Source organism: Actinoplanes sp. NPDC049548, from assembly GCF_040676695.1.
Classification (GTDB): Bacteria; Actinomycetota; Actinomycetes; order Mycobacteriales; family Micromonosporaceae; genus Actinoplanes.
In genome coordinates this window covers 55,377-100,257 of record NZ_JBFAPM010000025.1, presented here as the reverse complement: position 1 = coordinate 100,257, position 44,881 = coordinate 55,377, and the positions used below count along the sequence as shown (strand labels likewise).

Below are 44,881 nucleotides of genomic sequence, written 5' to 3'. Positions count from 1 at the left end.
CGACAACGGCGCGGCTCGCGCGGCGGGCGGCCGCCAGCGTTCAACAAGGCCATCTACCGGCACCGCAATGTGGTCGAACGCTGCTTCAACCGACTTAAGCAGTGCCGCAGCCTGGCCACCCGATACGACAAGACCAGCACGTCGTTCCAGGCCACCGTCACCATCGCCGCGTTGCTGCAATGGCTATGACCCTTTGGCGACACTGCCTAGGCCGGATCGTCGTAGCCCTCACCGGCCCGCTCGCGCCGCAGGTACGCCTCGGCGCGGCGGGCCAGGTCGCCGTCCTCGGCGGCGAGGCCGGCGTACATGCCCTGCACCTTCTCGTACGGCTGGGCGGGTGGCAGCAGCGGCACGGCCGGGTCGACGACCGCGTCGATGACGACCGGGCGGTCCGCGGTCAGGGCGGTCTCCCAGGCGGCGGCCATCTCACCGGGATCCGACACGCGCAGACCCCGGAGCCCGAGCAGCTCGGCGTAGTCGGCGTACGGGACCTCCGGGAGCTGCTGCGAGGTGGCGAAGCGCGGCTCACCCTCCATCTCCCGTTGCTCCCAGCTCACCTCGCCGAGATCCCGGTTGTTCAGCACGCAGATCACGAAGTGCGGGTCGGCCCAGTCGCGCCAGCGGGCCGCGACGGTCACCAGCTCCGCCAGGCCGGTCATCTGCATCGCGCCGTCGCCGGTGAGGACCAGGACCGGCCGGTCGGGCGCCGACAGCTTCGCCGCGAGACCGTACGGCAGACCGCAGCCCATCGAGGCGAGGGTGCTGGACAGGTGCGCCGGGACGCCCTGCGGCAGGCGCAGGTGGCGGGCGTACCAGTAGACGACCGAGCCGACGTCGACCGCGATGCGGGCCCGGGCCGGCACCTGGCCGGTGAGGGTACGGACGACGTGCTGGGGGTTCATCGGCTCGGCGGGGGCGGCCGCGCGCGCCTGAGCGAGCTCGTGCCAGCGGCGGACCCAGCCCTCGACCCGGTCGCGCCAGGACCGGTCGGTACGCGGCGGCACCATGGCGAGCAGCGCGCGTACGGTCTCCGCGGCGTCCCCCACCAGCGGCACCTCCACCGGGTAGCGCACGCCGAGCTGCCGCCCGTCGATGTCGATCTGCACCGCGCGGGCCTGGCCCGGCGCCGGGTAGAACTCCGTCCACGGGTCGTTGGTGCCCACCAGCAGCAGTGTGTCGCAGCCGCGCATCAGCTCGGCGCTGGCGGTGGTGCCGAGGTGCCCCATCACTCCGGTGTGGAACGGCAGCCCCTCGTCGAGCACCGGCTTGCCGAGCAACGACGTGGTGATCCCCGCACCCAGCCGGTCGGCCAGCTCCACGATCTCGTCCGCGGCGCCGTACGCGCCCTGCCCGACCATGATCGCCACGCGCTCCCCCGCCGCGAGGACCTCGGCCGCCGCCCGCAGGTCCTCCTCGTGCGGGACGATCCGCGCCGGGCGCAGCCCCGGGCTGGTCATCATCACGCCGTGGCGGTGCGTCTCCGGGTCCGGGGCGGGTGCGGTCTGCACGTCGTGCGGCAGGATCACACAGGTGGGGCTGCGCGTCGCCAGGGCGGTGCGGAACGCGCGGTCGACGAGCATCGGCAGCTGCTCCGGGGTGTGCGCCGCCTGCACGAACTGTGCGCACACGTCACCGAAGAGGCGCACCAGGTCGATCTCCTGCTGGTACGCGCTGCCCAGCACCGTCGAGGCCTGCTGGCCGACGATCGCGACCACCGGCTTGCCGTCGAGCTTGGCGTCGTAGAGGCCGTTGAGCAGATGCACCGCGCCGGGGCCCTGGGTGGAGAGGCAGACGCCGGCGCCACCGGCGTACTTGGCGTGGCCGACCGCCATGAACGCCGCCGCCTCCTCGTGGCGGGCCTGGACGAACTCCGGCTTCCCGGCCCGGCGCAGCGCGCCCATCACCGCGTCGATCCCGTCGCCGGAATACCCGAACACCCGGTCGACGCCCCACGCCGTGAGGCGTTCCACCACCAGATCCGACACCGTACGGTCCGTCATGCCGCTCCGCTCCCCTCGAATATGTCATTCGCCCTATCCCCGCCGGGGCCCCCTTTCACTAGCTTTCCCCGTATGGGAAACACCAAGCGGAACGCTGCCGGGACGTGCCCGGGCGTCCGTGCAGTGATTCCGGTCGATGCCGGACTTCTGCCCGTGGTCAGGTGCTGCAACAATGGCGGCCCGTGGAACTCGGGAAGGGGCCGCCGGGGTGCAGAGCATGATCGGCCGGGACGCCGAGTGGCGGACCGCCACCGACGCACTGGAGTGCGTGGGCGACGGTGCCCAGGTCCTGGAGGTGGTCGGCGAGCCGGGCATCGGCAAGACGCGGCTGCTCGCCGAGCTGGCCGGGTACGCGCGCGACCGCAAGCTGCTTACCCTCACGGGCCGGGCCACCGAGTTCGAGTCCGAGATCCCGTACGCGTTGCTCACCGAGGCGCTCGACGACCACGTCCGCCGGCACGGCGAGAGCCTGCGGGAGCGGCTGACCGGTGACGACGTGGGCTGGCTCGGCGAGATCCTCGACGGCCTGCGCACCGGGCCGGCCGCGGCGCCGGCGTCACCGGGCGGGGCGGCCGAACGCTACCGGTCGCTGCGGGCGCTGCGCCGCCTGCTGGAGATCATCGCCGAGCCGGACGGGCTGGTGCTGATCCTCGACGACGTGCACTGGTGCGACCCCGCCACCACCGATCTCATCGACTATCTGCTGCGCCGCCCGCCCGCGGGCCCGGTGCTGCTCGCGCTCGCCTACCGGCCGGCGCAGGCGCCCGCCCGGCTGGCCGCCGCGCTCGCCACCGACCACACCACGGGCCGGGTCCACCACCGGCTCGTCCTGGCGCCGCTGAGGGAGGCCGATGTGAACCATCTGCTCGGCCCCGGCGCCGACCCGCGCGACGCGGCGTACCTGTTCCGGCTCAGCGGCGGCAACCCGCTGTATCTGGACGCGTTGCGCCGCTGCGGTACGACGGCGGCCGGCTCCGCGCGTACCGATGACGACCTGAACCCCGCGCTCGCAGCCCTGCCCGCGGAGGTCCGTGCCGCGCTCGGCGCGGAGTGGGAAACCGTCGGACCGGACAGCCGCCTGCTGGCCTCCGCCGCGGCCGTCGCCGGTGACGAGTGCGAGCCGGTCCTGCTCGCCGAGGTCGCCGAGCTGCCGATGCCGGCCGTGCTGCGCTGCCTCGACGAGCTGGTGAGCCGCGACCTCGTGCACGTCGTGAGCGGCACCGGCCGGTTCCGGTTCCGGCATCCGCTGGTGCGGCACGTCGTGTACGCCTCCACCGCCGCCGGATGGCGCCTGGGCGCACACGCACGGGCCGCCGCCTACCTGGAGCGGGTGGGTGCGCCGCCGCGGGCCCGGGCCCACCACGTCGCCCGGTCGGCGGCCAGCGGCGACATGGGCGCGGCCCTCACCCTGGTCTCGGCGGCCCGGGCGGTCGGCGCGCAGGCTCCCGCCACGGCGGCCGAGTGGACGCAGACCGCGCTGCGGCTGCTGCCCGGCGACACCGCCCTCGCCGGCCTGCCGGACCGCGCCGAGCTGGTCACCTATCTGGCCGAGCGGCAGGCGGCGAGCGGCTGCCTCGCCGAGGCGCGCCGGACCATGGCCGTGGTGCTCGACGAGCTGCTGCCCGCCGGCCACCCCGCCCGGCCCGGCGCCGTGGCGTTCACCGGCGTCATGATCCGGCTGCTCGGCCGCCACGAGGAGGCGCAGGCGCTGCTCACCGCCGAGCTGGAGCGCCGGCCCGGCGCCGACAACTCCGACGTGCTGCTGCAGATCGCGACCTACGCGCTGATGCGCGGCCAGCTCCACGAGGCCGACGAGCGCCTGCGCCAGGTCATCGCGCTCGTCCCGGGCAGCCCGGCGGCCTGCATCGCGCGAGCCATGCGGCCGATCGCCGGCTACGCGGCCGGGCCGGCGGAGCGCGCGGACGAGCGGCCGCAGTCGGCGGCGGCGCTGCTGGACACCCTCGACGACCGCGACGTCGCCCGCCAGCTGGACCTCTTCGCCTGGCTGTGCTGGGTCGGGCTGGAGATCGAGGGGCCGCGCGACTCGCTGCGCCGGCTCCTGCGCTGCCGGCGGGTGGCGGTGCAGGTGGGACACAGCTTCGTGCTGCCCTACCTGCTGGCCATGCAGGCGCTCATGCAGGCCCGGCTGGGCCGCATCGGCGACGCGATGCGGGCCGCCGAGGAGGCCACCGGCATCGCCCGGCTGCTGTCCGCGGCCGAGCCGCTCGCGCTGGCGCTGCTGACCCAGACGTGGCTGCACCGCTGCGCCGGTGAGTACGCGGCCGCGATCGCCACCGGTGAGCAGGCGGTGGCCGCGGCGGAGGAGAGCCGCGGCTGGCTCGCCACCGCCCGGGCGATGCTGGCGTTCAGCCGGATCGCCGCCGACGACACCCGGCGGGGCGTGGCCGACCTGGTGGCGGCCGGCGGCGGCCCCGAGCTGTCGGCCCTGTACCCGCACAACCGCCTGATCGCCTGCACGGTGCTCAGCGAGATCGCGGTGAAGCTGGGCGACCTGGACTCCGCGCGGCACTGGGCGGACCTGGCCGCGCGCGTCGCCGACCCCCGGCACCGGCTCGGGCACGGTCTCGCCCTGCTGGCGAGCGTCTTCCCCGTCGCCGCCGACGAGCCCGCCCGCGCGGCGGAGGTCGCCGAGGAGTCCGCGGCCCTGCTCACCGAGGCCGAGCTGCTCCTCATGGCCGGGAAGGCGTGGATCAGCGCCGCCGGCCTGCGCCTGCGGATCGGTGACGAGGCGGCCGCCCTGACGGCTCTGGCCCGCGCCGAGGAGGTCGTCGGCCGCACCGACTCGGCCGACCTCGACGCGGCGGTCCGGCGGCTCGCCCGGCGGCTGCGCCCCGAAGCACCGGCGGCCGGGGGCGGCGCGTCGCTGCTGACCCGGCGGGAGGCCGAGATCGCGGAGCTGATCGCCGCCGGCCTGTCCAACGCCGAGATCGCCGGGCGGCTCTTCCTGAGCGTACGGACGGTCGAGACGCACGTGTCGCGGATCTACACCAAGCTCGGCGTCGCCACCCGGGCCGCCGCGGTGAGCCTGCTGGCCCGCTGAGCGGTGTGACCGATCCCGGGTCCCACCACGTCATGAAGGAAGGAAGCGCGCACCGGACATCAGGAGAACGTGCTGTGGAGCAGAACCTGCGAGCCCTGTTCGAACGGGCCCTCGATGACGAGCCCGTACCGCCGCCGGGCGACCCCGCCCGGACAGCCATGGCACAGGGCCGGCGGATCCGCCGCCGGCGCGGCCTGCTGGCGGGAGGCGCGGCGGCCGCGGCGGTCGTCGCCGCGGCGGTCGCGGTGAACGTGAGCGTGGCGCCCGCCGCACCACTGCCCCCGACGTCGGCCGCCCAGGCGATGATGGCTCCGGCGGACCCGAGGTGCACGTCACCGGCGCGGGACCGCGCTTCCGACGTCTCGGTCTTCCTGGCCCGAGACATCACGGCGTCGCAGCGGTCCGGTCTGCTGACCGCGTTGCAGGCGGATCCGCTGGTGCGGGACCTGCGGTTCGAGAGCCGCGAGGAGGCGTTCGCCCGGTTCAAGCGCCTCTGGGCGGACAGTCCGGACTTCGTGGCCGCGCTCTCCCCCGACTCCGTGCCGGAGTCGTTCCGGATGGCACTGGCCGAGCCGTCCGAATACCCGGCTTTCGCCGCGAGGTTCCGCGACCGTGCCGGTGTGGCGGACCTCGTCGGCAGCGTCTGCCCGGAGGCGGGCAGGTGACCGACAGCGTGTCTTCCGAGGGAGGCTGGACTGTCTCGTGGCGGCGTGACCGGGCGGCCCGGGACGAGGAGTTCGCCGCGTTCGTCGCGGCCGTCACGCCCCGGTTGCGGCGTACGGCGTATCTGATGTGCCGCGACTGGCACCTGGCCCAGGACCTCACGCAGCTGACCCTGGCGAAGATGTACGCGTCCTGGGGCCGGATCTGGCGCACGGCGAACCTGGAGGCGTACAGCCGCCGGGTCCTGATGAACGCGGTCTTCGACCAGCGCAGACGTCGCAGCGACGCCGAGGTCGTCCTCGCGGACGTGCCCGACCGGTCCGGGCCGCCGGTCGCAGCCGACGCGGACCTGCACGTCACGTTGCTGCAGGCGCTGGCCGCCCTGCCGGTCCGGGACCAGGCCATCGTGGTGCTGCGGCACTGGGAGGACCACAGCGTCGACACGGTCGCCGAGATTCTCGGCGTCTCGGCCTCGGTGGTGAAGATGCGGAGCATGCGTGCGCTGGCCCGGTTGCGGGAGCTGCTGGGCGCCGACTTCGCCCGGCAATGAGCGGCCGTAGCCGGGGAGCCGCGAACGCCTACGTACGTGCCGTGGATACGCGTACGCACGGATGTGTCCGGGTGGCCGGTCTGACAGCTTGATCCGCGGGCCGCGCCGGCGGTCCGGCGGGGAGGGCGACGATGCGGCAGACCGAGATGGACACGCTGCGCCGGGCATTGGCGCGGGGCGGCGGCGGGCGCTGGTCGGTCATCGAGATCGCGGGCGATCCGGGGATGGGCAAGTCCACATTGGTGGCGGCCTTCGCCCGGCACGCGGCGCGCGCCGGGTGGCGAGTGCAGCTCTGCCGGGCCGGCGACGACGAGTCGGCGGCGGCGCTGAGCTCCCGGCCCGGTACGCCGCGCGTGCTGGTCGTGGACGACGTGCACGCGGCAGGACCGGCCGTCGCCGAGCTCATCGCCGGCGTGCTGCGCAACCCGCCGGCCGGTCCCGTGCTGCTCCTGCTGACCCACCGGCCCCGGCAGCTCACCGGCACGTCTGCCGCCGCGCTGGCGACCGCCGTGGCCGCCGGGGTGGCGCAGCGGATCACCCTCGGGCCGCTGACCGCCGAGGAGGCGACCGGCCTGCTGCCCGCGGCCCGGCGCCAACCCGAGCTGGTCGAGGCGGCCGAGGGCAACCCGCTCTACCTGCTGGGTGCCGCGGGTACGCCGGTGCCCGAGCGCGTCCGTGCCGTGCTGCTGCCCGAGCTGCTCGCCGGCCCGGCGCTCGAGCGGCTGGTCGTGCGCGCCGCCGCGGTCGCCGGCGACCCGGCCGATCCGGAACTCATCGCCGCCGTCGCGGAGTGCGAGCCGCAGGCCGTGCACCGGGCGTTGGACCGGCTCACGGCCGCGGATGTGCTGCGCGCCGCCGACGGCCCGGGCTTCCGGTTCCGCCACCCGGTGGTGCGGGCCGTCGCGTACGAGTCCGCGCCGGCGGGGTGGCGCGTAGCCGCGCACGCCCGGGCCGACCGGGCCCTGCGGGTACGCGGGGCGAGCGCCGCCGCGCGGGCCCGGCACCTCGAGGTGTGCGCCGCGCCGGGTGACGAGGAGGCCGCCGGGACGCTCGGCCGGGCGGCCCGCGACGCCGTGTACCGGTCACCGGCCGACGCGGCCCGCTGGCTGAGCGCGGCGCTGCGGCTGCTGCCCGACGAACCGGGAACCGCCGACCGGCGTGCCGCCCTGCGGCTGGATTGCGCGCGGGCGCTCGGTCTCGCCGGCCGCCTGAAGGAGAGCCGCACCCACCTGCATCGGATGCTGGCCGAGCTGCCGGTCGCCGACCCCGTACGCCGGGAGCCGGCCGTGGTGCTCGCCGCGCGTACCGAACAGCTCCTGGGCCGGCACGCCGAGGCCGACGCCCTGCTCCGCCGCGAGTTCCCCACCCCGGGCACCGCGCCGGCGACAGCCCTGGCCTGCGGCGCGCTTCTGCGCGGCGACGGGGAGGCGGCTCTCCACTGGTCCACTGTGGTCCTGAGGCAGGCGCCGAAGGCCGCCGGGCTTCGCGTCGCCGCCACGGCCGTCCGGTACCTGGCGGGCCGCCTCACCGGCGGCGCCGACAACCAGGACGCCCTCGACGAGGCGGCGGACCTCGTCGACGCGATGCCCGACGACGAGCTGGTCGCCGTCCTCGACCCGGCCGGCCTGCTCGCGGAGGCGGAGCTGGCGGCCGAGCGTCTCGGCGCCGCGCGGCGGCACACCGCACGCCTGCTGACGATCGCTCGCGCGGCGGGCCGGCACGACGCCCTCGCCACCCTGCACGGGATCACCGGGCGTGCCCGGGTGCTGGCCGGCGACCTGGCCGGCGCCGCCGACAGCCTCGACCGGGCCGACGACGCCGCCCGGCGCAGCGGCAGCCCGGCGAGACGCGCCGAGGCGGCGGCGAGCCGCTCCTGGCTGCACCTGTGGCAGGGCGACGCCGCCGCGGCACGGTTCGCCGCGCAGGCTCAGGAACACGACCGCATGGCGGCCCGGCGGCTGACCGGCGACGGCATCACGCTGCAGGCGTGGCGCCGGTTCGTCGACGACCCGGCCACCGCCGACCGTCTGAGCCTGGCCCTGGACGCGTCCGGCAGCGATCCGCTGGTGCGGGTCCGGTGGCTGCAGCTGGCCGCCACGACGTGCGCCGACCGCCGGCTCCCCGCGGCGGCCGCGGTGTGCGCGGCGTCGGCTCAGCGGCTCGCGGACCGCACGCCGGGACTCCGCGTCCAGGGGTACGCCGAGCTCGCCCTGAGCGACTCCCTGCTCGGCACCGACCCCGGCGCCTCCGCCGCCGCCGCTCGGCACGCCGCCGAACTGCTGGCCCGGGCCGGCGACCCGCTCGGGGCGGCGCGGTCCCGGCAACGACAGGAGACGGCCGGGGCCGCGAGCGAGGGATCGGCCGGCATCGCGGCCCTGACCGTCCGGGAGACCGAGATCGTCACGCTGGTCGCCGAAGGCCTGACCAACAAGGAGATCGCACGCCGGCTGTTCCTCAGCCCCGGCACGGTGTCCATCCACGTCGGACGCGCGTACGCGAAACTCGGCGTCTCCCGGCGCGCGGCCGCCGCCGCCCGGCTGGCCGAGGCGGGACTCGTCGGAGCCCGCCCGGCGGGCGCACCCTAGACGCGGCGCAGGACCGAGACGACCTTGCCCAGCACGACCGCCCGGTCACCGTCGATCGGCTCGTAGGCGGGGTTGCGCGGCTCCAGCAGGACGTGACCCGACCGGCGGCGGTACACCTTGACGGTGGCCTCCTCGTCGATCATCGCGGCCACGATGTCCCCGTTGTACGCCTCGGACTGCTGCCGGACCACCACGATGTCGCCGTCGCAGATCGCGGCGTCGACCATGGAGTCACCCCGCACCCGCAGGCAGAACAGGGTGCCCCGGCCGACCAGGTCGCGGGGCAGCTGAAGGGTCTCCTCGGCCGTCTCCTCGGCCAGGATGGGACTGCCCGCGGCGATGACCCCGACCACCGGCACCCCGACGGTCGCCGGGTCGCGCCGGGTGCCGGTCTCGCTGCCCAGGAACAGGCGCACGTCGAGCTGGCGGGTCGCCGTCCGGCCGCGACGCAGGAAACCGAGGTCCTCGAGGGCCCGCAGGTGCCGGCTGACCGACGACGTCGACGCCAGCCCGACCGCGTCGGCGATCTCGCGGGTGGACGGCGGGTAGCCGTACCGGACCGCCCAGTCCCGGATGGCGGTCAGCACCGCCCGCTGCCGGGACGTCAGCCGGGAGGTGTCGAGCTCTTCATCCGCAAACACCTCGAGATCTTCGCCCATCCACCGCCGGCGAGGGGCGCGGCACGCCGCCCGTCACGGCTCCCGGACCTGCAGGATCCGCTGCAGCTCGTCGGCGAGGACCCAGATCCGCTCGATCCGGCCGGCGGCGTCCAGGGTGAGGACGTCGATGCCCAGGCCGCTGACCGTACGCCCGGTCGGGGCCAGCTCGCCCAGGGGCGTACGCCACACGCCCGTGTGCCGTGCGCTGTGCCGGAACGCGACGGTGAGCTTGCCCGGCGCGGCGACCCGGTCGACGATCTCGATCTCGTGCTCGGTGAACGCGGCGTGCAGGGCGGCCGCCCGCGCGACCAGGTCGGCGACCGCCAGCGGCACGTCGTTGACCACCACCGGGTCGGTGTAGAGCCGGCCGAACGCGCCGAGCGGATCGTCGTGCCGCGACGGGGGCACCCGCCACAGGTCGAACAACTGCTCCTCGAGCTCCATCGACGCCTCCGGGTCAGTGCTCGGGTACCAGACGGAAGATCCTGATCTGCCGGCCCTCGGCGCGCTCGGCGTACGCGTCGTAGCCCGGCCAGATCCGCCGGGCCAGCTGCCAGAGCCGGTCGCGCTCCTCGCCGGTCGCCAGGGTGGCGCGGACGGCGAACTCGCGATCGCCGACGGTCACCCGGGCGGCCGGGTTCGCCAGCAGGTTCGCCGACCAGGCGGGGTGGTGCGCCTGGCCCCAGTTGGAACCGACCACCACGTACCCGTCCCCGTCGGCCGCATAGAGCAACGGCTGCGTGCGCGCCTGCCCGGACTTCCGGCCGGTCGTGGTGATGAGCAGCGTGGGCAGCTGGTGCCGGCCCAGGACGGACCACCGCCCCCGGCTCAGCCGGTGGATCCGGCCGTCCAGCCCGGCCAGCCGGCGGCCGAGGGCGGCGAACCAGCGCTGGTCACCGAGACGTTGCAGGAGAGCGGTGTAACGCGACATCCGCTCAGTATCACCGCCGGGCCCTTTCCTAGGAATGCCCGGCCGTCAGTGCATCCAGCTCGTCCAGCCGGCCGACGCACAGCGCCGTGATGTCACCCTCGTTGTCGAGGGCGGCGGCGAGCAGCCTCGCCAGGGACGTGCCGTGGACCGGGACGTCGGCGGGATCGTCGAGCAGGCGCCGGACGGGGTCGTCCGGGTCGGAGGCGCCGCTCTCGTCCACCCGGCACGTGACCCAGTGCAGCGTCTCGGTGGTGTGGTCGACGGCCGCGCCGAGGCTGCGGCCGTCCGCCAGGTCGGCGATCGTGAAGATCGGCAGGCGGCCGCCGTTCCGGAGCACCTGGACGTGCCCGGCGACCGGCCGGATCCGCCAGCCGCCGCCGAACAGGGTCGCGGACCCGATCCCGCGGTAGAGCGCGACGAGGTCGGCGGTGGCGTACCACGGGTGGTCGTCCGTCGGCGGGGTGGCGTGATGGTCGCGGACGATCCGGTCGACGAGGTCGCTCATGTCAGGGTCCGCCGGCGCCACGTGCCATCCGGCGACCGGCCGCAGGGCGCCGTCGTCGTCCTGGGCGACGGCGACGAGGCCGCCGTGCAGGGCGACCGAGCGGGTGTCCCGCCCGACGAGATCGGCGACGTGGACGACCACCCGGGACAGGACTGCCGGCACGGAGTCGCTGCGGACCCCCGGCCCGGCGTAGCCCATCGGACCGGAGGCCGGCCCGCGGGGTCCGTCGATCGGCAGCTCCAGCAGCGGGTTCGGCCGGTCGAGGCCGGCGTCCCCCTTCAGGTACGGGTACAGCCGCGCCGCCCACCCGGTGATCACGTCTCCGCCGTACGCGTCCTGCGGGTTGTAGATGCGCTGCCAGAACGCGGTGTCGACGTCGCCGGCCGCGGCGCGGACGAACTGGTCGGCGATCGGCACCAGGGACCGGCGCCACACCTCCAGCCCGAACTTCTCCAGCGCGTCCACCCGCTCGCGGATCGCCCGCCAGTCCGCCACCGTGCCGGTCAGGGTCACCGAGGGGATCCCGCACACACAGGTCAGCCAGAACGAGAAGTACGGCGAGTACGCGTCCAGCATCACGATGCGCCCCGCGACCCGCTCGACGTCCGTACTCGTGGAGAAGTCGCACTCGAACAACCCGGCGTCGGTGATCTCGCCGGCGAGCAGCTTGCCGAACGACCCGGCGATCGCCTCCCAGGATGCGGCGTCGCGAGGCAGCGGCCCGTCGTGGACCACCTCGAGGCGTTTGCGGCCCGAGTGCGCCACCAGCCGCGGCCGCAGCTCCTCGGCGTGCAGGCGGACGTGCTGGGCGACGCCCTGCGCGATCGTCAGCCACACCGCGTCCGGGGAGAGCACGAGCGGCCGGTGGTCGGCGAACGCCCGGGCCACCGCGCTCAGCAAGGGGTGCACGCCGTCGGACGCGAGGACGCGCAGGGCCGGGTCACCGCCGACCACCAGCGCGTCCTCGACCAGCTCGCCGAGCGGCACCGTCGGGAGGGCCTCCATCGCGGGGGCCACGTCGTCGACCGGGAAGCTCATCATGGCGGACACGGTAGCCGGGGTCAGCGACCGGCCACCGAGATGTCGCCGTCGGCCACGTCGGCGGGGCGGGCGCTGCTGGCACCGCTGAGGATTAGCCGGGCCGGGTCCCGGTAGCCGTCGACGACCTCGATCCGCTGCACCGGCCGCGCGACCGCGATCGTCGTCTCGTCGCGCCACCGGACGCCGGCCTGCAGCAGGTGGGTGGAGACCGCCGTGACCGCGGGGTCGGTGCTGGTGGCGTACACCCGCCAGGTGAGCGGGCCGACCCGCTCCATGTCGCGGACCCGGATGCCGGAGGCCACCTCTCTGCGCTGCCAGCCGGAAGGGGTACGCGACGCCGTGTACGTGTGCACCGCCCCGGCGGCGTCGAGCTGCATCCACACCACGAACGGGGTGAGCCCGCCGTTGGTCGAGCCGACGAGCTGGATGTAGTCCGGGGACCGCGGGTTGGTGGCCTGCAGCTCGGTCTGCGCGACCTTCAGGTGCCGTTCCTGGTCGGCGTCGTCGACCCCCACGCCGAGGTCAGCGCCGGCGGCCGAACGGAAGTGCAGGTCCCGGGGGCTGAACCAGACGTGGTAGAGGTTGCGGTGGTAGCGGTCGTGCAGGTGGCCCTCGGGACCGCCGCCGGCCAGGGTGTAGACGATGCCCACCCGCTCGGGGCGGCCCGGCACGGCCGGCTCGTGGCGCAGCTGTCCGATGTAGACCTCGTTCATGTTGTCGGTGCGCAGCTGCGGCGCGATGGCCCAGCGCTGCCCGGTGAGCGTCTCCGAGCTCTGCCACGTACGCCCGTCGTCGGTGGAGCGCACGTACTTCATCGGCCGGAAGTCGGTCGGGTACCGGTCGTCGAGGTCGCCCGCGGTCTCCCGGACGAACACGAAGATCGCGCCGTCGTCGGCCCGGAAGACCATGGGGTACGTGGCGCCGAGCCCTTCGGGGATCTGGGTGTCGGTCCAGGTGCCCTCGATCGAGTGCGGCCGCGGTGAGCGGGCGTACCACAGCTCCCGGTTGTGCATGCCGCGGAAGACGAGCAGGTGGCCGTCGGCGGCCTGGATCAGCGTCGGGTAGTTGTGCGTGTCGTTGCCGCCGTCGGCGACCTTGACCGGCGCCGACCAGACCCCGGTGCGGTGGTCGTACGCCTGAACGTAGTTGTCCTCGTACCGGCCGGCCCAGGAGATGAACGTCATGTGGGCGCGGGCGTCGTACACGCCGCCGTTGGTGGGCCGGCGGTCGGTGCGGGCGGCGACGCCGGCGGCGACCGTGGTCACCGAGTCCGGCGGCCGGTGGGCGGCGCCGTGGCCGGCGCGGGCCGGGGCCGGCAGGGCGGCCAGCAGCAGCACGGCCGCGGCGCAGGCGGCCGGGTAGCGGTGGGAGCGGGGCATCGGGCTCTCCTCGGCGGGGTCAGGCGGGCGGGCGCAGAACGCCGTCGACCCGGCGCGGGATGCGCAGCGGGTTGGCGTCCTGGAGGGCGGCGGGCAGAAAGGCGTCCGGTACGTCCTGGTAGGCGACCGGGCGCAGCCACCGGCGGATCCCGGTGGCGCCGACGGAGGTGTGCAGCGCGTTGGTGGTCGCGGGCCAGGGACCGCCGTGCTGCTGGGCCCAGGTGACCGCCACGCCGGTGGGCCAGCCGCCGAAGATGACCCGGCCGGCGCGTTCGGCGAAGCCGTCCAGCAGCGCGCCGACCAGCTCCGGTTCGGCGCCGGGGTCGGCGTGCACGGTGGCGGTCAGCGATCCGGGGAGCAGCGCGAGCGTCCGGGTCAGCTCCTCGGCCGTGCCGTACTCGATGAGCAGGGCGGCCGGCCCGAAGCATTCCTCGAGCAGGTCACCGGGCCGCTCGGCCAGGTCGTGCGCGGCGACGGCGAGCAGGGCGGGGCTCACCCGGTAGCCGCTGCCGGCGGGGGCGACCGGGGCGACGATCGGACGGACGCCGGGCACCCGGGCCAGCGCGGCGGAGACGGTGGTGTAGCCCTGCCGGATGCGGTCGTTGAGCAGCGGGCCGAGCGGGGCCGCGGCGACGGCGGCGGCGAGCGCGTCGTCGAGGCCGTGGCCCTCGGGCAGCAGGACCAGGCCGGGCTTGGTGCAGAACTGGCCGGTGCCCAGGGTCAGGGAGGCGGCGAAGTCCTGGACCAGCGCGGCGCCCCGGGCTGCCAGCGCCCCCGCCGTGATGACCACCGGGTTGAGCGAGCCCAGCTCGCCGTAGAACGGGATCGGGTCCGGGCGGGTGTTCGCCAGGTCGTACAGGGCCCGGCCGCCGCCGAGGGAGCCGGTGAAGCCTGCCGCGCGGATGGCGGGGTGGCGCACCAGCTGCCGGCCGGCGTCGGTGCCGTGCACCACCGCGAACGTGCCCCGGGGGGCGCCGGCCTCGAGCAGGGCGGCACCGACGACCTCCGCGGTACGCCGGGAGAGGCCGGGGTGGCCCGAGTGCGCCTTGACCACCACCGGGCAGCCGGCCGCGAGCGCGCTCGCCGTGTCGCCGCCGGCCACCGAGAAGGCGAAGGGGAAGTTGCTGGCGGCGTACACGGCGACCGGGCCCAGCGGGACCAGCATCCGGCGCAGGTCCGGGCGGGGCGCCGGGGCGTATGCCGGATCGGCGTGGTCGATGATCGCTTCGTGGAACGCGCCCTCGCGGATCACTGCGGCGAAGAGCTCGAGCTCGACCCTGGTGCGGGTCAGCTCGCCGCCGAGGCGCCCGGGGCCGAGCCCGGTCTCGGCGTCGGCGAGCGCGACCAGCTCGTCGCGGTGGTCCTCGAGGGCTGCGGCCGCAGCGTCCAGCAGGTCGGCGCGCCGGTCCGAGCCCAGGGCAGCCAGCGGTCGTGCTGCGGCTCCGGCGGCGTCGCCCGCGGCCGCCACCGCGGAGTCGGTGGTGTGCGGCACCGGCGCACCGACCGGCTCACCGCTGTAGGGGTTCCGACCCTGATCGGCGGCTGTCCACATATGTGGATTGCTACTATGTAGCTGGTTTTGGTTCACGAATAGGATGATGACGATATGCTGGCCATCGATCAATAGCCATTCGTGAAGTGAGGCGATCGATGCACCGTCAGCGCATCCTGATGACCGGCGGCTCGGGCAAGGTCGGCACGCTGCTGCGGCCCCGGCTGGCCCGCCCGGACCGCGTTCTGCGCCTGCTGGACGTCCGCGAGCCGGAAGATCTGCCCGGCACCGGTCCGGAGGAGACCGTCACCGCCTCCATCGACGACCTCGACGCGGTCGCGGCGGCGTGTGCCGGCGTGGACGCGATCCTGCACTTCGGCGGGCAGAGCCGCGAGGCGGGAGCCGAGGAGGTGCTGCGCCTCAACGCGTACGGGACCTACTGCGTGCTGGAGGCGGCGCGCCGCACCGGGATCCGCCGCGTCGTGCTGGCGTCCTCCAACCACGTGGCCGGTTTTCACCACCTCGACGACCATCCCGACGAGGTGCCGGCGAGTGCGCCCGCGCGGCCGGACACCCTCTACGGCTGGAGCAAGGTCGCCGTCGAGGCGGCCGGCAGCCTCTACCACGACCGCTACGGCATCGATGTGATCTGCCTGCGGATCGGCATGTGCGCGCCGGAGCCGCCGGGGCTGCGCGGGCTGGCCATGTGGCTGTCCCCGGACGACTGCGCACGGCTGGTCGAGGCGTCGCTGAGCACGCCGGAGCCGGGCTTCCGGCAGGTCTGGGGCATCAGCCGCAACACCCGCCGATGGCTGTCCCTGCGCGAGGGCGAGGAGATCGGCTACCTGCCGCAGGACGACGCCGAGGCGTACGCGGACAAGCTCGTGGCCGAGCTCGGCGAGCCCGACTTCACGGGCGACCCGAACCTCTCCCGGATCGGCGGGTTCTGGTGCGACACCCCGATCGGCGAGCGGATGTGAGTCAGCGGATGCCCTCGCGGCGCAGCGTCGCCGCGAGGGCCTGGGTGCGCGCGGTCAGGGCGGCGGCGACCCGCTTGAGCTCGGCGCCCTTGGCGAGGCGCGCCGGCATCGAGCAGGAGATCGCGTCCGTCGCGGGGATGCGGTAGTCCACCGTGGCCGCCACGCAGGCCACGCCCTCGGTGCCCTGCTCGCGCTCGAACGCCCAGCGGCGCTGCCGCACGGCGTCCAGCTCGGTGAGCAGCGCGTCGAGGTCGGTGATGGTGTTCGGCGTGTAGCTCTCCAGCGTGCTCGGCAGCAGCGCCTTGACCTCGTCGGTGGTGAGGTCGGCCAGCAGCGCCTGACCGAGGGCGGTCATGTGGGCGGGCAGGCGGCGGCCGACCCGGGAGACCACGTGGACGGAGTCGCGCGACTCGCGGCTGGCCAGGTAGAGCACGTGGGCGTCGTCGCGCCGGGCGTAGTGGATGGTGTAGCCCAGCTCGGCACGCAGGTCCTCGAGCGCCTCGTACGCGTACATCAGCGCCGGGTCGCGGTCCAGATAGGCCGTACCGGAGAGCAGGGCATGCGGGCCCACCCCGAACGCCGAGCCGCCCTCGTCGGTCTCCACCCACTTGAGCTCGCGCAGCGTGCGCACCAGCGCGTGCAGGCTGGAGCGCGGGTAGCCGGTGCGCTCCTGCAGCTGCGACAGCGTCAGGCGGGTCGGCGAGGCGGCCAGCGTCTCGAGGATCTTCACCGTCCGCTCGGCCGACTTGACCGGCGACAGGTCGCCTGCCTGGGGCATGGGTACGCGCCTCCGCCTGGGCCGTGGATGACTGTTGACCGCCATGCTACCGGACGCTAACTTGACGGTGCTTCGCAATCACATCCACGAATGTCATCCACATATATGGACAGGAGGCAGAAGCGTGCCCGACCGCACCGCTCCCCGACGCGTCGGCGCTCTGCTCGCCCTCGCCCTCCTCGCCGGCGCCGTCGCGGCGTGCGGGGGCGACGACGTCGAGCAGGATCCGAAGGCAGCTCTGCAGATCTGGATCCGCAAGCCACCGGGCTCCCCCACCGAGAAGACCGCCAAGGCCCTGGCCGCCCGCTTCACCTCCGCGAGCGGCATCCCCACCCGGGTCACCGCGCTGTTCGAGGACTTCGAGACCAAGCTGCAGCAGGCGGCCGCCCAGAAACAGCTCCCGGACATCGTCATCAACGACACCGCCCAGCTGGGCACCCTGGTCAAGCAGGGGCTGGTCCGAGAGGTCGACAGGGGCGGCATCGCCGGCAACGCCGACCTCGACCCGCTCTCCTGGGACGCCGCCAAGGGCGCCGACGGCAAGCACTACGCCGTACCCTTCTCCGCCCAGTCCTTCGCCCTGTTCATCCGCAAGGACTGGCGCGAGAAGATAGGCGCGCCGCTGCCCTCCTCGTGGGCGCAGCTCGAGGACCTCGGCCGCAGGTTCACCACCGGCGACCCGGACGGCGACGGCAAGGCCGACACGTACGGCTTCGTCATCCCCGGCTCCACCAAGCGCGGTTACACGTCCTGGTACGCCACGAGCTTCCTCTGGTCGGCCGGCGGCGACTTCGTCACCGGCACCGGCGGCAAGTACACGGCCGCGGTCAACACCCCGCAGTCGGTCGCCGCGATCGACTACCTCAAGAAGGAGTTCTGCACCGACAAGACCGTCGTCCCCGGTGCCGTCACGCTCGAGACCACCCAGGCGCACCAGGCGTTCGAGAGCGGCAAGGGCGGCATCTACTTCACCGGGCCGTACAACATGGGCCGCTTCGACAAGAGCCTTGGCAAGGACAAGTACGAGGTCGTCGCCCTCCCGGCCGGTCCCGGCGGCAAGGCGGTGTCCCTCGCCGAGGGCGAGAACCTGTACCTGATGGCCGGGTCGGCCAACCAGGACGGTCAGCGCAGGTTCGCCGAGTACGCGGTCTCCGCCGACGGCCAGGCGCTGGGCATGGCCGGCGACACCGACGGCACCATCGTGCGCCTGCCGGTGAACGCCAAGGTGCAGCTCGCCTCGGTCCGCAAGGACACCCGGTGGAAGACGTTCGAGGACATCTACAGGTCCTCGGGCCGTTACACCCCGGCCGTCCCGGACTGGACACCGCTGCGGCAGGCCTCGGCCGACTCCTTCAACGCCGTCTTCGCCGACTGCGCGAGCGACACCAAGGCCGCGATGGACAAGCTGGCCCGTACCCTCGACGACGAGCTCACCCGGCAAGAGGCCAAGGGGTGACCACCCTGAGCGCGGCACCGGCGCGACCGGAGGCCCCGGCCTCCGGCGCACCGGCGCGTCCCCGGCGCCGGCGCAGGTTCCCCGTGCTGCCGTGGCTGTTCCTGTTCCCGGCGCTGGTGTTGTTCGCCGTCTTCAAGTTCGTCCCTATGGCGCGGGCCCTCGACATGAGCTTCCACGAGGTCCGCCCCTACCTCGGCGACCGGTGGGCCGGCGGGGACAACTACACCGCCGTCGTCACGGACGTGGCGTTCCGGGAAGCCGTGCAGCACACCGCGATCCTCGCCGCCGGGCAGACCGGTGGTGCCCTGGTCGCGGGGCTGGTGCTGGCCCTGCTGCTCGAGGGCAGCGCCCGGCACCTGTGGTTCGTGCGGACGGCGGTCTTCCTGCCGACGGTGGCCGCGCTCGCGGTGGTCGCGGAGGTCTGGCGGGTGCTGTACTACCCCGCGCCCGAAGGGATGCTGAACTCGGTGCTCGGCTTCTTCGGTGCCGGCCCGTCCGCATTCCTCAACGCCGAGGGGACGTCGCTGTGGTCGGTCATGGCGGTCGGCATCTGGCGCGAGGCCCCGTACGACATGATGATCTTCATTGCCGGTCTGGCCGGCGTCGACCGCGCCCTCTACGAGGCCGCCGGCGCCGACGGTGCCGGGCCGCTGCGCCGGCTGTGGCACGTCACGTTCCCGGCCCTGCGCCCGGTCTTCGTCATCCTGCTCACCCTCGCCGCGATCCGCAGCCTGCGGATCTTCACCGAGATCTTCCTGCTCACCAACGGCGGGCCCAACGGCTCCACGGAGGTGCTCATGACCCTCATCTACAAGCTCGGCCTGGAACGCAACGAGCTGGGCGTCGCCGCTGCCGGCTCCATGCTGCTGCTCGGCGCGAGCGTCGTGCTCACGCTGGCGGTCCAGGCGCTGCGCGGCAGGGGTACGCGATGAGCTCCCGCTTCGACTCGGCACTGGGCTTCAGCAGCCGGCGCGGCCCGCTCGCCCGGGTGGCCCGGGTGCTCCTGTACGCCGCCCTGGTGATGGTCTTCGCCGGTCCGCTCCTCGCGATCCTCATCGGAGCGTTCAGCCCCGTCCCCGACCCGAGCCGGCTGACGCTGCTCCCCCGCCACCTGACCTTGGCGAACTTCACCGCCGCCGTCGACCGTGGAGTGCTGCGCTACCTGCTCAACTCGTTCATCGTGGTGGGCTTCGGCCTGCTGCTGCAGATCCTGGTCAGCGTCTCCGCCGCGTACGCCCTGGCCCGGCACCGGTTCCCCGGGATGCGGCTGGTGCTGCTGCTGATCCTGTCCACCATGATGCTGCCCGAGGAGATCCTGGCCATTCCGCTGTCGCTGGTCCTCGCCGACGTCCCGGTGGTGCACGTCAACCTCATCGGCACGCTCGCCGGAATGATCATCCCCGTCGCCGCGTGGGCCTTCTCCATCCTCGTGATGACCGAGTTCATGAAGGACATCCCGCTGGAGCTGGAGGAGGCCGCCCGCATCGACGGCGCGGGTGACCTGCGGATCCTGCTGACCGTGGTGCTGCCGCTGTGCCGCCCCGCGCTCGGCGTGATCGGCATCTTCGGCTTCACCATGATCTGGGACCAGTACATGCTGCCGCTGCTGGTGGCCCGCGACGCCGCCCAGTTCACCCTGCCCCTGGCCCTGCGCACCCTGCGCACCGACGAGCAGGCCGGCCTCGGCGTCCTGCTCGCCGCCTCGCTGCTCGCCCTGCTGCCGTCGGTGCTCGCCTTCCTGGCGCTGCAACGGCAGTTCATGAAGGGCCTGACCTCCGGTGCCGTCAAGGGCTGAATTCGCCCCTGCCCACAGATCAAGGATGCCCATGCGCCTGCACGGCCTGCTCTCCTTCCCGCTCACCCCGTTCACCGCCGCCGACACCGTCGACGCCGCCGTGCTCGCCGAGCACGTCAGCCAGCAGATCGCTGCCGGACCCGCGGCCCTCTTCGTGGCCTGCGGCACCGGCGAGTTCACCGCGCTCGGCATGGACGAGTACCGCACCGTCGTCCGGACCGCCGTGCGCGAGGCGGCCGGCCGGCTGCCGGTGTTCGCCGGGGCCGGCGGGGGCCCGCGGACCGCCCGGGAGTTCGCCCGGGCCGCCGCGGAGGCCGGCGCGGACGGGCTGTTGCTGCTGCCGCCGTACCTGGTGACCTCGACCCCGGCCGGGCTGGTACGCCACATCGCGTACGTGGCGCAGGCGAGCGGGCTACCGCTGGTGGTCTACCAGCGGGCGAACGCGGTCCTCGACCCGGCCGCGGCGCTGGCCCTGCTGGACCTGCCCACCGTCATCGGCATCAAGGACGGGCGCGGCGACGTCGACGCGATGACCCGGCTGGTCACCACGATCCGGGCCAGCAGCCACCCCCGCGCCGCCGACATGGTGTTCCTCAACGGGCTGCCCACCGCCGAGGTGACCGCCGCGGCGTACCGGGCCATCGGGGTGCCGAGCTACTCGTCGGCCGCGCTGAGCTTCGTACCGGACCTCGCCGTGGCCTTCCACCGGGCGTACGAGGCCGGCGACGACCGGGTCACCCGCACCCTGCTCAGCGAGTTCTACCTGCCGCTGGTGGCGCTGCGCGAGCGGGTCGCCGGGTACGCGGTGGCGCTGCCCAAGGCCGGCGCCCGGCTCGGCGGGCTCGCGGTGGGCCCGGTCCGGCCGCCGCTGACCGACCTTCCCCCCGAGCACGTCGAGCACCTGGCCGCACTGATCCGCGACGGCCGCGCCGCCCTGCGCCGGCTCCAGGACTCGCCCGTCGCCCCCGGAGTCGCGGCATGAGTGCGGCAGCCCGCCTGGGCGTCACCGGGGTCACCATCACCCCGATCGCCTTCCCCGATCCCCCGCTGCTCAACTCGGCCGGCGTCCATCAGCCCTGGGCGCTGCGGGCCGTCGTGGAGGTCCGGGCCGCCGACGGCTCTGTCGGCCTCGGCGAGACCTACGGCGACGCACCCCACCTGGCGCTGCTGGAACGCGTCGCGCCGGTGCTCGACGGCCTCGACGTCTTCGACCTCAACGGGTTGCGCGCCCGCGCGGCCGCCGTCCTCGGCGGCGCCGACGCACCCGACCGGCACGGGCTCACCGGGGCGTCCAGCACCGGCAAGACCGTCGCCCGGGTGGTGTCGCCGTTCGAGGTGGCACTGCTGGACCTGCAGGGCCGGTCCACCGGGCGCCCGGTGCACGACCTGCTCGGCGGCCGGGTCCGCGACCGGGTCCCGTTCTCCGGATACCTGTTCTACAAGTGGGCCGGGCACCCGGGCGCACCCGCCGACGAGTACGGCGAGGCGGCCGGCCCGGACGGCATCGTCGCCCAGGCCCGCCGGATGGTAGGCCGGTACGGCTTCGGCTCGCTCAAGCTCAAGGGCGGCGTCTTCCCGCCGGAGGAGGAGATCGCCGCCGTCGCGGCGCTGCACGAGGCCTTCCCGGACCACCCGCTGCGCCTCGACCCGAACTGCGCGTGGAGCGTCGAGACCTCGGTGCGGGTCGCGGACAAGACCGACGGACTGCTGGAGTACCTCGAGGATCCGACGTCCGGCCTGGCCGGGATGGCCGCGGTGGCCGCGCAGGCGCCGATGCCGTTGGCCACCAACATGTGCGTGGTGCAGCCCGCCGACCTGCCGGAGGCCGTACGCCGGGGATCGGTGCAGATCGTCCTGGCCGACCACCACTACTGGGGCGGCCTCACCGAGTCGGCTAGCCTCGCCGCGCTCTGCCGTACCTGGGGCCTCGGCCTGTCGATGCACTCCAACAGCCACCTGGGCATCAGCCTCGCCGCCATGGTGCACCTGGGCGCCGCCACACCGGACCTGACCTACGCGGCCGACACGCACACCCCGTGGCAGCTGGGCGCGGACGTCGTCACCGAGCCGCTGGAGATCACCGGCGGTGCGGTGACCGTGCCGGACGGACCGGGGCTGGGCGTGACGCTGGACCGGGAGGCGCTGGCCCGCATGCACGCCGACTACCTGGCGTGCGGCATCCGGGAACGCGACGACACCGGCTACCTCCAGCGGTTCGAGCCGTCGTACACCCGGCGGCGGCCGCGATGGTGACGGCGGCGGGGCACGCGTACCCGTGGGACGTGCTGGGCGACCCGGACTTCTCCGGCCGGGTCACCAAGGCGGGGCTCGACACGGTGACGCTTGCGGCGACGTACCACAGCACGCGGGCGGCGACGCCGCTGCATCCGGCCCGCCGGCTCGTCGACGCCCGGCACGCGGCGCTCTACCGCCCGGTGCGCATGGAGGCGTGGGCCGGCCGGCGGCTGCGGCCGGCTACGCCGGACTGGGTGGCCGAGCCGGATCCGTTCGGCTCCGCGGTGGTCGTGCTGCGCGAGGCCGGCCTGCGGGTCAACGCCTGGATCGTGCTCACCCACGACACCCGGCTCGGCCGGGCGAACCTCGATGTGACGGTGGTCAACTGCTTCGGCGAGCCCTACCCGTACGCGCTGTGCCCCGCGAACGCGGACGTGCGCCGGTACGCGGCCACGCTGGCGGCCGAAGCGCTGCGCGGCGTCCGGGTGGATGCCGTCTCCCTGGAGGCGTGCGGGCAGCTGGGTGCCGACCACCTCGGGCACCACGAGAAGACGGCCGGCGCCTTCACCGCGTACGAGAGAAGGCTGTTGTCGGTGTGCTGTTGCACCGCCTGCCGCACGGCCTGGCAGCGAGCCGGGGCGGACGACGCCCTCATGGTGCGTTCGCTGCGGGAGGCGCTGCGCGGCGGCCCGCCACTCGACGAGGAGCGTGCGGCGCTGGTCCTGGCGGCCCGCCACGAGCACACCGACGCCCTGCGCGCGGAGGTGCTGACCGCCGTGCACAGCGCCGCCCCGGGCGTGCCCGTCGTGCTGCACGCCAGCCCGGACCCGTGGGCCACCGGCCCGTCGCCCGGGCTGACCCTGACGGCCGCGGCCGACGTCGACGCCCTGCTGGTGCCCGCCTGGCCGGCCGACCCGGCCACCGCCACCCTGATCAGCGACGCCACCCTGTACGGGAGACCGTTGGACGCCTACGTCACCGTCCTGTCCGAGGTGGACCGCGACACCCTCCTGGCCCACGTACGCCGGTTGCGAGAAGCCGGCGCCGACCGGTTCAGCCTCTACCACCTCGGGCTGGCGCCGGCCGGGCGGCAGGGGCTCTTCGCCGATCTGCTGGCGGCGGTCCGATGAGCATCCGGCCCGGCCTGGTGTCGGTGACGTTCCGTCAGCTGGAACCCCGCCGCGTGGTGGCGCTGGCGCAGCGGGCCGGCCTGGCGGGCGTCGAATGGGGCGGCGACGTGCACGTGCCGCATGGCGACCTGGCCGCCGCCGAGGAGGTGGCCGCGCTGACCGCCCGCGCCGGCCTCGCGGTGTCCGCCTACGGCTCCTACTACCGCCTCGGCGAGAGTCCGGACGCACCGCAGGTGGTCGCCACCGCCGCCCGGCTCGGCGCACCCGTGATCCGGGTCTGGGCCGGAAGCCGCGCCAGCGCCGACGCGGACGAGGACCACCGGGCGAGAGTCCGCGACGACGCCCTGCGGCTGGCCGCGTCGGCGGCGGCCGAGGGGATCGGCATAGTCCTCGAGTACCACCGGGGCACCCTCACGGACACCCGCGACTCCACCGCCGCGCTCCTCGCCGCCGTCCCCGGCAGCGGCATCCGCAGCCTGTGGCAGCCGAACCCCGAACGGGATGCCGCCACCAACGCTGCCGACCTCGAGGCGCTGCTGCCGGACCTGGCCAACCTGCACGTGTTCGCCTGGCGGCCGGACCACTCCCGGCTACCGCTGCACGACCACCGCGAGCAGTGGTCCGCCTGGCTGGCGGTGGCCGCCGCCGCACCCGGCGACCGCTACGCCAGCCTCGAGTTCGTCGCCGGCGACGACCCCGCCCAGGCGTTCGCGGACGCCACCACCCTGCACGACCTCCTTTCCCCCCACCTCATCGGGAGCTGACATGCGTACACCTCGGGCCGCCTGCGCCGTCGCGGGCCTGGCCATGGTCACCGCCCTGGGCTACGTGCCGCCGGCGGCCGCCGCCCCCGCCCCGGGCGGCGCGACCGTCACCGTCGACGCGCAGCACCCCGGCGCCCGGCTGCCCGGCGACCTGGTCGGCCTGTCGTTCGAGATGCGCGAGCTGGGCATCGGCAACCTCGACGCGCGCCGGGGCACCATGGCGCAGCTGCTGCGTACCCTCGGCCCCAGCAACATCCGGATCTCCGGCAACACGCTCGACCGCGACGGCATCTGGCTGCCGGAGGGGCAGGCGCTGCCCGACCCGCAGCCGGACTGGCTGCAGCACGTCGTCACCCACACCGACATCAGGCGCCTCGACGATCTCCTCGACGCCACCGGCTGGCGCGCCGAGGTCGGCATCAACCTCGGCCGCTGGGACGCGGCCGCCGCCGCCGACCAGGCCCGCGTCCTGCGCAAGGAGCTCGGCCACCAGCTGGTCGCCGCCGAGTGCGGCAACGAACCGGACCAGTGGGTCGGCAAGGGCTTCCGGCCCGCCGGCTACGGCTACCCCGACTACCTCGAGGACTTCCAGGCCTGCGCCGCCGCGGTCGGCCCGCACCTGCCGCTGGCCGGCCCGGACGCGGCCAACCCGGGCATCAGCTGGGCCGCCGACCTCGCCCGCGACGCCCAGGGCCGGCTCGACATGGTGATGCTGCACCAGTACGCCATGGACCCCAACGGCACCATGGACCGGCTGCTGTCCCCGCAGACGTACGCGAGCCAGCTCCGCTCGATCACCCCCAACCTCGACGCGGCCAAGGCGCTCGGCATCCCGCTGCGCGTCGACGAGACCAACTCGGCCTGGGGCGGCGGCATCAACGGCGTCAGCAACCGGCACGGAGCGGCGCTGTGGGCGCTGGACTACGCCCTGGAACTGGGTCAGGCGGGCGTGGCCGGGCTCAACTTCCACGGCGGCCTCGGCGTCTGCGACGCCCCCATCTGGAACGGCAAGTGGCAGCTCTACACCCCCATCTGCGCCGCGAGCAAGGCCGCTGAGCTGGCCCAGATCTACCGGGTCCAGCCGATCTACTACGGCCTGTGGATGGCCCGCCAGGTGGGTCCCGGCCGGTTCCTGCCGGTCACCCTCACCACCGGGCGCAACCTGACCGCGTACGCGGTGAGCGGCGACGACGGCAGGCTGCGACTCGCCGTGATCAGCAAGGAGGACCCGTCGGCCGGCCCGGTCCACGTCGACCTCACGGTGGGCGGGGGAAACCGGACCGCCCGCGTCCTGACGATGACGGGCAGCAGCCTGACCGGCGTGGACACGGCCGTGCAGGGCGCACGGGTGGACAGCGCGGGCCGGCTCTCCCCCGGCCGCGCCGACCGCGTCCCGGTGCGCGCGGGAACGCTGTCGCTGGACCTGGCGGCCGGCTCGGCGGCGGTGATCACCATCGGCTGAGCCCGGGCCGGGCGGTAGGTTGGGCACGCCTCGATCCTGTGGCCGACGTCGCCGTTCGCCGGCGAGGCGGCGGTGACCCGGTCGCGGCAGCTCGCGGTGCGCAACGACGACGCGATGACGTACGTGGCCGGTGCCAACGTCAGCCGTTATCAAGGTGGGGACTACGAGGGCATCGCGCGCAACGCGTACGGGATCCTCGGAAGTGCTTCTCTGCTCGTCGAGCTCTCCGACCTGCCGCCTTCGCAGGTGGAGTTCCAGATCCGCACCGCGTTCGTGTCGATGATCGCGACGGCGCAGGGCGCGGCCGACCGCAGCCTGTGGCGCGCCGACCCGGGTCGCGCCGACGACGTCCCGGAGCGCGGACCGGCGCTGCCGGGCCGACGCTCGCTGGAGGCTGCCGACGCCGCGTGACGATCCGCGCGAGGCGACCGGCTGCCCCCGCATGACAGGCCCACGGCGAGGTGGTTCCGGAACCACGTGAATCCATTGACTGACGTTAATCAATGCCCGATGGTTACAGGACATTGACAGGAGCGTTACAAAATGGAGGCGCCCTGTGTCCTGGTATCGATCTCGCCTTGCGGTCGCACTGACGCTCACCGCCTTCAGCATCCTCACCGCCGTGACCGCCCCGATCGGCACCACGCCCGCTAGCGCGGCGATCGGCGGCAGCTTCACCGACAATTTCGACACCTTCGACACCGGCCGCTGGCACAAGGCCGACGGGTGGAGCAACGGCAGCATGTTCAACGTCGGCTGGCGCGCCGACCACGTCGTGTTCACCGGCGGCACCATGGGCATCAACCTGGACACCGCGACCTGCCCGAGCGGCTGCTCCGGCAAGCCGTACGCCTCCGGCGAGTACCGCACCAACGACCTCTACTCGTACGGCCGCTTCGAGACCCGCCTGCGAGCCGTCAAGACCTCCGGCGCCGTGACCGCGTTCTTCACCTACACCGGGCCGAGCGACAACCAGCCCTGGGACGAGATCGACGTCGAGATCCTCGGCAAGAACACCTGGCAGATGCAGACCAACTACTTCACCGACGGCGCCGGCGGCCATGAGAGCCTCATCGACCTCGGCTTCGACGCCTCGGCGGGCTACCACGACTACGCCATCGAATGGTGGAACCAGGGCACGATCAACTGGTTCGTCGACGGCCGGCTCGTCCACCAGGAGAACGGCTCCCGCGGGCCGCTGCCCACCCACCCGCAGCGCATCATGCTGAACCTGTGGCCGGGCATCGGCGTCGACAGCTGGCTCGGCCCCTTCTCCTACCCCGGCACGGCGCTGACCGCCAAGTACGACTGGGCCCGGTACACCGCGTACTGACCGCCGCTAGGGTGTCGGCATGTCGTCGCACCTCAGCCACGGCGCCTCCGGGGCGCTGCGCCGCTTCGCCGGATGGGTGGCACGCGGCTCGGTCGGCCACCCCCTGCTGGAGGGCATCGACTACTGGGACGACCTGCAGGACTCTCCCTCGCAGACGGAGACCTGCTTCGCCATCTTCGCCAACGTCCTCGAGCTCGACGACGACGGCGAGCCGCTCAACGAGAAGTACGCCGAACGCCGCGCCGCGACGTATCTCTACCAGTACTGCACCGGCACGCTCCCGCCCGGGGAGCCGGAGCTCGACGGCTGGGAGACGGCGCTCTACTGATGACGTCCGACGACCGGGTGCACCGCGTTCGGATGGTGCGTGACAGTCTCCTGCGCGAGGGACCGCCCTGGACCCGAGGTCCCGGGGACTTCGAGACCGTCACGCTCCCCCGGCACGACTGCGACCTCCTCCGCGACCTCCTCATCCGCGAGGGGGTCCGGAGTGTCGTCGAGGTGGGGCTCGCGTACGGCAGTTCCGCCCTCGCCATCGCCGAGGCGCTGCTGACGGTCGGCTGGCCCGAGCCGCGGCACATCGTCATCGACCCGTTCCAGGAGCAGGCGTACGCCGGCGTCGGGTGGGGCGCGCTCCGCTCGGCCGGACTCGACCCGGTCACCACCCTGCTGGCCGAGCCGTCGTCGAGCGCGCTGCCGCGACTGGCCGGCGAAGGACTCACGGCCGATGCGGCCTTCGTGGACGGCAGCCACCGCTTCCACGAGGTGTTCGTCGACCTGTACTTTCTCCGGAAGATCGTGCGGCCGGGCGGCCTGGTCGTCCTCGACGACGACTGGGCCCCCTCGGTGCGGACGGCGGTGCGCTACTACGAGCGGAACCTGGGCTGGACCGTGATCGCCGGCGCGTTCGCCGACGGCACCGTCCGGCGCCTCGGTGACGACCCCGCCGCCGAGACCGTGCCGCGGTGCCGGGCGCTGAGAATGCCCGACCCGCCGTTTGAGCCACCGTTCGAAGCCTTCCGCCCGTTCTGATCGTCTTCCTTCTCCGTCTGTCACGGATCGGCCCCGGCCGGTGTCTCCATGCCAGACCCGCAGGCGAGGAGGAGACATGACCAGCAGCACCCGCGTCCCCCAGGTTCCGATCACGGGCCTCTACGGCGCCGTCCTCAAGAGGTTCAGCAGGAAGATGTTCGGCGAGGTGCCCGACGCCCTCGGCGTGATGTGGCAGCACCGGCCCGTGCTCGCGTTCAGCCTCGGCCTCGGCCGCAGGGCCGGCAGGTGGCACGAGTGCGACGCGAACCTCAAGAGCTACGCCCACATGGCCGTGGCGTCGCTGATCGGCTGCTCGTTCTGCCTCGACCTCGGTCACTTCCAGGCGCACAACGACGGACTGGACGTCACCAAGGCCCGTGAGGTGCCGCGATGGCGGACGTCGGACGTGTTCACGCCCCTGGAGCGCGACGTCATGGAGTACGCCGAGGCGATGTCGCAGACGCCGCCGGCCGTCACCGACGAGCTGTCCGCCCGGCTGCTGGGGCGGCTCGGCGCCCCGGCGATGGTAGAGCTCACCGCGTGGGTCGCTCTGGCGAACCAGTACGCCCGGACGAACGTCGCGCTCGGCATCGAGGCTCAGGGCTTCTCGGCGGCATGCGGCCTCGCGCCCCTGCCCGGCCCCGGCGGCGTAGTTTCGCACCATGACCGGTGATCCGTTCGCCGCGCACCGAAGCCTGCTGTTCACGGTCGCCTACGAGATGCTCGGCTCCGCCGCCGACGCGGAGGACGTCGTGCAGGACACCTGGCTGCGGTGGGCGGGCCTCGATCCCGCCGCCCGGGCCGATGTGCGCGATCCGCGGGCCTACCTGGTACGGGTCGTGACGCGGCAGGCGCTGAACCGGCTGCGCACGCTGGCGCGGCGGCGCGAGGAGTACGTCGGCGAGTGGCTGCCGGAGCCCCTGCTGACCGGTCCCGACGTGGCCGAGGACGCGGAGCTCGCGGAGAGTGTCTCGTTCGCGATGCTGACCGTTCTGGAGACTCTCGGTCCCACCGAACGAGCGGTGTTCGTGCTTCGCGAGGTGTTCGACACCCCGTACGACGAGATCGCCGCGGCGGTCGGCAAGACGCCCGGCGCGGTGCGGCAGATCGCTCACCGTGCCCGGGGGTACGTCGCAGCGCGGCGCCCACGGACCCGGGTGAGCCCGGCCGAGCAGGGCATCGTCGTCGAGCGGTTCCTCGCCGCGGTTCGCGAGGGCGACCTGCAGGGGCTGCTGGACGTGCTCGCCCCCGACGTCGTCGTGGTGCCGGACGGCGGGGGCGTGGTCGCCGCGGCCCGCCGCCCGATCGTGGGGGCCGGCCGGGTGGCTGCCCTGCTCGCCGGCCTGGCCGGGCTGGCCGGCGGCCTCGACGTGCTGCCGGTGTCGCTCAACGGTGGCCCGGCGGCCCGGCTGGACCTGGGCGGCGAGCTGAACACGGTGCTGAGCCTGGTGGTCGACGGCGGCCGCATCGCGCGGATCTTCGCGGTCCGCAACCCGCACAAGCTGACCCGGCTGCACGAGGTGGCCGCGCTCAGCCGGTGATGTCTACGGGTGGGAGGTGACGACGCCGATCGTCGCCTGGCCGAGGGAACCGTCCAGCGGCCAGGTGCGTACGGTGAAGTCGCCTTCCTCCCGCAGCGGGCCGACGGTGAGGTCGCCCGGCCCGAACGCCACGCCGCGGTAGGCGACGGCGTCGCTCCGGGCCCGGCGCACCTCGATCCACAGGCCCGGGGCCGCGCCCGCCTCCCGTGTGGTCATGGCGAAGGCCGTCACGCGGAGGGCGACGAACTGGTCCGGCGTACCGGGGAAGCGCACGTCCTTGTCCTGGCCGACCCGGTCGTAGGCGACCGGGAGGCCGGGACCGTCGACCTCGGTCGTGCCGGCCACCTCGCGGGAGGAGACGGCGGCCGTGACCCGCAGGGTCGAGGTCGCCTGGATCGGCGCAAGGACCAGGGTGTACGTGCCGTCGCGGGTCAGGGTCGGCACCGGCACCCGGAACGTCGGCCGCACCTGCGGGCTCTCGGCGCTGAAGGCGGCCACGACCGCGCCGGTGGGATCGAGTACGGTGGCGCGGCTCGCATAGCCGCGCCAGGTGCCGTCGTCGAGCGGGATGTAGAGGCCGACGGAGAGGGTCTGCCCGGCCTGCGCCTCGAACGGGTAGCAGACGGCCAGGCCCGGGTCGCTGGTGAGGGCGTACGCGGCGCCGCCGTCGACGGTCAGCGGGCCACCGGCCTCGCAGGCGGGGCCGGAGGACGCTGCCGCGGGCGTGCCGAGGGCGGCGCCGAGCAGTGCGGCGGCCAGCACGGCCGTGAACCGGATTCGTCTCATGACGTCCACCCTCGACCCGGGATCCGGCCACGGGCCAGGGTTGTCGACGGGTCTTCATAGGACGTTGTCAGCCGCAAAAGACATGAATCCGGCGGTGCCGCAGGTGCGGCACCGCCGGAGTCGTGGTCGTGCGGTCAGCGGGTCTTGGCGGTGACCGTCCGTCCGGTGCCCGCGCCGGCCGCGTTGACGGCCTGGACGGTGCAGCGGTAGCGGGAGTTCGCCGCCCCGGCGAAGGTGAACGAGCGCGCCTTGCCGGACACGGTCGTCACGATCTCCGCGCCACGCGGGCTGCCGTCGGCGTTCAGCCGCTGCCGGACGATCCGGTACGCGGTGACCGGCGAGCCGCCCGTCGCCGTCGGCGCCGTCCACTTGAGGGTCGCGGTGACCGCTCCGCCGGCCGCGCCGGAGGTGCCGCTGAGGCTCTTCAGGCCGCCCGGAACCGTCCGCGGCGTGACCGTGGCCGAGGCGCGGGACAGGGCGCCCGCACCGATCTCGTTCACGGCCCGCACCCGGAAGCGGTACGCCGTGCCGTTGGCGAGCCCGGTCACCGCGAGGACGGAGGCCGTGGCGGGCGCGGTGCGCATGCCGCCGACGCGGGCGCCGGAGGCGGTGAGCACCTGGACCTCGTAGCGGACGACCGGCGAGCCGCCGTTGTCGGCCGGCGCGGTCCAGCGGACGATCGCGAGGCCCTTGCCGGCGATGACCTTACCGATCGCGGGGCTGCCCGGAGCGGTACGCGTGCCGGTGCCGGTGCCCGTGCCGGGGATCCCCGTACCGGGGGTACCCGTACCGGGCGTGCCCGTACCCGGAGTGCCCGTACCCGGAGTGCCCGCACCCGGAGTACCCGCACCCGGAGTACCCGCACCCGGAGTACCCGCACCCGGAGTACCCGCACCCGGAGTACCCGCACCCGGAGTACCCGCACCCGGAGTACCCGTGCCGGTGCCGATGCCCGGCACGACGCGGTTGGAGACGGCCGAGAACCCGCTGGCGCCGGCGGCGTTGACCGCGCGGACCCGGAAGGCGTACGCCGCACCGTTGGTCAGATCCGTGAAGGTGAGCTCGGTCGCGTCCGGCCCGGCCACGTCCACGCCGAGCACCGTGCCCGTCTCGTCCTCGAGCGCCTGCACCTCGTACCCGTAGACCGGGGTGCCGCCGTCGAAGGCCGGCGCCGTCCAGTGGACCACGGCCGTGCCGTTGCCGGCCGTCGCGGTGCCGATCGCCGGAGCGTCCGGTGCGATCGGGTGGACCGGCCGGGGGTCGGTCGTCGGCGTGGTCACCACCGGCGCCGGGTCGGCCGGGGTGGTGGGGGTGGTGACGACGGGAGCCGGGTTGGCCGGGGTCTCGCCCGCGTCCGGGGTCTCCTGCTCGGGACCCTCGCCCTCCGGGCCCTGCGCCGTGGCGGCCAGCGGTGTGACCGGCTGCGAGGCCGCGGTGAACTCGCCGGGGCCGGCCGCGGTGTTGGCGCGGATCCGGAAGGTCACCGGGACGCCGTTGGTGAGGCCGTCGACGACCAGGCTGCGGGCGGTGGCCGGCACGTCGGTCAGGACCGTGGTGGTGCCGTCGGTGCGCTCGAGCGTGAAGCCGGTGACGGCGTCGCCGGCGGTGTCGGCCGGCAGCGTCCAGACGACCGTGGCCTGGGCGTCGCCGGCGAAGGCCGAGATGCCCGCGAACGCCACCGGCGCGGTGACCTCCACCGTCTTGTCGGCGAACGCCAGCTTCTCGATGTTGCGCAGGGTGTCCGTGCCGTCGGGGCCGGAGACGACCAGCGCGTCGCCGAAAGGCTGGATGGCGTACTGGTCACTGGTGCGTGAGAAGACCGCGGTGTCCTGGCCGGACGGCGCCGTCAGGATCTCGCGTACCAGGAAGATGTTCCCGGGGTTGATCTTGCCGGCGAAGACGTCCGCCTGGAGCTCGGCCATGCTGCGCGCCGAGCGGATCTCCTTGCCGTCGGCGTCGCGGACGCTCAGGCGCACGCTCAGGTAGCGGTCGCCGTCGATGATGTCATTACCGCCGCGGCCCTCGATGGTGTCGTTGCCGGCACCGCCGAGCAGGATGTTGCCCTCGCCCCACACGTTGCCGTGCAGGTCACACGGGCGGCCGGTCTGGTTGGCCACCGCGGACGCCGGCGTCGGCAGGCTGGTGACGATGCGGTCGAGGCCGACGATCCGGGCGATGCCCGCGGCGTCGAGGGCGTCGCAGCCGAGGAAGCCGCCGCCGCCCACCTGTGACGGGATCACGTCGTCGCCGCGCAGGACGTCGTCGTGGGCGCCGCCGGAGAGGGCCTCGAGCTCGTTGTAGCGGTCGCGGACGCCCACCGTCAGGATGTCCAGCGGGATGAGCGAGAGGTTCAGGTCGGAGTTCATCGGCTGGTCGTCGCCGCCCTGCTCGGGGCTCGACGCGATGGACCAGTCGTAGCCGGAGCCGCCGGCGTTCTTCTCGATGCCGGGGCCCTGGACCCCGATGTCGTCGCCGCCCTCCATGTCGTAGTCGTCGTCGCCGCCCTGGCCGATCAGCACGTCGTGGCCGGGCTTGTTGGTGTCGTCGAGGAAGAACAGGCTGCCGCTGTCGCCCTGGAGCAGGTCCGGGGAGTTGCCGCCCTCCTCCCAGTCGTCGCCCGAGTCGCCCCAGGCCGCGTCCTCGCCGTCGCCGGCGATGAGGAAGTCGTCGCCCTCGCCGGCGAACGTGTCGTTGGCGTTGGCGCCGCCGTTGGTGAAGTCCTTGCCGGTGCCGCCGTTGACGATGTCCAGGCCCGGTCCCGCCTCGATGGCGTCGTTGCCGGGACCGCCCTTGGGCATGTCGTCGCCGCTGAGGTCGGTGATGACGTCGTCGCCCTCACCGCCGAGGGTGACGTCGTTGCCGGCGCCGCCCTCGAGGACGTCGTCGCCCTCGTTGCCCCAGACGGTGTCGTTGTCGTTGCCGGCGACGACCCGGTCCCGGTCCTCGGTGCCGTTGTAGACCGACTGGCCGTTGATGCCGGACGGGTCGACGCTGTTACGGGCGCGGTACTTGATGGTGCCGTCGGGCATGCGGATCAGCAGGGCCTGCTCGTCGCAGTCGGTGCCCGGGTCGTCGGCGACCCGGTTGCCGAGGGCCGCGTAGCCCGCCGGGGTGCCGGCCAGGTTCCCGAGCTGGAACTTGCAGTCGGAGGTGGAGAACACATCGGCCCGGAGGGTGTGCGCGGTGGTGTTCCGCATGATCAGCTCGGCGAACGAGTTGCCCTCGAGCTGGGTGCGCAGGTTCATGCCGGGCGTACGGGCCAGGTAGTAGAGCCGGTCGCCGTTCTGCAGGGCGGTGAGCTGGGTCTCGAAGACGTAGTCGAAGGTGCTGCCGAGCAGGCCGCCGAAGGGCTGCGTGGTCTCGGCCAGGCCGCCGACCCACAGGTCGACGTCGTCGAGGCCGGAGGTGGCCGTGGTCCAGGCGCCGGTGGCGTTCAGGAACGCGGCCGCGTCGTCCGGCGTCACGTCGCCCGGCTGCGGGTCGACGATCGCACGGGCCGCGTCCCGCTTGGCCTTCACGGTGGTCGCGGTGCGGATCGAGGGGTGCTTACCGTACGCGGCGACGAAGTTGACCAGCGACTCCGGGTGCTTGAGGTTCTCGCCGAAGTCCACCCAGCTGCGGTACGGCGCCAGCCGGCCGTCGTTGGTGCGCTCGTACAGGCTGCGGCGCATGGTGTTCAGCGACGGCACACCCTCGGAGCGGCCGCGGGCGATGTTGACCGCCGCGAGGTCCATCGGCAGGCCGAGGAGGTTGTCACGCAGCGTGTCCGTCATGAACTCGTCGAGCTCGTTGCCGACCTGGTCCGACATGCCCATGACGATCTCGCCGGCCGCTTGCTCGGGGCTCATCGTCCCGCCGTTGGTGTACGCGGGCGGGTTGAGGAACCCGTCGAGCAGCGACATCGAGTCGTCGGAGCCGTCCTCCGCGGTCCGGGCGATCGTCTCGGTCAGCATCGAGTGCCCGAAGCGGTAGACCGCGTGCGCGAACTCGGCGTAGATGGCGGGGTTGAGCTCGCTCTGCGTGAAGGCGAACGGCTGGAAGGGGTTGATCGCCGGCTGGATCTTGCGGGCGAACTCCTCGAAGACGAGGTGCTGGTACTCCATCTCGTCGATGAAGCGCGCGGCCTGGAAGATCCGCTCGCCGTTCCAGTCGTCGCCGAGCTTCCACTCGGCGAGCGCCGGGCCGCCGTCCTCGGTGAGGACCCGCTCGATGTCGCCGACGAGCCGCTCGTGCTCGGAGTGGAAGATCTGGTGGATGGACGTCAGGCCGATGTTCTCGTTGGCCCGGCCGTCACCGGCGATGTAGTGCGCGTCGAGCATCTCGTCGTCGTACGTGCCGGCGGGCTGGCTCGCGAAGTCCGCGGAGGCGGTGTGGTCGTCGTCGGCCCGGGGCGCGACCGGTGCGGTGGCCGGGTTGTGGTCGGCGTCGACCGGCGTCGGGTCGGCGTTGTGCGCGATGTCGGTGAGGAACGGCGTGTCGAAGTGCAGCGTGTCCGCCGGCACCGCCACCGGGTTCGCCCGGTCGCCCTCGACGAGGCCGTGGCGGGTCACGTACTGGGGCAGGCCGCGGGCGGGACCGGGGACGAACTTGCCGTACGGGTCGGTCAGGATCTGCGGCACGTCCAGGACGTCGGCGTCGGTGAGCGCGAGGCCCAGCAGCTCGCGGGCCTGCCGCTTGGTCTCCGCCCAGGTGGGCAGGCCACCGGCGGCGCCCGACAGCAGCCGGCCGGTGGAGACCGTACGGCCGGCCGGGTCCTGGGCGTACTCGCGGAGGAAGACCTGGTGGGCGGCGTGCGAGGTGTACGTCTGCGACAGGTCCACGAACGGGGTGTCGGTGTTCCGGGCGTCCTGCACGTCGTCGGCGGTGCCGAGCTTGCCGTCGGCGCCGGGCTGGTTGGCGGCGCGGGTCAGGGCCATGAACCGCATCGACGGGGGCACGTACCGCGCGTCGCCGGGCTTCGGGTCGTCGGCCGTACCGGGGACGCGGTCGGCGCCGGCGATCAGCGGGTCGTCGGCGCGCAGCGGGACGATGACCGTGCCGCCGCCCTTGACCGTCTGGTCGATGCCGTGGTCGAAGAACTGCCCGAAGAGGGTGAACCACGAGTTGTACGGGGCGCTGAGCCCGACGTCGGTGGTCACGTTGGGGATGAACAGCGTCTGGCCGTCGGTCGCCGGGGTCGTGGTGCCCTTGGTCTGGCTGCGGACCGGGTTGCCCGCCGCCGCGACCGCCGCCGGGTTGGCCGCCGTCTGGTCCACGATCAGGTTGCTGATCACCCGCGGCTGGGAGTCGACGACCGTGTTGGCGGCCTTCTTGTCCGCGTACGTGGTGGGGAAGGCGGGGCTGCCGGGGCCGAAGAGGCCCGCGGGGGCGTTCTCGGCGGCCTTGAAGTCCTTGCCGGCAAGGCGGGGGAAGGCCTGGTCGGCGGCGCCGTGCTTCTCCTGCCCGGCGACGAGGTTGTTGCACGTCCCGTCGACGGTGCGCAGGCCCATCGAGAGCAGCGGGCTGGGCAGCTGGTGGGGACCGGTGCCCAGCAGCGCGCCGCAGGGGCCGGTCTCGCTGGTGGTGGCCGCGGCGTGCGCCTCGGCGATCTTGATCTGCTTGAGGATGTACGCGAGATCGGCCGGGGTGACGGTGAAGCCCTGACCGGCCGGCGCCGCGGTGGCCGGCGTGGCGATCAGGGTCGTGGCGAGCAGGGCGCCTACGGCGATGCTGACGGGCAGTTTCTTCATGGACGCGTTCTCCGGGGAGTCAGGGGGAAGCGCTGATGGCTCACATCCTGGAGATCACCGGTGTGGTCGCCCTCACGTCCGGCTGAGCACAGGCTGAAGCCGCCCCCGGAACACCGGAGGCGGCTTCAGCCGTGCGACAGGTTCAGCCGTGGTGACCGCCGTGGCCACCACCGGACTCGGTCAGGTTCGGGGCGCCCTGGGACAGGTCCACGCCCGGCCCGGGCAGGTTCGGCGACACCGACACCCGCTCGGCGGCCACGTTCGCGGCACGGCCCAGCGCCTCGCGCACCGACTGGATCTGGCCGTCGCTGAGGATGGCACCGAAGTAGCGCACCGTCAGCCCGGACTCCTGCACCGTGGAGACGTAGTGGTTCAGCGAGTCCGACAGCATGCCCTCGCGGTCCGCGCGGGCCCGCACCTCGGCCGGCGAGGTGCCCGGGGCGGGCACGACCGCGAACGTGAGGTCGTGCACCAGCACCGGCTGCACGATGTAGAACGCCACCGTCCGCGGCTGGTGGTCCCGCATGAACGCCTCGGCGTGCGGCACGGACACGTTCTCCGGCAGCACGAACGTCATCTCGGGCACCAGGTACTCGAGCATCTCCGGGCTGAACACCGCGAAGGTGGCCTCCGCGAGCTCGCCGGCGCCGGACTGGCGCGCCGCCGCCTTCAGCTCCCGGGTGATCTGCCCGCGATCCGCACCCTTGGCGGGATGGATCGCGATCGCCGCCCGCTGCCGCACCATGGCGCCGTCGAAGGTCGTCGTGGCGAGCTCGTCGCCGGCGTCGTCGCTGATCACCCCGGCGGGCTTGAGGGCCGGCTGCGCGTCGGCGGTGGCGAACCAGCCGCCGGAGCGGAGCACGACGCCTGCGCCCACCACGACCAGGGCCACGAGCAGCACCCGCCACAGCCGGGTGCGGATCGTCGTCAGGGCGCCCATCAGGTGCCCAGCGGGTAGCTGGGGGCGTACACGACGGGCTTCTCCGGCTCATCGTCCAGGTGCGGCTTGTCGGAGTTGATCGGGTCGTTGACGTTGATGTCGCCGACCGCGAACTGGATCATCATGTCGTTGTCCTCGTGGATGAGGTTGTGACAGTGCGTCATGTAGCGGCCTCCGGCGTTGCCGTCGCCGGTCGTGAACTGCATGAGCGCCGTCACGGTCTCGTTCTCGCCCAGGTAGAAGACGTCCTTGCCGCCGCCCTCCCACGCGTGCGCCTTGCGGTCGGGCGTGGTGTTACGCGCGATGATCTTGGCGTCGATGAGGTGGATGTGCAGCGGGTGGTACCAGCCGCCCGACTCGTTGACCAGGTCCCAGATCTCCACGTCGTACGGCTTCGGGTTCGCGAACACCCGCTGGAAGTTGGTGTTCTCGACGTCCTCCCAGGTCTCCCCGTTGACGGTCCAGATGCCGTGCTTGCGCTCCAGGCGCATCGTCCGGCGCGCCTTGGCCATCTCCGGCTTCAGGTTGTTGACCTCGATCGCGCCCCGGTTCATGAACGGCTGCGGGCCGAGGTCGAGGGTCGTGGGGATCACGTACGGGTCCGGGCCGGCCGAGTCGGCGACGACCTCGAACTGCATGACCTTGCCGGTGTTGGCGAAGTCGACGTTGTTCTTGTTGCTCAGGTTCCTCAGCTCGATCTTCTGTCCCGGCTTGTACTTCCGGAAGTCGATGAGGATCTCGTACCGCTCGGCCGGGGCGTGCCGGTAGGAGGGCACGGCGTTGACCTTCGGCGTCATCCCGGCGTCGGTCGCCACGACGTACAGCGGGTCGCCGGTGCTGAGCGTGAACCGGTACGAACGGGAGATGCTGGCCACCAGCATGCGGAACCGGTAGACCCGGGGCTTGACCCGCATCTTCGGCCACGGCACGCCGTTGACGAGGATGACGTCGCCCATGAAGCCGGCGTTGTCCTCGCCGTCGAAGGCCACCGAGCCGTCGGCCTTGAACGCCATGTCGCTGACGACCATCGGGACCTCGTACTCGCCCTGCGGGAGCTGGGCGCGCTCGTACGGGTCGCTCAGGTGGTACATGCCCGCCAGGCCGGAGAACACGTTCTGGGCCGTGGTCATGTGGTTGTGGTCGTGGTACCAGAGCGTGCGGGCCTGCTGCCAGTTCGGGTACTTGTAGTCCTTGCACTCCCCCGGCTTGGTCTGGTCGTTCGCGTAGCCGTCGTACTGCGGCAGCGACGCCGAGCCGTGCAGGTGGGTCACGGTGCTGAAGGGCTTGCCGTGCAGCGGGTTGACCGTCAGCTTGTTCGCGATCCGGACCTCCGTGCGGGTGCCCTGCGGCACCTTGATGGTCGGGCCGGGGAAGATCCCGTTGTAGCCGGCGATCCGGGTGGTCAGGCCGGGGACGATGTTCGCCTCTCCCCAGCACTGGGTCAGCCGGTAGCGGTGGAACGGGCCCTTCTCGTCGACGCCCTGCTCGGTCGGCATGAGCACCGGCGGGCGCCGGAACATGTTCGTAAACGGCGTGGGGGTGTTCTTCGAGGCCAGGGCGCTGCCCTTGGCGATGACCGCACCACCGGCGGCGGCGACGATCAGCCCTCCGCCACCGACCGCCAACGCGCCCTTGAGCAGGCCGCGCCGGCTCACGTTTCCTTGACTCATCCGAACTCCAAGCAAAGAGGCGTGCAAGTGATCGCAGACCTTAGGCACCGCCTCTGAAGTGCTCCGTTGGTCTTCCTGGAGGCGCCGCTGGATCGACGGCGGCCACTTCAGCCGGGCCTCAGCGGCGAGCCGATGGGCGCGGAATCGTTCAGCTTCGGCGGCGGCTGCCGATCTGGTCCCGGCGAGGAGGTGGGTGGATGCGCGTCTGTGTGCTCGGACAGTTGACGGTGACCAACGGCGAAGGCGTGATCCTGCCCGCCGGCGAGCTGCCGCGCCGCGCCCGGCAGGTGCTGGGGGTTCTCGCCGCCCGGCACGACCGGATCCAGTCGAAGGACGCCCTCGCCGACGCGGTGTGGGGCATGAAGCTGCCCGGCAACCACGTGGCGGCCCTCGAGCACTACGTGTCGGTGATCCGGCGGCGCCTGCAGCCCGAGGGCAACGCGGCGTCGTGGTTCATCGTGACCCGCAACAGCGGCTACCTGTTCGACACCGGCCGCGCGGAGCTCGACCTCGCCGAGCTGCGGGCCGCCATCCGCAGCCTGGACGAGATGCCGCCCGAGGGCCTCGAGCGCCTCGCCGCCCACGCCGGCATCCTCAACCTCGCCCGCCAGCTGCCGTTCCCGGAGGACCCGTACGCCGACTGGGCCGAGGCAGCCCGTGCCGAGGTGCAGTTCGCCGGCGTCAACTCGCTGCTCGAGCTGGCCAAGGCGGCGCTGCACACCGACCCCGCCCGGTCCCTGCGCCTCGCGCTGGACGCCATCGAGCTCAGCCCGTACCTGGAGTCCGGGTACGAGGCGGCGATGGCCGCGGCGGTGGCCATGGAACGCCCCGACGAGGCGCTGCGCATCTTCGACCGCTGCCGCAAGGTGCTCGACGAGGAGCTCGGCGTACCGCCGTCGCCCGGTCTGGTCCGGCTGCAGCGCGCGGTGCTGGCCGAGCGGCACGCCACCGCGGCCAAGGCGGAGCCCGTACGGGCCCCTGCGGCACCGGTGCTCCTCAAGGCGCCGGCCGCCGCGCCTCAGGACCGCTTCCTCGGCCGGGTCACCCAGCTCACGGTGCTCTTCGGGCCGGACGCGCCCCGGATCGTGCACGTCGTCGGTCCGGCCGGCTCGGGCAAGTCCGCCTTCCTCGCCGAGATCGCCCGGCACGCCCCCGGCCGGACCGGCGCCGGGCACGGCGACTCGTCGGCCGGCGTGCTGCGGCTGGCCTGGCTGCGCGCCGCGCTGACCGAGCTGGGCGCCGGCCCGGACGTGCTGGAGGCCGTGGACGCGGGCGGGGACCGGCCGCTGCGCCGCGACGAGCTGGAGCTGGTCGGCACGGTCCTCGCGGGGCCCGAGCCGGTCTTCCTGGCCGTCGACGACGCCCAGGACCTGGACCGCACCAGCGTCGCCGAGCTGGCGTGGCTGAACCGGCACTGCCCGGCGCTGCGCATCGTGCTGACGTACTGCTACCCGTCCCAGATCGTCGGCCGCCCGCTGGCCACCCTGAACACGCCGCTGGTGCTGCGGCTGGCCCCGCTGACCGCCGAGGAGCTGGAGCCGCTGGGTGATCCCACCCTGGCCGGGCGCAGCGGCGGCATCCCGGCGCTGGTCGCCGTGGCGTCACGGCCGCCGGAGATCGCGCACGCGGTGGCGATGCAGATCGCCCGCGCGCGTACCCGGTGGATGCCGGAGCTGGCGTGGGAGGTCCTGCGGTCGTGCGCGGTGCTCGGCCCGCTGAGCACCGCCGATCTCGCGCCGATCACCGGCCGGCCGGTGCCCGAGCTGCTGTCCTGCATCGACAGCCTCGTGCACGCCGCCCTGCTCAGTGAGGGGCCGGAGGGCGAGGTGCAGCATCGCAGCTCGATGATCGGCGACGCCATCGCCGAGCAGGTGTCGTCCGCGTCCAGCGCGCACCTGCGCAAACAGCTGGCGGCGGCCTCCTGACTTCGGAGACCGCCGCCGGTTGCACGGCTTGCGCCGTGGTCTGACGCTTCGTCAGTTGGTGACCGTCACGTTCACCACCTGCCGGGCGCCCGTCGAGGTGATCAGCGTGATGGTCCGCACGGCGCCGGGCGCCGGGCCGGTCGTCCGGATGCTGAACACCGCGGCGGCGTCCACCGTCGCCGGCGAGCCGATGACCCGGCCGTTGGCGGTACTGCCGAGCACCGCCGCGACGCGCTGACCGGCGAGCAGGCTGGTGTTACCGGAGATGCGCCACTCGTTGTTGCCCGTGCGGTACCGGACCGTGATGCCGGTCAGCGCCTCGGTCTGCGGCCGCACGACCACCTGGTCGACGGCGATGCCGGCCGGGTTGCGCGTGGTCAGCTCGAGCACCACCGGGTCGTTGTTCGGCTCGTACGCCGGGTTCGGACCGGGCACGGCGGGCAGCACCTGCAGCGGGTAGGTGAACGTGGGACGGGCCACCGTCGCGCTGGACAGCGTCACCGCCGGGCCGGACACCTGGCGCCACGAGTACGACTCCACAGCCGTGGACCGCGATCCGTCCAGCGTCACCGACCGGCCCCGGACCACGGTCTGGTCCTCACCGGCGTCGGCGGTCGGAACGGCCGCGGCGGTGACGTCGACGGTGACCGACACCGGGATGGCGGCACCGCCGGGGCCCGAGACGGCGAGCGAGAAGGTGTACGCACCCGGCGTCGTCGGCACGAACGTCGTGAGAGCGGCGGCCGGGTCCGCGAGGGTGACCTGCGGGCCACCGGTCTGCGTCCACCGGTAGGTGTCGATCTCACCGGCCGAGGCGCGGCCGTCGAGGCGCACGGTCTGACCGATGATCGCCGGGGTGTCGGCCGTGGCCGCCGCCACCGGGGCACCCGGACGGAACACGCGACCGGAGCCGAGCAGGGACACCGTGGCCGAGCCGCCGGCGGCGGACGTGACCGTGATGGTCGGCGGCGGCGCCACGACACCGGTGAAGGGCGAGTTGCCGACCGCGCCGAAGCCGGTCACCGACAGCCGCGGCCGCGAGCTGCGGTCACTGGAGGTGGCGTCGACGGTCAGGGTCTGCCGGTCGGCGTCGTAGTCGGCCTGGGTGATCCGGACGACGTCCACCAGGGCGCGCTTCTTGCGGGCCACGGGCTGGTCGCTGCTGTTGACGACCTCGATGGTGGTGCCCGCGGGCACCGGGCCGGCGACCGGGAAGCGGCCGTAGTAGTGGCCGTTGCTGCCCCGCAGGCGGGTGCCGCGGAAGCCGAGCGCCTCGTTGCCGACGATCTCGATGACCTCGTCCGGCTCGCTGGTCGCGTACACCTCGACCACGCCGGTGCCGTCGGAGCCGAGGGTGTAGGTGGCCTGGTCGATGTCGACGCCGGCGTTGGTCGCGTACCGGCCCTGCACGCTGAACTGGTTGGTGAAGCCGACCTGGCCGAGGACGGCGCCGGTGGCCGGGTCGAGCCGCTCGATCCGTACGAAGTTCGTGTTGTACGGGCTGCCCACCACGGCGTGGTCGACACCCGGGTCGCCCACGTAGCCGGCCGGTGCCGCCGGGGCGACCGCCGGGTCCCACTTGAGGAACGGGCCGATGCGGGAGTTCATTGCGCCGCCGAACGCGCCGGGGGTGATGCCGACGTCCTCGGTCATGTTCACGCCGCGGTCGGTCGCGACGATGTCGTCGATGCCGTACGGGTGCGTGATGCGGTAACGCTGGCCCTCGGGCGCGTCGAACCGGATCCGGACCCGGCCGAACACCATCTGGTCGCCCTCGCGCACCTGCTCGGCCGCCCAGGCGCCTTCGAGGTCGAGCCCGATGGTGGCGCGCGTGCCGTCGTTCAGGGTCATGTCCGCGCCGGCGAGCTGGTAGAAGAACTCACCGGGGAAGTTGTCCGGGTACGACACCGGAGCCTCGGGGTTGGGCACCTCGTCGGGGAGCGTGGAGCACAGCGGGTCGTCGAGGGTGGTGCAGGCTTCCAGGCGTACGCCGTTGCTGTCGCGGTACCAGGCCGGGAAGCCGTGCTCGGCGATGGGGCCGACCTGCACGAGCTTTCCGGCCCGCGGAGCCGCGGGCGTCACGACGGTGGCGGCCGCGGTGCCGGCTAGCGACGCGACCACCGCCACGGCGGCGCCCACCGCGACCGGCAGGCGAGCCAGTTTCTTCTTCATGGGACTCCTCAGATGTCACTGGAGCGTCACACCTTGCCGCCGGGCCCCGTGGTCCGGCTGAAGTCCGGCTGAGGCGCTCCAGGGCTTGCGCTGAGCGACGTCGCGGCCGCCGTGCTGGACCGGGCGCTGGAGCGGATCTACGAGCTGATCGCGGACGGTCCGGCGCTGGCCCGCCTCGTGTTCACGGACCTGGCCGCCGTCGACGCCGAGCTGCGCGACCGGATCCTGGCCCGCCTCTTTCCTACCGCTGTCCCCTCTCGTGGGTGCGGGCCAGCGCGCTGAGCGCCACGTGCAGGTCGTCGAGGGGCAGGGCGGCGTCCGGGTCCTCGAACCATCGGGCGATCGAGGCACCTCCGGCGATGGTCAGCAGGAAACCGGCCAGGGACTCGGCCATCTCGGACGTGCCGGGGATCCGGAAGACGGACCCGAGCGAGTCGGCCAGCCAGCGGCGCAGCGCCAGGCGGTAGTCGGCCAGTTCCGCGCGCGCGGCCGAGCAGGCGGTCTCCTCGAGCATGCTGATGCCGACCAGCAGGCGCAGGTCGTGCGGGTGCCGGTCGAACACCTCCGCTACGGCGGCCAGGAAGGCGGTGAGCCGCTGCGGGACGCCGGCGCCGGCCACCGTGGTCGCCGGCAGGCCGGCGAGCAGCGTCTGCCGGGCCCGCTGGAGGACGGCCAGATAGACGCCCTCCTTGCTGCCGAAGTGCCAGTAGATCGAGCTGGCGGGCAGGCCGCAGGCCGTGGAGATCCGTGAGATCGACGTGGCCGCGTAGCCGTACCGGGACATGAGCGTGGACGCCGCGTCGAGGATCGCCTCGCGCGACGGCGTGGTGCGGCCCCGGGTCGCCGTGTCGTTCATGTGCCGACCCTAACCGCAGACCCGTCTAGACATAGACATTCATCGCTCTGTCTGGAACGCTCGTTACGGAAAGATGCCCTTTTTGGACGCCGTTGGGAGTCCCCATGGACGAGCGAGCGCTGCACGACGTACACCCGTTCCCCGCCGACCTGGAGCGCCGGCCGGACCCGTACCCCTGGCTCAACGACCTGCGGGAGGCCGGCCCCGTGCAGCGGGTCCGGCTGCGGGGCGGCACCGAGGCCTGGATGGTGACCCGGCACCGCGACGTCCTCGCCGCCGCGGCCGACCCGCGGCTGTCCAGCGACCCGCGCCGGGTCGCCGCCGGCGCGCGGCTGCTCGGCACCCCCGCGTCACCGTCGATGCTGACCACCGATCCCCCGGACCACACGCGACTGCGCCGCCTGGTGTCACGGGCCTTCACGGCGCGACGCGTGGAGGGGCTGCGGCCCCGCGTCCGCGAGCTGGCCGAGGAGCTGCTCGACCCGGTCACCCCGCACGGGCACGCCGACCTCGTGGCGGACTTCGCCTTCCCGCTGCCCGTGGCGGTGATCTGCGAGCTGCTCGGCGTACCCTTCGCGGACCGGGCGTTCTTCAGCCGGCAGAGCACCGAGATGCTGCGCCCGCAGGTGGACTCGGCCGGCGTCGCGGTCGCCGAGGCCGCGCGCGGCCGGCTGCGCGCCTACCTCGCCGAGCTCATCCGCGACAAGCAGCTGCGCCGCACGGACGATCTGCTCGGCGACCTCGTGACCGCCGGCGAGGAGAACCGCCTGAGCGACGACGAGGTCGTCTCCATGGCCGTCCTGCTGCTGGTCGCCGGGCACGAGACCACGGTCAACCTCATCGGTACGGGCATGCTCCTGCTGCTGCGACGGCCGTTGCGGATGGCGGCCCTTCGCGACGACCCGGCGCTGCTCGGCCCCGCGGTGGAGGAGTTCCTGCGCTACGACGGCCCGGTGATGACCGGCGTGATCCGGTACACGACCGCCGAGGTGGAGATCGGCGGTCAGGCCATCCCGGCCGGCGAGATGGTCGTCCTGTCGACCGGTGCCGCCAACCGCGACCCGGAGCGCTTCGAGCACCCGGACGAGCTGGTCCTGGACCGGCGGGACAACGCCCACGTCGCCTTCGGGCACGGCCTGCACTTCTGCCTCGGGGCGGCGCTGGCCCGCCTGGAGGCGGTGGAGGGCATCGGGGCGCTGCTGCGCCGGCTGCCGGGCCTGGCCCCCGCGATGCCCGAGGACGAGCTGCGATGGCGTCCCAGCGTGCTGCGCGGGCTGCAGGCGCTCCCGGTCACGTTCGAGCCCGTTGTGCGGTGATCATTACTGTGGCCCCATGCGAACCCAGGTCCTGGTGGTGGGCGCCGGGCCGGTCGGCCTGACCACGGCCCTGCTGCTGGCCTCCGCCGGCGTGGACGTCGAGGTGGTCGACGCC

37 protein-coding genes (1 of these 37 running past the window's edge) are annotated in these 44,881 nt (G+C 73.5%); 23 read left to right on the top strand and 14 right to left on the bottom strand.

All coding sequences use genetic code 11. From position 1 onward, the window contains the following. On the top strand, window positions 1-189 hold a 189-nt coding region (locus AB0J80_RS34080), incomplete at its 5' end, for a transposase (RefSeq protein WP_364713410.1). A gap of 17 nt (window positions 190-206) precedes the next feature. Here the strand turns inward: AB0J80_RS34080 and AB0J80_RS34075 are convergent. Next, window positions 207-2,000: a thiamine pyrophosphate-requiring protein gene (locus AB0J80_RS34075; RefSeq protein WP_364713408.1), complete on the bottom strand. Its 1,794-nt coding sequence runs from the start codon at window positions 1,998-2,000 to the stop codon at window positions 207-209. 217 nt (window positions 2,001-2,217) lie between these two features. Here AB0J80_RS34075 and AB0J80_RS34070 point away from each other — a divergent pair, with 217 nt between their 5' ends. From AB0J80_RS34070 to AB0J80_RS34055, 4 genes are all read left to right on the top strand, one after another. Beyond that, entirely contained in the window at window positions 2,218-5,061 is a 2,844-nt protein-coding gene (locus tag AB0J80_RS34070; RefSeq protein WP_364713406.1) for an AAA family ATPase, read from the top strand. Between the two features lie 74 nt (window positions 5,062-5,135). Then, the gene (locus AB0J80_RS34065) at window positions 5,136-5,726 is read left to right on the top strand and encodes a permease-like cell division protein FtsX (protein ID WP_364713404.1); all 591 of its coding nucleotides are present in this window, start codon (window positions 5,136-5,138) and stop codon (window positions 5,724-5,726) included. 8 nt (window positions 5,727-5,734) lie between these two features. Further along, the gene (locus AB0J80_RS34060; RefSeq protein ID WP_364713402.1) at window positions 5,735-6,274 is read left to right on the top strand and encodes a SigE family RNA polymerase sigma factor; all 540 of its coding nucleotides are present in this window, start codon (window positions 5,735-5,737) and stop codon (window positions 6,272-6,274) included. A 131-nt stretch (window positions 6,275-6,405) separates the two neighbouring features. After that, window positions 6,406-8,859, top strand: coding sequence for a LuxR C-terminal-related transcriptional regulator (locus AB0J80_RS34055; protein ID WP_364713400.1), 2,454 nt, complete (start codon window positions 6,406-6,408; stop codon window positions 8,857-8,859). On the opposite strand, the gene lexA is transcribed toward AB0J80_RS34055, so the two are convergent. From lexA to AB0J80_RS34025, 6 genes are read right to left on the bottom strand one after another with little or no spacing between them, the layout of a single operon-like run. Continuing rightward, window positions 8,856-9,518 carry a transcriptional repressor LexA gene (gene lexA, locus AB0J80_RS34050; RefSeq protein ID WP_364713398.1) on the bottom strand — a complete coding sequence of 221 codons (663 nt, stop codon included), beginning with the start codon at window positions 9,516-9,518 and terminating at the stop codon, window positions 8,856-8,858. The genes AB0J80_RS34055 and lexA overlap by 4 nt on opposite strands. Window positions 9,519-9,551: 33 nt before the next feature. After that, on the bottom strand, window positions 9,552-9,962 hold the full coding sequence (locus tag AB0J80_RS34045) for an ester cyclase (protein WP_364713396.1): 411 nt from the start codon (window positions 9,960-9,962) through the stop codon (window positions 9,552-9,554). A gap of 13 nt (window positions 9,963-9,975) precedes the next feature. Continuing rightward, window positions 9,976-10,449, bottom strand: a complete 474-nt coding sequence (locus AB0J80_RS34040; RefSeq protein ID WP_364713394.1) for a nitroreductase family deazaflavin-dependent oxidoreductase — start codon at window positions 10,447-10,449, stop codon at window positions 9,976-9,978. A gap of 28 nt (window positions 10,450-10,477) precedes the next feature. Continuing rightward, a complete protein-coding gene (locus AB0J80_RS34035; RefSeq protein ID WP_364713392.1) occupies window positions 10,478-11,995 on the bottom strand; it encodes a DUF4419 domain-containing protein in 1,518 nt (505 codons plus the stop codon). Between the two features lie 20 nt (window positions 11,996-12,015). Beyond that, window positions 12,016-13,374, bottom strand: a complete 1,359-nt coding sequence (locus AB0J80_RS34030) for a BNR-4 repeat-containing protein (protein WP_364713390.1) — start codon at window positions 13,372-13,374, stop codon at window positions 12,016-12,018. Window positions 13,375-13,393: 19 nt separating this feature from the next. Further along, on the bottom strand, window positions 13,394-14,926 hold the full coding sequence (locus AB0J80_RS34025) for an aldehyde dehydrogenase (NADP(+)) (RefSeq protein WP_364713388.1): 1,533 nt from the start codon (window positions 14,924-14,926) through the stop codon (window positions 13,394-13,396). Between the two features lie 98 nt (window positions 14,927-15,024). On the opposite strand from AB0J80_RS34025, the gene AB0J80_RS34020 reads away from it, so the two are divergent. Next, window positions 15,025-15,846 (top strand): NAD(P)-dependent oxidoreductase, encoded by an 822-nt coding sequence (locus AB0J80_RS34020; protein WP_364713386.1) that lies wholly within the window; start codon window positions 15,025-15,027, stop codon window positions 15,844-15,846. Window position 15,847: 1 nt separating this feature from the next. Here AB0J80_RS34020 and AB0J80_RS34015 read toward each other — a convergent pair whose 3' ends face one another. Then, window positions 15,848-16,624 (bottom strand): IclR family transcriptional regulator, encoded by a 777-nt coding sequence (locus AB0J80_RS34015; protein ID WP_364713384.1) that lies wholly within the window; start codon window positions 16,622-16,624, stop codon window positions 15,848-15,850. A 124-nt stretch (window positions 16,625-16,748) separates the two neighbouring features. Between AB0J80_RS34015 and AB0J80_RS34010 the strand changes: the two genes are divergently transcribed. The 14 genes from AB0J80_RS34010 to AB0J80_RS33945 all read left to right on the top strand — a co-directional run bounded on the left by AB0J80_RS34010 (window position 16,749) and on the right by AB0J80_RS33945 (window position 29,372). Then, the gene (locus AB0J80_RS34010) at window positions 16,749-18,080 is read left to right on the top strand and encodes a sugar ABC transporter substrate-binding protein (protein WP_364713382.1); all 1,332 of its coding nucleotides are present in this window, start codon (window positions 16,749-16,751) and stop codon (window positions 18,078-18,080) included. Then, entirely contained in the window at window positions 18,077-19,012 is a 936-nt protein-coding gene (locus tag AB0J80_RS34005; RefSeq protein WP_364713380.1) for a sugar ABC transporter permease, read from the top strand. Before AB0J80_RS34010 ends, AB0J80_RS34005 begins: the two co-directional genes overlap by 4 nt. Continuing rightward, window positions 19,009-19,875, top strand: coding sequence for a carbohydrate ABC transporter permease (locus tag AB0J80_RS34000; RefSeq protein ID WP_364713378.1), 867 nt, complete (start codon window positions 19,009-19,011; stop codon window positions 19,873-19,875). Before AB0J80_RS34005 ends, AB0J80_RS34000 begins: the two co-directional genes overlap by 4 nt. Before the next feature lie 31 nt (window positions 19,876-19,906). Continuing rightward, window positions 19,907-20,857: a 5-dehydro-4-deoxyglucarate dehydratase gene (locus tag AB0J80_RS33995; protein WP_364713376.1), complete on the top strand. Its 951-nt coding sequence runs from the start codon at window positions 19,907-19,909 to the stop codon at window positions 20,855-20,857. Beyond that, complete coding sequence (locus tag AB0J80_RS33990; protein WP_364713374.1) at window positions 20,854-22,128, top strand: enolase C-terminal domain-like protein; 1,275 nt, start codon at window positions 20,854-20,856, stop codon at window positions 22,126-22,128. The genes AB0J80_RS33995 and AB0J80_RS33990 overlap by 4 nt, the downstream gene beginning before the upstream one ends. Beyond that, complete coding sequence (locus AB0J80_RS33985) at window positions 22,122-23,240, top strand: hypothetical protein (protein WP_364713372.1); 1,119 nt, start codon at window positions 22,122-22,124, stop codon at window positions 23,238-23,240. Before AB0J80_RS33990 ends, AB0J80_RS33985 begins: the two co-directional genes overlap by 7 nt. Further along, window positions 23,237-24,004: a TIM barrel protein gene (locus tag AB0J80_RS33980; RefSeq protein WP_364713370.1), complete on the top strand. Its 768-nt coding sequence runs from the start codon at window positions 23,237-23,239 to the stop codon at window positions 24,002-24,004. The genes AB0J80_RS33985 and AB0J80_RS33980 overlap by 4 nt, the downstream gene beginning before the upstream one ends. A 1-nt stretch (window position 24,005) precedes the next feature. Next, entirely contained in the window at window positions 24,006-25,466 is a 1,461-nt protein-coding gene (locus AB0J80_RS33975; RefSeq protein WP_364713368.1) for a hypothetical protein, read from the top strand. A 72-nt stretch (window positions 25,467-25,538) separates the two neighbouring features. Then, window positions 25,539-25,877, top strand: coding sequence for a hypothetical protein (locus tag AB0J80_RS33970; protein ID WP_364713366.1), 339 nt, complete (start codon window positions 25,539-25,541; stop codon window positions 25,875-25,877). Window positions 25,878-26,088: 211 nt separating this feature from the next. Next, window positions 26,089-26,799, top strand: coding sequence for a glycoside hydrolase family 16 protein (locus AB0J80_RS33965; RefSeq protein WP_364713364.1), 711 nt, complete (start codon window positions 26,089-26,091; stop codon window positions 26,797-26,799). Between the two features lie 19 nt (window positions 26,800-26,818). Then, window positions 26,819-27,127: a hypothetical protein gene (locus AB0J80_RS33960; protein ID WP_364713362.1), complete on the top strand. Its 309-nt coding sequence runs from the start codon at window positions 26,819-26,821 to the stop codon at window positions 27,125-27,127. Then, window positions 27,127-27,831, top strand: a complete 705-nt coding sequence (locus AB0J80_RS33955; protein WP_364713360.1) for a class I SAM-dependent methyltransferase — start codon at window positions 27,127-27,129, stop codon at window positions 27,829-27,831. Before AB0J80_RS33960 ends, AB0J80_RS33955 begins: the two co-directional genes overlap by 1 nt. A gap of 76 nt (window positions 27,832-27,907) precedes the next feature. Continuing rightward, window positions 27,908-28,504 (top strand): carboxymuconolactone decarboxylase family protein, encoded by a 597-nt coding sequence (locus tag AB0J80_RS33950; RefSeq protein ID WP_364713358.1) that lies wholly within the window; start codon window positions 27,908-27,910, stop codon window positions 28,502-28,504. Then, the gene (locus AB0J80_RS33945) at window positions 28,494-29,372 is read left to right on the top strand and encodes an RNA polymerase sigma-70 factor (RefSeq protein WP_364713356.1); all 879 of its coding nucleotides are present in this window, start codon (window positions 28,494-28,496) and stop codon (window positions 29,370-29,372) included. Before AB0J80_RS33950 ends, AB0J80_RS33945 begins: the two co-directional genes overlap by 11 nt. Window positions 29,373-29,375: 3 nt before the next feature. On the opposite strand, the gene AB0J80_RS33940 is transcribed toward AB0J80_RS33945, so the two are convergent. The 4 genes from AB0J80_RS33940 to AB0J80_RS33925 form a co-directional block, all read right to left on the bottom strand. Next, a complete protein-coding gene (locus AB0J80_RS33940; RefSeq protein ID WP_364713354.1) occupies window positions 29,376-30,158 on the bottom strand; it encodes a hypothetical protein in 783 nt (260 codons plus the stop codon). A gap of 134 nt (window positions 30,159-30,292) precedes the next feature. After that, window positions 30,293-35,887 (bottom strand): peroxidase family protein, encoded by a 5,595-nt coding sequence (locus tag AB0J80_RS33935; protein WP_364713352.1) that lies wholly within the window; start codon window positions 35,885-35,887, stop codon window positions 30,293-30,295. 142 nt (window positions 35,888-36,029) lie between these two features. Next, window positions 36,030-36,827, bottom strand: a complete 798-nt coding sequence (locus AB0J80_RS33930; RefSeq protein ID WP_364713350.1) for a hypothetical protein — start codon at window positions 36,825-36,827, stop codon at window positions 36,030-36,032. After that, window positions 36,827-38,497, bottom strand: a complete 1,671-nt coding sequence (locus AB0J80_RS33925) for a multicopper oxidase domain-containing protein (protein ID WP_364713348.1) — start codon at window positions 38,495-38,497, stop codon at window positions 36,827-36,829. Before AB0J80_RS33925 ends, AB0J80_RS33930 begins: the two co-directional genes overlap by 1 nt. Before the next feature lie 197 nt (window positions 38,498-38,694). Between AB0J80_RS33925 and AB0J80_RS33920 the strand changes: the two genes are divergently transcribed. Continuing rightward, window positions 38,695-40,422, top strand: a complete 1,728-nt coding sequence (locus tag AB0J80_RS33920; RefSeq protein WP_364713346.1) for a BTAD domain-containing putative transcriptional regulator — start codon at window positions 38,695-38,697, stop codon at window positions 40,420-40,422. A gap of 51 nt (window positions 40,423-40,473) precedes the next feature. Here AB0J80_RS33920 and AB0J80_RS33915 read toward each other — a convergent pair whose 3' ends face one another. After that, window positions 40,474-42,594: a hypothetical protein gene (locus tag AB0J80_RS33915; protein ID WP_364713344.1), complete on the bottom strand. Its 2,121-nt coding sequence runs from the start codon at window positions 42,592-42,594 to the stop codon at window positions 40,474-40,476. A gap of 241 nt (window positions 42,595-42,835) precedes the next feature. Next, entirely contained in the window at window positions 42,836-43,450 is a 615-nt protein-coding gene (locus AB0J80_RS33910) for a TetR/AcrR family transcriptional regulator (RefSeq protein WP_364713342.1), read from the bottom strand. Window positions 43,451-43,554: 104 nt separating this feature from the next. On the opposite strand from AB0J80_RS33910, the gene AB0J80_RS33905 reads away from it, so the two are divergent. Then, window positions 43,555-44,766, top strand: coding sequence for a cytochrome P450 (locus AB0J80_RS33905; protein ID WP_364713340.1), 1,212 nt, complete (start codon window positions 43,555-43,557; stop codon window positions 44,764-44,766). Window positions 44,767-44,782: 16 nt separating this feature from the next. Then, window positions 44,783-44,881: the start of an NAD(P)/FAD-dependent oxidoreductase gene (locus tag AB0J80_RS33900; protein WP_364713339.1), read on the top strand. Its footprint extends 1,038 nt past the window's final position; only the first 99 of its 1,137 coding nucleotides appear in the window; the start codon lies at window positions 44,783-44,785; its stop codon lies beyond the right edge, outside the window.

What these genes read in the sequence shown, in the direction of transcription:
- AB0J80_RS33925 (WP_364713348.1), bottom strand. Translation starts at nt 38,497, where the DNA reads ATGAGTCAAGGAAACGTGAGCCGGCGCGGCCTGCTCAAGGGCGCGTTG.
- lexA (WP_364713398.1), bottom strand. Translation starts at nt 9,518, where the DNA reads ATGGGCGAAGATCTCGAGGTGTTTGCGGATGAAGAGCTCGACACCTCC.
- AB0J80_RS33935 (WP_364713352.1), bottom strand. Translation starts at nt 35,887, where the DNA reads ATGAAGAAACTGCCCGTCAGCATCGCCGTAGGCGCCCTGCTCGCCACG.
- AB0J80_RS33945 (WP_364713356.1), top strand. Translation starts at nt 28,494, where the DNA reads ATGACCGGTGATCCGTTCGCCGCGCACCGAAGCCTGCTGTTCACGGTC.
- AB0J80_RS34035 (WP_364713392.1), bottom strand. Translation starts at nt 11,995, where the DNA reads ATGATGAGCTTCCCGGTCGACGACGTGGCCCCCGCGATGGAGGCCCTC.
- AB0J80_RS33990 (WP_364713374.1), top strand. Translation starts at nt 20,854, where the DNA reads ATGAGTGCGGCAGCCCGCCTGGGCGTCACCGGGGTCACCATCACCCCG.
- AB0J80_RS34020 (WP_364713386.1), top strand. Translation starts at nt 15,025, where the DNA reads ATGCACCGTCAGCGCATCCTGATGACCGGCGGCTCGGGCAAGGTCGGC.
- AB0J80_RS34015 (WP_364713384.1), bottom strand. Translation starts at nt 16,624, where the DNA reads ATGCCCCAGGCAGGCGACCTGTCGCCGGTCAAGTCGGCCGAGCGGACG.
- AB0J80_RS34040 (WP_364713394.1), bottom strand. Translation starts at nt 10,449, where the DNA reads ATGTCGCGTTACACCGCTCTCCTGCAACGTCTCGGTGACCAGCGCTGG.
- AB0J80_RS33930 (WP_364713350.1), bottom strand. Translation starts at nt 36,827, where the DNA reads ATGGGCGCCCTGACGACGATCCGCACCCGGCTGTGGCGGGTGCTGCTC.
- AB0J80_RS33915 (WP_364713344.1), bottom strand. Translation starts at nt 42,594, where the DNA reads ATGAAGAAGAAACTGGCTCGCCTGCCGGTCGCGGTGGGCGCCGCCGTG.
- AB0J80_RS33985 (WP_364713372.1), top strand. Translation starts at nt 22,122, where the DNA reads ATGGTGACGGCGGCGGGGCACGCGTACCCGTGGGACGTGCTGGGCGAC.
- AB0J80_RS33980 (WP_364713370.1), top strand. Translation starts at nt 23,237, where the DNA reads ATGAGCATCCGGCCCGGCCTGGTGTCGGTGACGTTCCGTCAGCTGGAA.
- AB0J80_RS34030 (WP_364713390.1), bottom strand. Translation starts at nt 13,374, where the DNA reads ATGCCCCGCTCCCACCGCTACCCGGCCGCCTGCGCCGCGGCCGTGCTG.
- AB0J80_RS33920 (WP_364713346.1), top strand. Translation starts at nt 38,695, where the DNA reads ATGCGCGTCTGTGTGCTCGGACAGTTGACGGTGACCAACGGCGAAGGC.
- AB0J80_RS33905 (WP_364713340.1), top strand. Translation starts at nt 43,555, where the DNA reads ATGGACGAGCGAGCGCTGCACGACGTACACCCGTTCCCCGCCGACCTG.
- AB0J80_RS33910 (WP_364713342.1), bottom strand. Translation starts at nt 43,450, where the DNA reads ATGAACGACACGGCGACCCGGGGCCGCACCACGCCGTCGCGCGAGGCG.
- AB0J80_RS34025 (WP_364713388.1), bottom strand. Translation starts at nt 14,926, where the DNA reads ATGTGGACAGCCGCCGATCAGGGTCGGAACCCCTACAGCGGTGAGCCG.
- AB0J80_RS33950 (WP_364713358.1), top strand. Translation starts at nt 27,908, where the DNA reads ATGACCAGCAGCACCCGCGTCCCCCAGGTTCCGATCACGGGCCTCTAC.
- AB0J80_RS33975 (WP_364713368.1), top strand. Translation starts at nt 24,006, where the DNA reads ATGCGTACACCTCGGGCCGCCTGCGCCGTCGCGGGCCTGGCCATGGTC.
- AB0J80_RS33940 (WP_364713354.1), bottom strand. Translation starts at nt 30,158, where the DNA reads ATGAGACGAATCCGGTTCACGGCCGTGCTGGCCGCCGCACTGCTCGGC.
- AB0J80_RS33955 (WP_364713360.1), top strand. Translation starts at nt 27,127, where the DNA reads ATGACGTCCGACGACCGGGTGCACCGCGTTCGGATGGTGCGTGACAGT.
- AB0J80_RS34045 (WP_364713396.1), bottom strand. Translation starts at nt 9,962, where the DNA reads ATGGAGCTCGAGGAGCAGTTGTTCGACCTGTGGCGGGTGCCCCCGTCG.
- AB0J80_RS34070 (WP_364713406.1), top strand. Translation starts at nt 2,218, where the DNA reads ATGATCGGCCGGGACGCCGAGTGGCGGACCGCCACCGACGCACTGGAG.
- AB0J80_RS34055 (WP_364713400.1), top strand. Translation starts at nt 6,406, where the DNA reads ATGCGGCAGACCGAGATGGACACGCTGCGCCGGGCATTGGCGCGGGGC.
- AB0J80_RS33960 (WP_364713362.1), top strand. Translation starts at nt 26,819, where the DNA reads ATGTCGTCGCACCTCAGCCACGGCGCCTCCGGGGCGCTGCGCCGCTTC.
- AB0J80_RS34075 (WP_364713408.1), bottom strand. Translation starts at nt 2,000, where the DNA reads ATGACGGACCGTACGGTGTCGGATCTGGTGGTGGAACGCCTCACGGCG.
- AB0J80_RS34000 (WP_364713378.1), top strand. Translation starts at nt 19,009, where the DNA reads ATGAGCTCCCGCTTCGACTCGGCACTGGGCTTCAGCAGCCGGCGCGGC.
- AB0J80_RS33995 (WP_364713376.1), top strand. Translation starts at nt 19,907, where the DNA reads ATGCGCCTGCACGGCCTGCTCTCCTTCCCGCTCACCCCGTTCACCGCC.